This is a genomic window from Thalassoroseus sp., from assembly GCF_984380535.1.
Genome location: NZ_CFHRBF010000023.1, coordinates 1 through 57,671 on the forward strand (window position 1 = coordinate 1; position 57,671 = coordinate 57,671).

The 57,671-nt window shown below is 54.4% G+C and carries 48 protein-coding genes (1 of these 48 running past the window's edge); 23 read left to right on the plus strand and 25 right to left on the minus strand.

Annotation, left to right across the window (positions count from 1 at the left end; genetic code table 11):
- Positions 1 to 144 precede the first annotated feature (144 nt).
- From truB to AC5DDB_RS26255, 4 genes are all read right to left on the minus strand, one after another.
- Entirely contained in the window at positions 145 to 1,029 is an 885-nt protein-coding gene (gene truB, locus AC5DDB_RS26240; RefSeq protein WP_491742729.1) for a tRNA pseudouridine(55) synthase TruB, read from the minus strand.
- Between the two features lie 83 nt (positions 1,030 to 1,112).
- A complete protein-coding gene (locus AC5DDB_RS26245; protein WP_491742730.1) occupies positions 1,113 to 2,321 on the minus strand; it encodes a glycosyltransferase family 4 protein in 1,209 nt (402 codons plus the stop codon).
- A gap of 199 nt (positions 2,322 to 2,520) precedes the next feature.
- Positions 2,521 to 3,996: a lipopolysaccharide biosynthesis protein gene (locus tag AC5DDB_RS26250; protein ID WP_491742731.1), complete on the minus strand. Its 1,476-nt coding sequence runs from the start codon at positions 3,994 to 3,996 to the stop codon at positions 2,521 to 2,523.
- Between the two features lie 125 nt (positions 3,997 to 4,121).
- On the minus strand, positions 4,122 to 5,264 hold the full coding sequence (locus tag AC5DDB_RS26255; RefSeq protein WP_491742732.1) for a sulfotransferase: 1,143 nt from the start codon (positions 5,262 to 5,264) through the stop codon (positions 4,122 to 4,124).
- Positions 5,265 to 5,471: 207 nt separating this feature from the next.
- On the opposite strand from AC5DDB_RS26255, the gene AC5DDB_RS26260 reads away from it, so the two are divergent.
- Positions 5,472 to 6,734 (plus strand): hypothetical protein, encoded by a 1,263-nt coding sequence (locus tag AC5DDB_RS26260; RefSeq protein WP_491742733.1) that lies wholly within the window; start codon positions 5,472 to 5,474, stop codon positions 6,732 to 6,734.
- A gap of 104 nt (positions 6,735 to 6,838) precedes the next feature.
- On the opposite strand, the gene AC5DDB_RS26265 is transcribed toward AC5DDB_RS26260, so the two are convergent.
- The 3 genes from AC5DDB_RS26265 to AC5DDB_RS26275 form a co-directional block, all read right to left on the minus strand.
- Complete coding sequence (locus AC5DDB_RS26265) at positions 6,839 to 7,123, minus strand: hypothetical protein (RefSeq protein WP_491742734.1); 285 nt, start codon at positions 7,121 to 7,123, stop codon at positions 6,839 to 6,841.
- 144 nt (positions 7,124 to 7,267) lie between these two features.
- Positions 7,268 to 7,786, minus strand: coding sequence for a DUF421 domain-containing protein (locus tag AC5DDB_RS26270; RefSeq protein ID WP_491742735.1), 519 nt, complete (start codon positions 7,784 to 7,786; stop codon positions 7,268 to 7,270).
- Between the two features lie 25 nt (positions 7,787 to 7,811).
- Positions 7,812 to 9,374 carry a UxaA family hydrolase gene (locus AC5DDB_RS26275; protein WP_491742736.1) on the minus strand — a complete coding sequence of 521 codons (1,563 nt, stop codon included), beginning with the start codon at positions 9,372 to 9,374 and terminating at the stop codon, positions 7,812 to 7,814.
- A 23-nt stretch (positions 9,375 to 9,397) separates the two neighbouring features.
- On the opposite strand from AC5DDB_RS26275, the gene AC5DDB_RS26280 reads away from it, so the two are divergent.
- The 5 genes from AC5DDB_RS26280 to AC5DDB_RS26300 all read left to right on the plus strand — a co-directional run bounded on the left by AC5DDB_RS26280 (position 9,398) and on the right by AC5DDB_RS26300 (position 14,677).
- Positions 9,398 to 9,574 carry a hypothetical protein gene (locus tag AC5DDB_RS26280; RefSeq protein WP_491742737.1) on the plus strand — a complete coding sequence of 59 codons (177 nt, stop codon included), beginning with the start codon at positions 9,398 to 9,400 and terminating at the stop codon, positions 9,572 to 9,574.
- Positions 9,575 to 9,671: 97 nt separating this feature from the next.
- Entirely contained in the window at positions 9,672 to 12,554 is a 2,883-nt protein-coding gene (locus tag AC5DDB_RS26285) for a tetratricopeptide repeat protein (RefSeq protein WP_491742738.1), read from the plus strand.
- Positions 12,555 to 12,556: 2 nt separating this feature from the next.
- A complete protein-coding gene (locus AC5DDB_RS26290) occupies positions 12,557 to 13,417 on the plus strand; it encodes an SDR family oxidoreductase (protein WP_491742739.1) in 861 nt (286 codons plus the stop codon).
- 133 nt (positions 13,418 to 13,550) lie between these two features.
- Positions 13,551 to 13,721, plus strand: coding sequence for a hypothetical protein (locus tag AC5DDB_RS26295; RefSeq protein ID WP_491742740.1), 171 nt, complete (start codon positions 13,551 to 13,553; stop codon positions 13,719 to 13,721).
- 92 nt (positions 13,722 to 13,813) lie between these two features.
- Positions 13,814 to 14,677, plus strand: a complete 864-nt coding sequence (locus AC5DDB_RS26300) for a formyltetrahydrofolate deformylase (RefSeq protein ID WP_491742741.1) — start codon at positions 13,814 to 13,816, stop codon at positions 14,675 to 14,677.
- A 46-nt stretch (positions 14,678 to 14,723) separates the two neighbouring features.
- Here the strand turns inward: AC5DDB_RS26300 and dapF are convergent, their stop codons facing one another.
- On the minus strand, positions 14,724 to 15,716 hold the full coding sequence (dapF, locus tag AC5DDB_RS26305; RefSeq protein WP_491742742.1) for a diaminopimelate epimerase: 993 nt from the start codon (positions 15,714 to 15,716) through the stop codon (positions 14,724 to 14,726).
- Between the two features lie 660 nt (positions 15,717 to 16,376).
- On the opposite strand from dapF, the gene AC5DDB_RS26310 reads away from it, so the two are divergent.
- From AC5DDB_RS26310 to lpdA, 4 genes are all read left to right on the plus strand, one after another.
- On the plus strand, positions 16,377 to 19,274 hold the full coding sequence (locus AC5DDB_RS26310; protein WP_491742743.1) for a 2-oxoglutarate dehydrogenase E1 component: 2,898 nt from the start codon (positions 16,377 to 16,379) through the stop codon (positions 19,272 to 19,274).
- Between the two features lie 86 nt (positions 19,275 to 19,360).
- Entirely contained in the window at positions 19,361 to 20,605 is a 1,245-nt protein-coding gene (gene odhB / locus AC5DDB_RS26315) for a 2-oxoglutarate dehydrogenase complex dihydrolipoyllysine-residue succinyltransferase (protein ID WP_491742744.1), read from the plus strand.
- A 21-nt stretch (positions 20,606 to 20,626) separates the two neighbouring features.
- Positions 20,627 to 21,412 (plus strand): DUF4058 family protein, encoded by a 786-nt coding sequence (locus AC5DDB_RS26320; protein ID WP_491742745.1) that lies wholly within the window; start codon positions 20,627 to 20,629, stop codon positions 21,410 to 21,412.
- 21 nt (positions 21,413 to 21,433) lie between these two features.
- Complete coding sequence (gene lpdA / locus AC5DDB_RS26325) at positions 21,434 to 22,819, plus strand: dihydrolipoyl dehydrogenase (RefSeq protein WP_491742746.1); 1,386 nt, start codon at positions 21,434 to 21,436, stop codon at positions 22,817 to 22,819.
- Positions 22,820 to 22,934: 115 nt separating this feature from the next.
- On the opposite strand, the gene AC5DDB_RS26330 is transcribed toward lpdA, so the two are convergent.
- Positions 22,935 to 25,244: a sodium:solute symporter family protein gene (locus AC5DDB_RS26330; RefSeq protein ID WP_491742747.1), complete on the minus strand. Its 2,310-nt coding sequence runs from the start codon at positions 25,242 to 25,244 to the stop codon at positions 22,935 to 22,937.
- Between the two features lie 217 nt (positions 25,245 to 25,461).
- Here AC5DDB_RS26330 and murD point away from each other — a divergent pair, with 217 nt between their 5' ends.
- From murD to eboE, 3 genes are all read left to right on the plus strand, one after another.
- The gene (gene murD / locus AC5DDB_RS26335; protein ID WP_491742748.1) at positions 25,462 to 26,823 is read left to right on the plus strand and encodes a UDP-N-acetylmuramoyl-L-alanine--D-glutamate ligase; all 1,362 of its coding nucleotides are present in this window, start codon (positions 25,462 to 25,464) and stop codon (positions 26,821 to 26,823) included.
- 375 nt (positions 26,824 to 27,198) lie between these two features.
- Complete coding sequence (locus AC5DDB_RS26340; protein WP_491742749.1) at positions 27,199 to 27,549, plus strand: hypothetical protein; 351 nt, start codon at positions 27,199 to 27,201, stop codon at positions 27,547 to 27,549.
- A 255-nt stretch (positions 27,550 to 27,804) separates the two neighbouring features.
- Positions 27,805 to 28,971 (plus strand): metabolite traffic protein EboE, encoded by a 1,167-nt coding sequence (gene eboE, locus AC5DDB_RS26345; RefSeq protein WP_491742750.1) that lies wholly within the window; start codon positions 27,805 to 27,807, stop codon positions 28,969 to 28,971.
- A 127-nt stretch (positions 28,972 to 29,098) separates the two neighbouring features.
- On the opposite strand, the gene AC5DDB_RS26350 is transcribed toward eboE, so the two are convergent.
- Positions 29,099 to 30,097, minus strand: a complete 999-nt coding sequence (locus AC5DDB_RS26350) for a hypothetical protein (RefSeq protein ID WP_491742751.1) — start codon at positions 30,095 to 30,097, stop codon at positions 29,099 to 29,101.
- Between the two features lie 443 nt (positions 30,098 to 30,540).
- Here AC5DDB_RS26350 and ilvD point away from each other — a divergent pair, with 443 nt between their 5' ends.
- From ilvD to AC5DDB_RS26365, 3 genes are all read left to right on the plus strand, one after another.
- A complete protein-coding gene (gene ilvD / locus AC5DDB_RS26355) occupies positions 30,541 to 32,241 on the plus strand; it encodes a dihydroxy-acid dehydratase (RefSeq protein ID WP_491742752.1) in 1,701 nt (566 codons plus the stop codon).
- A 22-nt stretch (positions 32,242 to 32,263) separates the two neighbouring features.
- On the plus strand, positions 32,264 to 33,055 hold the full coding sequence (locus AC5DDB_RS26360; protein ID WP_491742753.1) for a hypothetical protein: 792 nt from the start codon (positions 32,264 to 32,266) through the stop codon (positions 33,053 to 33,055).
- 377 nt (positions 33,056 to 33,432) lie between these two features.
- Complete coding sequence (locus AC5DDB_RS26365; RefSeq protein ID WP_491742754.1) at positions 33,433 to 34,011, plus strand: REP-associated tyrosine transposase; 579 nt, start codon at positions 33,433 to 33,435, stop codon at positions 34,009 to 34,011.
- 219 nt (positions 34,012 to 34,230) lie between these two features.
- On the opposite strand, the gene AC5DDB_RS26370 is transcribed toward AC5DDB_RS26365, so the two are convergent.
- From AC5DDB_RS26370 to AC5DDB_RS26380, 3 genes are all read right to left on the minus strand, one after another.
- Positions 34,231 to 34,656, minus strand: a complete 426-nt coding sequence (locus AC5DDB_RS26370) for a hypothetical protein (RefSeq protein WP_491742755.1) — start codon at positions 34,654 to 34,656, stop codon at positions 34,231 to 34,233.
- Between the two features lie 944 nt (positions 34,657 to 35,600).
- Complete coding sequence (locus tag AC5DDB_RS26375) at positions 35,601 to 35,783, minus strand: hypothetical protein (protein WP_491742756.1); 183 nt, start codon at positions 35,781 to 35,783, stop codon at positions 35,601 to 35,603.
- A gap of 120 nt (positions 35,784 to 35,903) precedes the next feature.
- A complete protein-coding gene (locus AC5DDB_RS26380; protein WP_491742757.1) occupies positions 35,904 to 36,932 on the minus strand; it encodes a DUF1559 domain-containing protein in 1,029 nt (342 codons plus the stop codon).
- Between the two features lie 618 nt (positions 36,933 to 37,550).
- Between AC5DDB_RS26380 and AC5DDB_RS26385 the strand changes: the two genes are divergently transcribed.
- Both AC5DDB_RS26385 and AC5DDB_RS26390 read left to right on the plus strand, forming a co-directional pair.
- Positions 37,551 to 38,159: a metallophosphoesterase family protein gene (locus AC5DDB_RS26385; protein WP_491742758.1), complete on the plus strand. Its 609-nt coding sequence runs from the start codon at positions 37,551 to 37,553 to the stop codon at positions 38,157 to 38,159.
- 71 nt (positions 38,160 to 38,230) lie between these two features.
- Entirely contained in the window at positions 38,231 to 38,620 is a 390-nt protein-coding gene (locus tag AC5DDB_RS26390) for a DUF1761 domain-containing protein (protein ID WP_491742759.1), read from the plus strand.
- A gap of 240 nt (positions 38,621 to 38,860) precedes the next feature.
- On the opposite strand, the gene AC5DDB_RS26395 is transcribed toward AC5DDB_RS26390, so the two are convergent.
- Positions 38,861 to 39,355, minus strand: a complete 495-nt coding sequence (locus AC5DDB_RS26395; protein WP_491742760.1) for a GNAT family N-acetyltransferase — start codon at positions 39,353 to 39,355, stop codon at positions 38,861 to 38,863.
- Positions 39,356 to 40,271: 916 nt separating this feature from the next.
- Positions 40,272 to 41,315, minus strand: a complete 1,044-nt coding sequence (locus tag AC5DDB_RS26400; protein WP_491742761.1) for a sugar phosphate isomerase/epimerase family protein — start codon at positions 41,313 to 41,315, stop codon at positions 40,272 to 40,274.
- A gap of 244 nt (positions 41,316 to 41,559) precedes the next feature.
- Between AC5DDB_RS26400 and AC5DDB_RS26405 the strand changes: the two genes are divergently transcribed.
- Both AC5DDB_RS26405 and AC5DDB_RS26410 read left to right on the plus strand, forming a co-directional pair.
- On the plus strand, positions 41,560 to 42,891 hold the full coding sequence (locus AC5DDB_RS26405) for a hypothetical protein (RefSeq protein WP_491742762.1): 1,332 nt from the start codon (positions 41,560 to 41,562) through the stop codon (positions 42,889 to 42,891).
- A gap of 81 nt (positions 42,892 to 42,972) precedes the next feature.
- Positions 42,973 to 43,647, plus strand: a complete 675-nt coding sequence (locus AC5DDB_RS26410; RefSeq protein WP_491742763.1) for an ABC transporter ATP-binding protein — start codon at positions 42,973 to 42,975, stop codon at positions 43,645 to 43,647.
- A 62-nt stretch (positions 43,648 to 43,709) separates the two neighbouring features.
- On the opposite strand, the gene AC5DDB_RS26415 is transcribed toward AC5DDB_RS26410, so the two are convergent.
- The 6 genes from AC5DDB_RS26415 to trpC form a co-directional block, all read right to left on the minus strand.
- On the minus strand, positions 43,710 to 43,871 hold the full coding sequence (locus AC5DDB_RS26415; protein WP_491742764.1) for a hypothetical protein: 162 nt from the start codon (positions 43,869 to 43,871) through the stop codon (positions 43,710 to 43,712).
- 21 nt (positions 43,872 to 43,892) lie between these two features.
- Positions 43,893 to 44,852, minus strand: a complete 960-nt coding sequence (locus tag AC5DDB_RS26420; protein ID WP_491742765.1) for a DUF1559 family PulG-like putative transporter — start codon at positions 44,850 to 44,852, stop codon at positions 43,893 to 43,895.
- A 217-nt stretch (positions 44,853 to 45,069) separates the two neighbouring features.
- Entirely contained in the window at positions 45,070 to 46,089 is a 1,020-nt protein-coding gene (locus AC5DDB_RS26425; protein ID WP_491742766.1) for an SIS domain-containing protein, read from the minus strand.
- A 196-nt stretch (positions 46,090 to 46,285) separates the two neighbouring features.
- On the minus strand, positions 46,286 to 46,915 hold the full coding sequence (locus tag AC5DDB_RS26430; protein ID WP_491742767.1) for a type III secretion system chaperone: 630 nt from the start codon (positions 46,913 to 46,915) through the stop codon (positions 46,286 to 46,288).
- Between the two features lie 84 nt (positions 46,916 to 46,999).
- Entirely contained in the window at positions 47,000 to 47,614 is a 615-nt protein-coding gene (locus AC5DDB_RS26435; protein ID WP_491742768.1) for a phosphoesterase, read from the minus strand.
- 309 nt (positions 47,615 to 47,923) lie between these two features.
- Complete coding sequence (gene trpC / locus AC5DDB_RS26440; protein WP_491742769.1) at positions 47,924 to 48,703, minus strand: indole-3-glycerol phosphate synthase TrpC; 780 nt, start codon at positions 48,701 to 48,703, stop codon at positions 47,924 to 47,926.
- A gap of 137 nt (positions 48,704 to 48,840) precedes the next feature.
- On the opposite strand from trpC, the gene AC5DDB_RS26445 reads away from it, so the two are divergent.
- On the plus strand, positions 48,841 to 49,647 hold the full coding sequence (locus AC5DDB_RS26445; protein ID WP_491742770.1) for a CPBP family intramembrane glutamic endopeptidase: 807 nt from the start codon (positions 48,841 to 48,843) through the stop codon (positions 49,645 to 49,647).
- A gap of 205 nt (positions 49,648 to 49,852) precedes the next feature.
- Here the strand turns inward: AC5DDB_RS26445 and AC5DDB_RS26450 are convergent, their stop codons facing one another.
- The 4 genes from AC5DDB_RS26450 to pgsB form a co-directional block, all read right to left on the minus strand.
- On the minus strand, positions 49,853 to 51,622 hold the full coding sequence (locus tag AC5DDB_RS26450; protein ID WP_491742771.1) for a protein kinase domain-containing protein: 1,770 nt from the start codon (positions 51,620 to 51,622) through the stop codon (positions 49,853 to 49,855).
- A gap of 202 nt (positions 51,623 to 51,824) precedes the next feature.
- Positions 51,825 to 52,970 (minus strand): poly-gamma-glutamate system protein, encoded by a 1,146-nt coding sequence (gene pgsW, locus AC5DDB_RS26455; RefSeq protein ID WP_491742772.1) that lies wholly within the window; start codon positions 52,968 to 52,970, stop codon positions 51,825 to 51,827.
- 121 nt (positions 52,971 to 53,091) lie between these two features.
- On the minus strand, positions 53,092 to 53,646 hold the full coding sequence (gene pgsC, locus AC5DDB_RS26460; RefSeq protein WP_491742773.1) for a poly-gamma-glutamate biosynthesis protein PgsC: 555 nt from the start codon (positions 53,644 to 53,646) through the stop codon (positions 53,092 to 53,094).
- Positions 53,647 to 53,762: 116 nt separating this feature from the next.
- Positions 53,763 to 55,133, minus strand: coding sequence for a poly-gamma-glutamate synthase PgsB (gene pgsB, locus AC5DDB_RS26465; RefSeq protein ID WP_491742774.1), 1,371 nt, complete (start codon positions 55,131 to 55,133; stop codon positions 53,763 to 53,765).
- Positions 55,134 to 55,568: 435 nt separating this feature from the next.
- On the opposite strand from pgsB, the gene AC5DDB_RS26470 reads away from it, so the two are divergent.
- Positions 55,569 to 56,435, plus strand: coding sequence for a sigma-70 family RNA polymerase sigma factor (locus AC5DDB_RS26470; protein ID WP_491742775.1), 867 nt, complete (start codon positions 55,569 to 55,571; stop codon positions 56,433 to 56,435).
- A gap of 314 nt (positions 56,436 to 56,749) precedes the next feature.
- Positions 56,750 to 57,671, plus strand: the 5' portion of a protein-coding gene (gene rpsA / locus AC5DDB_RS26475) for a 30S ribosomal protein S1 (RefSeq protein WP_491742776.1). 1,016 nt of this gene lie beyond the right edge of the window; only the first 922 of its 1,938 coding nucleotides appear in the window; it begins with the start codon at positions 56,750 to 56,752; its stop codon lies beyond the right edge, outside the window.

Below are 57,671 nucleotides of genomic sequence, written 5' to 3' on the forward strand. Positions count from 1 at the left end.
CCACGTAAAACCGTGGGCATGCCACCCACGACGCTAAATCGATGCAATTTCCTGCGGTGGCACTCGTTATCGCTGACAAATGCGAAATCGTACGTGACGCACCACTTCAGATCGCTGCTCGACAAAGGTGCGTTGCGATGCACTCTACGGTTCTGCTACCGGGAAGACTTGTTTCGGGGCAAGTGAGCGGTCGCTGGTACGGTAGTTCGCCAAACACACGAGTTGCCCGTCTGGGGAATGCACCGCGATCAGTGTGTCTTCCCAATCGGCGTGTGGCTCCAACGTCAACCATTGGCCGTTCCGCAAACGCTCGCAATCCGATTCCTTGGCGGTGAACGTCGGCAATTCTTTTGTGGCCATCGTCGGCGGTAACAAGGCCTTCGTGATCGTTTCCGGCGAGAGTTCATCAAGATCCAAGGCGTCTTCGACGGAGCACTCACCGATCCGTGTGCGTTCGAGTCGGCTCATGACGGCCCCGCACTCGAGCAATCGACCTAAGTCACGGGCGATCGAACGAATGTACGTGCCCGATCCGCATTCGATTTCGAGCTCCAGTTTGGGGGCATCGAATCGCGTGACGTCCAAACGATCAATGCGTACCGTCTTCGAGCGAATTTCGACGGACTGCCCCTGCCGGGCCAATTTGTACGCGCGTTGTCCGTTGACTTTCACTGCCGAAAACTGTGGCGGAGTTTGTGAGATTTCGCCACGGAATTGGCTAAGTGCAGCGTCGAGTTGCTCACGGGTGAATGGTTCGTGGTCGATCACATTCAGCACGTAGCCGGTGCTATCGTCGGTGTTGCTCGTTTGGCCGAACACGAATTCGCTGCGATACACTTTCGTCTGCTGTTGCACGAACGAAATCAGTTTCGTCGCCGGTCCAATACACACGATCAACACGCCGGTCGCCATTGGATCGAGTGTGCCGGCGTGTCCCACTTTCGCCGGACGTACAAGTCGCTGCACACGATTCACGACTTGCCGAGACGTCAAACCGGCGGGTTTATTGATATTGAGCAGTCCGAACATGTGTAAGTGTTAGGGATGAGGATTTAAGGTTTAGCGTAAACAAGTCACATCCTAGTTTCTCGCCCCGAAATCCTAAATCCCAACTACAGCAGTTCTTCGCAGGCGGAGAGAATGTGTTCGGCGTAGGAATCGCTGCCGAACAGACGTAATGCCCGATCGCGACCACAACGTCCGAGTTCGGTCCGCCATTCGTGATCGAGGAGAAGTTTCGCGACCGCGTCGGCGAGTGCAAACGGATCGTTCGGAGGTACGAGTAAGCCGGTCACGCCATCCTCGACCACTTCTGGAAGTCCTCCAACTTTGGTGGCCACCACCGGCTTGGCACACGCCATTGCTTCGGCAACACACAAACCGAATGTCTCCGCGTGCGAGCAACACACAACCGCGTCGAGTTCGTTGATCTCTGCGGGAATGTCCGCTCGATAACCGCGAAACTGCACACAATGCTCTAGTTTCAGTTCAGTACTCAGCGACTTCATCGATGTCGACCAAGTGGCATTCTGCGAATCATCCCCGATGATCCGATATTCTGCATGGAACCCGCGACGTTCCAGTTCGGCAGCCATCTTCAGAAAACAGTCGTGGGCTTTGATCGGCAACAAGTTCGCGATGATTCCGACACGCAAACGCTGCGACGTCCGTGCGTTCGATGGAACATTCGAACTGGGTCGGAATCGCTGCAAATCGATTCCATTCCGAATCACAACGGCTTGAGAATGGGGAGAACATGCCTGAAAGTTCGGCCAAGTATCCTGACGAAGCGCTTGGCTATTGAAAATGAATAAGTCCGGCGAGGGCATCCAACGGTACATCCAGCGGGCAAACGCAGGTTCCACATCGCAGTGCACATGGAGCACCGTAGGAACACGACACATTCGAGCAGCGATGACCACGATGCGGGCGGTCAAAGGTTCGGACACGTAGATTAAGTTCGTTCGAGTCCGTCGAATCAAACGCATCCACCGGAGGATAGAACGTGTTGTCCGCACAGGCTCTCGCCAACTTGGTTGTTCATACTCCATTACACGGTTTTCAACGGGAAACTGACGAAACGCGTCTAAGACATTCCCAGTTCCCGGATGAACAATCGTCGGAAAATATCGTCGATGAACGAGTTCCCGCAATAAAGTCAGCACCGCATGCATCCCGCCCCCCATAAGCGTCGAATTGAGAACGAACATCGGTCGAGCGACACCGGCTTTGATCTCCGGTACCGAGATGAGTCGCGGGTCAATCAAACCAAGGCTGGGGTTGGAATCGCTTAACGATGCTGGTCGGAGAGGCTGTCCCACGTTTTGTTCGAACGGTGTGGGCTGCGAAAAGTTGTTCAATTGTTTGTCTCTTTCGCGAGAAAACCCGCGCACTGGCAGAACTTACTGACTCGACAAGTCGAGCCACGGACTTTTGATCATCGTGGTTGTCGTTTGTTGAAGACGGAAATATGAAAAGCGTTTTCCCGTCTGCGACTGAGAGAGAAGTCCGTAACGCGATCTAGGATGTGGCGGACACCGACGAACCGAGTCCTGATGTTTTCAGTGAGCGTTGCGTTCCTCGCCAGTATGTCCACGCCGGTTTAGCGAATAGCACAACCGCCCAGGCAAACCAGACCGCGGCCCCAACCGCGACAGATTGCCAATCCGTGCCGCTGGTTGTCCAACGACAAACTCCATACGTTGCAGCCATTCCCACGATCACGCCGAAGCTCTCGATAAACCGGTACGGATACCGTTCGCCACGTTGGTACAGGAACAAACCGAACGTGGTGAATGTGACGAAAGTAATCACGGTTGCCCAGGCCGCTCCCATGCCACCCCAAGTCGGCACGAGCATAAAGTTCGCCGCCAGGTTGACGACGGTCGCCACAATCGAGACGGGCACCATGCTCAACGTTTTCTTCTTGAGGAGCACCGGTATTCGGAAATGATCGTTCAAACTGTACGCCAAGTAAGCAAGCAAGATCACCGGGATAATGTCGGCGGCAGCGGCGTACTCGTCGGTCGCGACAATCTTGATCAACATTCGGGATGCGATTGCACCGGCTAACAGAAACAGTGCCGCGAACTTCGTGTAGTAGTCGAACACACGGGCATACACCGTGGGTGCGTTCGGTTGCTTTGCAACTTCGTAGATCATCACGCCCCAAATTGAAGCGAATGGCAACAGCAGTATTTGATTCAATCCCTGCCCAATACGGTATGCCAACGAGTACACGCCGACTTCCGCCATCGTTGCGTAGCGATGCAGAATCCAACGATCCGCCTGATGCATCAACATCGAAAGAAACGCAATGATGATCAACGGCGAACCAAACTGGAGCATCTTCTGCAAAAGCGGCACGTCAAAACGGAAGCGTTTCAGATGCCATGCGAGCATTCCAACCGAAACCACGGTGAGAACCACACCAGTCAAAAAGTTCCCCCACAAAACGCCTTCCAAGCCCCAGCCGTTCGCCAGCAAACTGAGATTCAACGTGATGTTCAGGGCCAACCGAAACAACGACAACAACACGAACCGGCCAGACCATTTGCGGACTCGCAGGTAGATCATCGGAATTTGCTCGATGCATCCGAGCCACATCGTTCCGAGTGCCAACGTATAGATCATGCCGCCGTGGACGACCGACTCGCCTAGCGTCCAGTCGGCCAACTGTTCGCGAATAAGCCACGACGGTGCGACACCGATTCCGCCGACGACCGCGACGAATGTGAGACCAGTCCACCAGACCGCTCGCTGAGACTGTTCGTCCTCATAGTCGAAATGGAACCGACTCACCGCCGACGCCAATCCGCCTCCGAGCACGATGGCGAGTAAGCCCGTTAGCAAATCGATGATCGCCATCACCCCATAATCAGCCGGGGCGAGAAAACGGGTGTAGATTGGCAACAGCAGTAACGACGTCAGCCGCGTGAGAATCTCACCCAGACTGTAAATCGAAGAATGTTTCAAAAGGTCGCGATGCCAACGCATAGGTCACATATCATCTGCTAACGGGTGTACTGTCGGATGCGTGCGACTTACAAAATGCACTGTGTTGCCAACGCGAATCGATGTGAGTGAGAAACTGCGATACTCACCACACGATCCCTTGGCACTCAAACGGGATGAGGAATTCCGGCCGGTTGTGTTCTCGGTTTGGTAGCGGCGGCTGGATGGTCAGGTCCCGAATCCGCACCAAAGTAGTCGGCGAAACGACGATCGCATACGGCTTCATGAGCTTGAAACCAAGCTTCGTCCGCATATTCACGCCAGCGGTCCGGGCGTGGCGGTTTGACGAGCGTGAGTAGTTGCTCCCAAGGAATATCAGTCACTCCTGCCACGGAGAACATCTCTTGCATATGGTGCATCGGTTGACCGACCAGATCCTCGAAGCGGTAACAACCGTCCGCGTATTGCCGACCGAATACACAGGAAAGTTTCCAGATCAGGTAGTGAGCCCGATAGGGATGCTCGTGTTCGCACGCCTGGAGAAATGGAAACGCAAATTTCAAATCTCGGGTCCATAACCCCAAACTATACAAATCGAATGGATCAAAATTGTGGAGTCGATCGTCTAGACTGACCGCACGATAGGGAACGGTCATCGAGTTCCAAACGTCTCGTGGATGGCGAATCAGTTGAATAATTTTCGCTTCGGGAAACTGACGTCGTAACCATGGCAGACGGAAATCCGCCCGGTTGAATTGCAACACGGGCAACCCCGATGCGGCGTTTACCAACTCGGTAATGTATCGCTGCATCTTCTCGTCTGTCGCAGTCGACGGCATGAATAAACGTCGTTGGATCCAATCGAACTCATAGAACTCTGCGAGATGCGAAAGCCCATCGTACTCTTGCCAATAGTCGTCGACGGCACGGTGCGTGTCATCGACCTGCGTGCCCCGCGACAGAGGGTCGAACCAACGACGATCGTTGAAGGGTTCGTAGTAGGCGGTGCAATTCGGCAGATGTCGAAACAAGTTCCAGACGAATGTCGAGCCACTGCGAAACCGCGAAGTCACAATCACGAACGGTTTCCGGGCCGTTGCATCTGCGGTTCCTAAATTCGAATACGGTTGCCCAACAGTGCGGTGCTTGAATTCCGGGGAGAACTCGTTTGCGGCTGCAGACGGTATGAGATCGGGAAAGACATCAGCGAGCAGTTCGCGTCCGTCTTGAGTTTGCAGTGCTTGACGCAACACGCTGAAGAAACATCTTCGCAAGTAGCCGCGAACCGGCCCGAACACACTCAACTTCATGACACTGCCCAAGACTGAATACGAATGAAAGACCGACGCTGTTACAATATCGCACCTGCATTACCGAACAGTCGGCATCTTCATTGACTTCCCAAGGTTTGCATCGACCCATGCATTCGCTTGCGGAATATTCAATCGTGTCGCCATTTCGCGACAGGCCTGCCGTTGATTTTTCGCTACATCCAATTCCAAGAAGGACCGTTCCTCATGCCCGCGTTGACTCGTCGTTCGTTCTTGCAAACCGCTTCCGGCCTGACGATCGGAGCGTTGTGCGCGTCCTCCAGGTTATTGGCAGCAGATCATCAAGTGCGTTTCCCGCATCGCATGGTCACTCGCGGGCCGAAGCACCACTGGTTCGGTTACTACGACAAACTCGAATTCGACCCGACCGGGCGGTATCTGCTGAGCAACGAGGTCTCGTTCGAAGGTCGCACCCCCACCGCGGACGACCGCATCCGCGTTGGCATGGTGGATCTGCAGAACAATGACGAATGGATCGAACTCGGTTCATCGACCGCTTGGGGTTGGCAACAAGGTTGCATGTTGCAATGGGTTCCAGGGTCGAAGACTCAAGTCTTGTGGAACGATCGTGAAGACGACCAACACGTCTGCCGAATTCACGACATCACCACGGGAAAAACACGCACGGTCCCTTCACCGATTTACAGTTTGAGCCCCGATGGAAAATCCGCGGTGACGGCGGACTTTCGTCGAATTCAGGAAACCCGACCCGGTTACGGATACGTCGGCCTGCCCGACCCGCATCGCGACGAACTCGCTCCCGAAGAATCCGGCATCTTCCATGTCGACTTGGAAACCGGAGAGAAAAAACTCATCGTCTCTCTCGCAGACGCGGTCGACATTTCACGCGATGGCAACCCCGTGGGCGATCCGAAATCGAAACATTGGTTCAACCACCTGCTGTTCAACACTGACGGTTCCCGCTTCATCTTTCTGCATCGATACACGACTCCCGGTCAACGCGGTTGGCAAACCCGCATGCTGACCGCTGATCCCGATGGAAGCAATGTGCGAATCGTAGACGACAATGGCTTGACGAGTCATTTCATCTGGAAAGATCCGAACCAGATTCTCGCCTGGAGTCGACAGCCATCTGACGGGGCTGCGTTTTACTTGTTCCAGGATGCGGACGAGACGAATCCGAAAGCCGTCGGCCAAGATGTGATGACCCGTGACGGGCACTGCACGTATCTTGCAGATACCGAGTGGATCATCAACGACACCTACCCTGATGGCGACCGAAATCAAACGGTGTACCTGTACCATCCGCAGACGAAGCGAAAAGTTGTGCTCGGCAAGTTTCACTCACCGAAACGCTATCGTGGTGAGTGGCGATGTGATACCCATCCCCGACACAGCCCCGATGGTACGAAAATCGTCATCGACACACCGCATGGCGATCTCGGTCGGCAATTGCATTTAATTGATATCAGCGAAATCGTATCGTAAGCAAAACAAACGAAGCCCAGAGGATCACTCCCCTGGGCTTTCTCGAATCTGTTTCCCAGCAGACCAAGATCGTCACTTGGTTTTGCCGGATATTTTTGCCCGAATTACTCGGTGGCTTTTTCAGTTTCTTCAGCCGCTTCGTTGACGGCCTCTTTAGTGTCTTCAGCGGCTTCTTCGGTCGCTTCTTCGACTTCTTCACCCGCTTCTTTTGTTTTGCCGGTCACGGCTTCAACCGCTTTTTCAGCGTTCTCTTTGGTATCTTCGACAGCGCTTTCGGCAGCTTCGCCAGCGGCTTTAGCAGCTTCTTTGGCTTTCTCGCCGGTCTCCGCGGAGCATCCGACCACGACCATCATCAACGCAGCCAGCAACGAAAACATTTTCAACGACATCGCATGTATTCCTCTATGTCCGACTCTCGTATTCTGAAAACACCGTGTTTTCAGTCGAAGTTTAGCAATTCTGTACGGCAGAATCCAATCGATCGCGGGATCGACTAAACGCATGACACCCGCGATTCCATTAATCTATTAACGTTATTTCGGTACGTCGATGCCGGCAATTTTTTGCTGTGTTGAGGCATCGTTCGGAACCACACTGAGCGAACCATCGGTTTCAAGGATGACCGCTGCGGCATCTTCCAATTGGGCAAGCCCTGATGACCGAACCGCGGATTCGATCTCTTCCTTGGCCACGCGTGATTTCCGCAACGCCGACTCCATACATTCCCCTTGATACAGCAGCAGCGTCGGTTCGCCGGTCACTACATGACGGACCCACTCGGCACGAACGCTGACCCATGTGATGACAAATTGAAAGCCGATCAACAGTGCCAACGCCAGCAACCCCTGAGCCAACGCGATATCTTTGCTGAGTAGCAAAGTGGCCAAGGTCGATCCCAACGCCACAGTCACGACCAAGTCGAAGGCATTCATTTTTGCCAGGGTTCGATTCCCCGCGAGGCGTAACAAGATGATCAAGCCCACATAACCACAAACGCCGATTACCATCGTTCGGAGAAGTGAGTCCACGTTATCGAAAAAAATATTGTCCATCGAATTCTAACTCCTGGTTTTGCGGTCAAAGGACTGGCCCCCATTGCCAAGGGCAGAATTCCTCATCGCCGATGCCCTGAGCTTCACTCTTCGTGTGTTCTCCACCGGCAACAGCCAGGATTCTCTCGAAAATCTCCTCACCAACTTCCTGAACGCTGGCCCCTTCGAGAATCCGTCCTGCGTTGATATCCATGTCGGATTCCATGCGACGGAACATCGGCGTATTGGTAGCGACTTTAATCGTCGGCACCGGTTTACATCCGAAGCAACTTCCGCGCCCAGTTGTAAAAACAATCATGTTTGCCCCACCTGCGATCATGCCGGTGACGCTCGCCGGATCGTACCCGGGCGTATCCATGATGACGAAACCCTTCTCCGTGACCGCCTCCGCGTACTGATAGACTTGCTTGAGGGCCGTTGAGCCACCTTTCGCGATGGCTCCGAGACTCTTCTCATAAATTGTGGTCAATCCACCTTTTTTATTGCCGACGGAACGATTGTGATCGATTTCGATTCCGAACTTTCCAGCATACTCCTTCCACCAATCAATCAAGTCGATCAATTTTTGACCAACTTGCTGGCTCACCGCCCGCCGAGTCATGAGGTGCTCGCCGCCATAGATCTCTGTGGTCTCTGCAAGAATACTCGTCGCGCCGCATGCGACTAGCAGATCACTGGCGACTCCGACTGCCGGATTCGCGGTGATACCACTGTTCCCGTCGCTGCCACCGCATTCCGTGCCGAGGATGATCTCGCTTGCGGGGATCGGTTCCCGCACAACGTCATTCACACGCGGCAACATCTCCGCCAACACCGCGACGGCTCGGTCCACGGTTTTCCGCACCCCGCCGTAGTCTTGGATGTTCATCACCACCGGCGGTTTTCGCGATTTTCCGTTCGAGCCCGGAGTTTCGAGCTGCACCAGACCGTGCTGTTCTTCCAGAAACGATCCCTGTGAGGCTTCGCATCCTAAACCCATCACGAGGTACCCGCCGATGTTGGGGTGCTTTGCGAACCCGGCCAACGTGCGCGCGAGTTGCTGATGGTCGGTCCCGCCGTACTCAAACGCACATCCGCCTTTGTGCGTGAGTGCCACGATACCGTCGATGTTCGGATAATCCGCCAGCAGCGATTCGTTGATCTCTTTCGCGATATACTTCGAGGTCGTCGCGGAGCAATTCACTGTGCTGACAAGTGCCAAATAATTGCGTGTCGCGACTCGTCCGTCGGCTCGTCGAATACCGGCGAAGGTTCGATTCAGAATCGGTTCGGGTGCCGGTGGGATTTCCGAAGCGAATGCGTAGTCTAACGTCAAATCGCCCAAGCCCACGTTGTGAGCGTGCACCCATTCACCGGGCTGAATCGTTTGCGTGGCAAAGCCAATCGTTTGCCCGAACTTGAGAATTCGCTGGCCGGCGGAAATCTCTGCAATCGCAACCTTGTGCCCGAACTCGATTGGCTCTCGCAGAGTAATCGTTCCCTGCCGCCTTGTTTCCAACTCCCGACCGGCTTCGAGCGAAACCGTCAGCACGGCGATATTGTCATCGGGATGAAGTTGCAGCAGCGGAGTGGTCGTTTGAGTCGGCATAGTTCACAGGACAAATAGAGGCGGTGGAATCACGCAATCGACATAGCGTAGCCGCGCGGTTGGCTCGGTCACAAGGAACCTTCCCCGCATGGGAGGATTATCTTGGGTGGCACGCCATGACCAACGGGAAAAGCGGGGATTCCACGTTCGCCACGCCCATCGCTTCGCTCTGGGACGTGCTACGGCTGACCCAGAATTAAAACTCACGGGCCGCGCCCGTCGGTCTGGTCATTGCCCTTTCGATGCGATACTTTCGAGGAAGCGATTCATATCGGTCTGCGAGTCGGAGGAACGGTCATGGGATTCGAATTTGTGTTGCTGGCGAGCCTGTTCGGTTTCGCTGAGGATGCCGCTTCGCCGATTGATTCCGCTCGTGAACACTTCCAAAAAGGTCGCTATGCCGAGGCGGTAGAGGCTTACGAAGAACTCGCGGACTCCACCGACCAACGTACGCAGATTGCGGTCGCGTTGGGACTCAGCGACGTTCACGAATCCGTGGGACGCTGGGACGAAGCTGTCAATGTGGTGACGAAAGCCGTCGAATCGTTGCCGAAAAGTGCCGATCTTCAAGCCCGACTCGCCGAATTGCAGTTTCGACGGGGCGACTATGCAGCCGCGGAGAAAACTGCGGAGCAGGCATTGAAGTTCGACGGTGATCATCTTCGAGCCCGGTTGGTGTTAGCGGACACGCATGCAGAAACTGGTCGCAAGAAAGAGGCACTCGACGGGTATGTGTGGTTCGTGCGGTACTACAACCGAGCCCAACCGGAAGACGCGGAAGACTTATTGCTTGTCGCGCGAGGCAGTTTGCAGTACGCCCGCTGGAAGAGTTCCTCGCAGATTTTCCGGTTCATCATCAACACGCTCTGCCCCGATGCGTTGAAGAACGACCCGCAATGTTGGCAGGCGGTTCATCTCTCCGGCGAGGTGTTGCTCGAAAAGTACAACCGGGCGCAAGCGATGCCGGAGTTCCAGTCCGCTCTGGCGATCAATCCGCGTGTGGCGGACGTGTTGGCTTCTCAAGCAGATGCGGCGTTCCAGAAACATCAGATGGAGAAGCTGGCCGAACTTATCGAACAAGCGTTGGCCATCAATCCCCAACATGTGCGTGCGTTGCAACTCCAAGCGGATTACCAACTGCAAGCGGGCGACTTGGGTGCGGCGAAAGAGGCGATCGACAAGGCCCTTGCGGTCAACCCACATAACCAACGCACGCTGGCTCGGTTGGCAGCGTTGTACCTCATCCAAGACGGTCCGCCTGCTGAGAAACAACTTAGCGAGTTGCTTAGCCGTCTCGATGCGATCGATCAGGTCAAGCTCGCCAAGCCGGATCGATTCACAAAGTTGGTCACCAAGTTAGCGCAGCGAAATCCACATCCGGGACCGTTTTTGAATCTCGTCGGTGAAACGCTCGAAGGCCGTCGCAAATTCGAGTTGGCCGAGCAGTTTTACCGAGCAGCAACGCAGACAATGCCGGAGTTATCGGATCCGAAAACGAATCTCGGGTTGCTCGCCATGCGGACCGGGCAGAACGATGCCGCGCGGGAAATTCTGGACGATGCTTTTCAAGCCGATCCGTTTCACGTCCGTGTGAGCAATATGCGGAAGGTGCTCAAACTGCTCGATGGTTATGAGACGATCTCCACCGAGCATTTCGTGATCCGCGTCGATTCCCAAGCCGACAAAATTCTCGGCCGGTACATGGCGGAGTACTTGGAAAGCATCTACCCGGAACTCACTCAGCAATTCAACTTCGAACCGCCGGGACGGACGATCTTCGAAATTTTCCATAATTCGAAGGGGCTGTCCGGGCATCAGTGGTTCAGTGCCCGGATGGTCGGTCTGCCGTGGATTCAAACCGTCGGCGCTTCCACAGGCATGATTGTGGCTCTGACGTCTCCGACGGCCGGTGACAAGGCGTTCGACTGGGCGCGAGTCTTGAAGCACGAGTATGTCCATATCATCACACTGCAGCAAACACAGTTTAATATCCCGCATTGGTTCACGGAGGCCTTGGCCGTCACGAGCGAGAACATCCCCCGCCCCGAGGAGTGGAATCGCCTGCTCGCCGAACGCGTACCGCAGGGAAATATCCGCACGCTCAAAAACCTGAACGATGGGTTCATCCGCCCGGAATCGCCTACCGATTGGCAGTTCGCATACTGTCAAAGCAAGTTGTACGCCCAGTATATGATCGAGAACTTCGGCCAAGACACCATTCCGAAGTTGCTCGATGCGTACCGTCGAAATCTTCCCACGGAGAAGGCCATTCCGGAGGTCTTCGGAATCTCGCTCGAAGACTTCGAAGCCGGTTATCGCAAGTTCCTCGATGAGATTGTGAAAGACATTCAAGGCAGTCGTCCGCAAGAGGAAACAAAAACGCTGGCGGAAGTCGAGAAGGAATATCAAGCCGACCCCGAGGACCCCGCAAGAATGGCGGCATACGCGGCGGCGTTGCTCGACATCCGCAAACTTGATCAGGCGGAAGAGTTAGCACAGAAGGCCCTTGCAACGGACGCAAAACCACCCCAGGCCGGATTGGTGCTTGCGACATTGGCGATCAAGTCACAAGATTTTGACGCGGCGGTGTCTCACTTGGAAACGGTGCTCGACCGCGATGAGCCACATGCGAAGGTGTTGGAGTTGCTGGCGAAACTCAAGATCGCTCTCAAGAAGAACGCCGAGGCGGCGGAGTTGTACGAATTGGGCCGTGAGAAGTTTCCTTACGATTTGACATGGCTCAAGGGGCAAGCGGCCGCGTACTTGCGAATGGATGACACAGAAAACCTGCGAGTCGCTCTCGAAGAACTTGCTCGATACGACAGCGACAACGCATCCGTCCGGCAGAAACTCGCTGAGATGGCGTACGAGGAAAAGAACTACAAAAACGCGATTCGACACGGGATGGCGGCCGTTCACATCGACGTGATGGATGTCGAGACCCACGAGATTCTCGGTGAAGCGTTTCTACATCAGAAAGACAGCAAGTCGGCGATCCGCGAATACGAAGTCCTTATGGAACTCGACCCAACCAACACCAACCGTTTGGGACTCGCGAAAGCCTATCGCTTGGCGAATCGCACTGCCGAGGCGCGGAAACTCGTCAATGAAGTGCTCGCGAACGATGCAGACAATCAAGCCGCGAAAACATTGGCAGACGAACTGACGGGACCAAACTAAGCATGAGAAAACTGATTGTCGGCTGTGGGTATGTCGGTCGTCGCGTGGCGAAGGAATGGCTAGATCAAGGTCATGAAGTCTCCGCTGTCACGCGATCGGCAGAGAACGCGAATACGTTGCGTTCGCTTGGTATCGAACCTGTCATTGCGGACATCACGCGTCCGGAAACGCTGGCGGTCATCCCGGCGGTCGATACCTTATTATATGCCGTCAGTCATGATCGCTCTTCCGGGCAACCGCCGCGAGCGACATACGTGGAAGGGCTGAACAACTTTCTGAAATACTCCCCCAACCTCCCCGACCGAATGATTCTGATCTCGACAACGAGCGTGTACGGTGTCGACGATGGCAGCGAAGTCGACGAAGACACCCCGACCGCTGCCGCCACCGCATCCGGCCAAGCGAATGCCGAAGCCGAGACCGATTTTTGGCGGGGGTATTGGCGGAACCATCAGGAAAGTCGAATCGGGATCGTGTTGCGGTCAGCGGGGATCTATGGACCGGGTCGGTTGCTTCGGCGGGTTTCGAGTTTGCAGAATCAGGAGCCGATTTCCGCAAATCCCGATGGTTGGTTGAATCTCGTTCATGTCGATGATTTGGTGCAATCCGTTTTACAAGCGGAACTTGCGAAAGAACCCGACACCTATCTCGTCTGTGATGATCGGCCGATTCAACGTCGAGAGTATTACACGAAACTCGCGGAACTCACGGGTGCTCCGCCACCGGTTTTCCATGCGGACGGTCAAGAAACATCGCAAGGCAAGCGGTGTTCCAACCGACGATTAATAGAAACGTTAGGCGTGAAACTGCGGTATCCAACTATCGACGACGGTCTGCCCCACGCGATTCATTCAACGACATAACACAAACCAATCGAGCAGTCAGCCGATGACAAATTCACGGCCACTGAGCGTGGCTAGTATCGAGGGGCCTTGGGTAGATTCAAAGTTCGACTCGGGTCTCATCAACCGTTGTCGACTTGACTGGAATACACCGGTGACTGAATTGACCAATGAGGTACTGGCCACTTACTTACGACAGAGAATTGCATTATTGCTGACCGTGCCTGAAGCCGAACAGCGAATCGCCAGGAACTACATTGATCACACTGAGATGTATGATAAAGAACTCGCCGATGCATTGGATTCTGCACAAGACATAATGTAACTTTCCGCTGCAATTGCCCATCGGCCGATTCGTCGGTGGTTTTTGGTTACCAAGTAGCAACAAGCCGGAATCGGTCGCTGAGGGAATACACAATGGAAGTCATTCTGACGGCAGTCGGGCCGGATCATTCGGGGTTGGCAGACCCGTTAGTGCATCATGTGACCGGGGCCGGGGCGAACATCCACGAAATTCAGATGTACGATCATGGCGTGGAAAAGCTGTTCGCGATGCTGCTCCGCATTGAATGGCCGGCGGGAAAGCAATCGGTCGCTGAATTGCGGGAAACGATGCAAGCGATTGGCAAGAGAACCGGGTTGTCGATCCGCACGTGGTCACGCGAGGAGCGGAAAGGTCCGCCGCGATTGGCGATCTGCACGACGTACCGCAGCGAACCACCATTGGCCGTTCTGCGGGCCATTCGCGATGGACTCTTGAAAGCCACACCGGCCGTCATGATCGGCAATCGACCGGCGTGTCGCGGGTTGGCTGAGCAGTTTGGCGTGGACTGGCACGACATCGGCAACGATCGTGGCGAACCCGACAACGACCGCATGGTGGAACTCATCGACGAATACGATGTGGACTACGTGATCCTCGCACGGTACATGCGGGTGTTGCCGCCGGGCACGTGTTGGCGTTTTGCCGGTGGACGCATCATCAACCTGCATCACGGTTTACTGCCGCCCTTCCCCGGTTTTCGCCCCTACGAAGACGCCTTCTCGCACAACATGCTCACTTATGGCGCGACGGTCCACTTTATTGTGCCGGAATTGGATGCCGGGAATCAGATCATCCACCAAAGCACCTTTACGGTGTTCCCTGGCACGCCGTTAGAGCAAATCAAACGGCAAGGGGAAACCGATCACGAACCGCAATGCCTCGTCGAGGGTCTGCGACGCGTGATCGATCGCGAAGTGACATTGAACTTCCACCGCGTGGTCCGTGTGCGAGACTAACCGCCTCACATCGTGGGAGCCATTCAAGTGCGTCGGTTGCTACCAGTTAGGCGGCACGGGCGATCCGTACTCCCGCTCTGGCTTCCGTCCATTCGCCGCGGAAGATTTCTGCTGCCGGCCCGGTGAGATGGACTTCACCATCTTCCGTCCAGTCGATATCAAGCGAGCCTCCCGGCAGATGGCAACGCACTTGGCGTTCCGTGTTTCCGCTCAGTGCACCCGCGACACCGACGGCACACGCGCCGGTCCCACACGCCTGCGTTTCCCCGACGCCTCGCTCCCAAACTCGCACTTGAACTTCCGAGGGGGAAAGGACGCGGGCAAACTCCACGTTCGTGCGTTCAGGAAACAGCGGGTGTTCTTCGAGTTGCGGACCGATCTCGCTGACGAACTCGTCCGAGAGATAATCGGTGAAGACAACACAATGTGGGTTACCCATCGAAACTGCAGAGACTGCATGGATTCGGGGATCAACTCGCAGAGTGTCCAAGTCGTCGGCTGTAGGAATATGGTCGGCGGTCAAACTTGGTTCGCCGATGGAAACCCGCACGCGACCAACCTCGCCGTTCTGAACTTCCGGCCAGGCGACCCGAATGCCTGCATCGGTGGCGATGTGAATTTCGTCACTGCGAACATGACCGGTGTCATACAACAGTTTGGCGACGCACCGCAGACCGTTGCCACACATTTCAGCCGGACTTCCGTCAGCGTTCCAAATTCGCATTTGGGCGTCGGCTTGCCAAGAGGGCTCGACGACAATCAACCCGTCTCCCCCGACTCCAGTGTGGCGGTCCGAAATTCTTCGTGCGAAGTCCGGGAGGTTTTGGGGAAGAGAGTACTCAAAACCATCGAGATAAACGTAATCGTTTCCAGCACCATGCATCTTGACGAATCGCATCGGGACTCCATTCCCTTGAGTGGCCAACGCATTGTGAGACGGCTTCCGGATCGCCTTGTTCCGTCGACTCAACGTGTTGGTCATGCTCGACTTGGCCCGCAAGTGAGGTGGGGCGGGCAATTTTTCAGGCGTGACTTCCATCGAAGAATGTTCTTCGACACCCAGGCAACTATCGCAAACTCCGATGATCGCGTCTAGACCGTATTCCGGTCTTCACGAACTCTGTCGGACAGGGAGATGGGTTGGTTCTTCAACTTCCCCAAGTCAGACACCTTCATCATCGAAAGTCCCTGCTCAGAACGAATTTTGGTGACTCCAATTCAAAGTGGATGCGAAAGTCCTGTATTTTACGGAGTTCGAGGAGACAGAACCGTGTTTCCTCCCTCGCGAGTGGTCGGCCACTCGAAATTGACTTCCAGAATTACCCAGAAAACCTACGATTGGCGACTGCAAAGCGAAGCGGCAAAACGATACAATCCAGCGTTAGGACCATCAGACGGTCATTTGTGTCTGCGGTGGAAGTGCAACCTCGTTTCAGGTCACCCTTCCACGGGACAAAACACGTTATCCGAAACCAACAATTGTTTTAGGATGCGAATGCGGCCCGCACACTTTTCGGGTGCCCAACCAAAGCGGTTGGTCGACATTTTGTGCCAAACGTCCCACGCGATTGGCGGAAATGCCAACCACCGAATTTCCGGAAGGTGCTCCGCCGTTCTGATAACCGACTGATTCGGGCCTCACCCCAACCATTGACTGAACGCGTTCAACCAGTCACCAATCTACGCTGCTCCGATTCTTATGCATGCCCCAACCGACCCGCCCAACGACGAACTCCCGCTGAATAGTCAAAGTTTGGTTTTCGTCGAACAAAAATACCAAGATTTCCTCGCCGATCCGCAATCCGTCTCGGAGTCTTGGCGAAAGTATTTTGGTTCTTGGAATTTCGCCGTGAACGGAACGGGGCCGTCGGCGTTTCCCGAATCGCCCGCGAAATTGGGACCGACGTTCTCGCCGAGGACGATCTTCAATCCTCCCGCAGCGGCAGGAGATATCAGAGAACCAGCCGGACTGCGTCCACTTGCGGCACTCGATCGGAGTTCGCCGTTGCAACTGGGCGAACGTCTGCAAGACCGCGTCAACCAGTTGGTGCGGAACTTCCGCGTACGTGGGCACATCATTGCCAAGATCGACCCGCTCGGCCGACCACTGCCAGACGTGCCGGAACTCACACCGGAATGGTTCGGCTTCCAAGAAGAAGACATGGACCGCGAGTTCTCCACGTCCGGCGTGCAAGGCCCGGAAGTGCAGACGCTTCGCGGACTGATCAATCGTCTACGCAACACTTATTGTCGTTCGATCGGCGTGCAATACATGCACATCGACGATCTCGAAGCCCGCGGTTGGCTGCAACAACGCATGGAAGCCAACGAAAACCGCATTTCGCTCAGCCGGGAAACGCAACTGCGAATCCTCACGAAGCTGACCGACGCTGTCGTTTTCGAAGAGTTCATTCAAAAGAAATTTATGGGGGCCAAGAGCTTTTCGCTCGAAGGTGCGGAAAGTTTGATTCCCCTCCTCGATTTGGCCATCGAGAAAGCCGGTGGACAGGGCATCAAGGAAATTGTTCTCGGGATGGCCCACCGTGGGCGACTGAATGTTCTTGCCAATATTATGGGTAAGAATCCTCGGAAGATCTTCCGAGAGTTCGAGGACAAAGACCCGCAGATGAATGTCGGTCGCGGGGACGTCAAATATCACCTGGGTTACAGCAACGACTGGGAAACGCAATCCGGACGGAAGGTTCACCTTTCGTTGTGTTTCAACCCGAGCCACTTGGAGTTCGTCAACCCTGTGGCGTTAGGACGGATGCGAGCCAAGCAAGACCGTGCGGAAGACACCGATCGACGTCGCGGTATGGTGCTGCTCATTCACGGTGATGCTGCATTTGCTGGTGAAGGCGTTGTCCAAGAGACATTGAACCTGTCCGAGTTGCCCGCCTATCGCGTGGGTGGAACGGTTCATATCGTCGTCAATAACCAGATCGGCTTCACTACGGGCCCGGAACAAGGTCGCTCGACTCGTTACGCAACCAGCGTGGCGAAAATGTTGTACAGCCCGATTCTGCACGTCAACGGTGAAGACCCGGAAGCGGTGGCCCAAGCCATCAGCGTGGCGATGGACTTCCGTCGCCAATTCCAACGCGATGTCGTCATTGATATGTGGTGCTTCCGGCGACTCGGTCACAACGAGGGTGACGAACCAGCGTACACACAACCGATGATGTACGAGCAAATCGCGAAACGTGGGCCGGTTCGTGAGAGTTACCGCGATCACTTGCTCAAACTCAAAGGCGTGACGCTGGAGGAAGCCGAGCAAATCGTCGAACAACGTCGCGAATTCCTGACGAAGGAATTGGAAGTCGCCCGTAGCGACGATTATGCTCATCGTCTCGATACCGGTGGTGGAGTCTGGAAAGGATACGTTGGCGACTTGGATGCCGATGTCGAAGATCCAGACACGGGAGTTCCCGCCGAGACGGTGAAAAAACTGCTGCTCAAACTGACCGAGTTTCCTGAAGGGTTCCATCCGAATTCGAAGATCGAACGGGCCTTGAAGATTCGGCGGAAAATGGCCGAGGGCAAGCAAGTCCTCGATTGGGCCGCTGGTGAAGCATTGGCATTCGCGACTCTGGCTACTGAAGGCGTTCGGATCCGCATGACCGGCCAGGACTGCGAACGCGGGACGTTCAGCCATCGTCACTCGGTATTACACGACGCCGAAAACGGCGAAACCTATATGCCGTTGGCTCACCTAGCCGACGATCAAGCCCCTGTCGAAATCGTAAACAGCCCGCTCAGCGAAGCCGGCGTTCTGGGGTATGAATACGGTTACAGCCTGGACTGCCCCGATGGTCTGGTCATCTGGGAAGCTCAATTCGGCGACTTCGTCAACGCCGGACAGGTCATCATCGATCAATTCATCGTGAGTGCCGAAGATAAATGGCGACGGCTGAGCGGTTTGGTCTTGTTGTTGCCGCATGGTTTCGAAGGGCAAGGCCCGGAACACTCGAGCGCCCGTCTGGAACGGTTCCTGACGATGTGTGCCGAGGACAACATTCAAGTTGTCGAGCCGACGACACCGGCTCAACTCTTCCACCTGCTGCGGCGACAAGTCGTGCGAAAGTGGCGAAAACCGCTGATCGTGATGACGCCGAAAAGCTTGCTACGACACAAGGAAGCCGTGTCGAAACTTGAAGAACTGACGACCGGCAAATTCCAACGCATCTTGCCCGATACGCACCAAGCCTGCGACGCCCCGGACAAAATCCAACGAATTCTGCTGTGTTCCGGGAAGTTGTATTTCGAGTTGGCCGACGTCCGCCAACAGGAAGAACGTCGTGATGTGGCGATTGTTCGGCTCGAGCAGTATTACCCCTTCCCGTCCAACGAACTCCAAGCAGCACTCGCGGATTATCCGGACGGAACACCCGTGTATTGGGTTCAAGACGAACCGGAAAACATGGGTGCTTGGCGTCATCTGCGATTTGAGCTTGGTGACACCGTGTTCGGTCGATTCCCGTTCCACGGCGTCACGCGTCCTTCGTCGGCCAGTCCGGCTACCGGGTCCAACGCCGCGCACCGTTGGGAACAAGCCAAACTGATCCGGGAGGCCTTCGGAGAGGCCAACACCCCATAATTTAACCTCTGTGGTCCGGAAAGCGTTCCGCATCGCAGCCCGTCTTTAGTCTGTATTTCCCAACCAACTTGCCGGAATAAGTAACGATGTCTGTCGAAGTCAAAGTGCCGCACGTGGGTGAATCGATCACCGAAGTCTTCATCGGTGAGTGGCTCAAATCCGAAGGGCAAGCGGTGAAGGTCGACGAAAATCTCGTCGAATTGGAAAGCGACAAAGCCACCTTCGAAGTTCCCTCACCGACCGCGGGGGTCATCGAAAGTATCCTGAAGAAGCCCGGCGATTCTGCGAATGTGGGCGACGTGATCGCCACGATCAACGAGAACGCGGAAGCCGCGAGCGATGATCAACCCAAGCCGGAAACTTCGCCTAAATCGTCGAAACCGGAGGAACCGGCCCCGTCGAGTTCCGCCCCCGCACCGCAAGACAGCGGGAACGGTGAACCCCGTGTCATGCCCGCTGCCCAGCGATTGCTCGCGGAGAATCAAGTCTCTGCCAGCAATGTGCAAGCCACCGGACCTGGCGGACGGATTCTCAAAGAAGACGTGCAGCGGTACCTCAGTGAACCGAAGCGGTCCACCGCGACCGAACCAACGCACTCGATGACCGGGCCGAGCGAATCCTACGATCCGTCGCGACAAAAAGAGGCGGTCCGGATGACGCCGATGCGTCGCAGCATTGCCGATCGGCTCGTCGAATCGCAACGCACCGCGGCTCTGCTCACGACCTTCAACGACGTCGATATGTCGAAGGTCATGAAAATGCGGAACGAGTACAAAGACGTCTTTCAAAAGAAGTACGGCATGAAACTTGGGTTCATGTCCTTCTTCGTGAAAGCCGCCGTCGACGCACTCAACGCGATTCCGCAACTCAACGCCCAAATCGAAGGCGACCAGATCATCTATCACAACTACTGTGATATCGGTGTGGCAATCGGTGGGGGCAAAGGGCTGGTCGTGCCGGTCCTCCGCAATGCCGAACGCATGAGCTTCGCTGACATCGAGCAATCGATCAACAACTTCGCCGAACGAGCCAAGTCGAACAAAATCGAACTCAAAGAACTCCAAGGCGGTACCTTCACGATCAGCAATGGCGGCGTGTACGGTTCGTTGTTGTCGACGCCGATCATCAATCCGCCGCAAAGTGGCGTGCTTGGTATGCACCGCATTGAAGAACGTCCGGTGGCAGTCGATGGCCAAGTTGTCATCCGCCCGATGATGTACCTCGCCCTCACATACGACCACCGCATCGTCGACGGTCGCGAAGCGGTCACCTTCCTCAAACGCATCAAAGACACCATCGAAGAACCCGCCCGAATGCTGCTGGAGGTATAATCCAAACCGTCGGAGTTCGAGATGCCATCACCATTTCCCGGTATGGATCCCTTCATTGAAGGGCATGAATGGTCGAATTTCCACACACTCTTGATTGTGGAAATTCACCATGCCCTTCTACGTGCATTGCGACCTCGATATGTCGTGGCGGTCGAAAAACATGTGTTTTTGGCCACCGAGTTTGGAGAACGCCAAGGACGAATCGTACCGGACGTTTCGATCGGCGACCGAGAAACCACGTCCAAAACGGCATTCACCGAGTCCGCTCATACAAACGAACCTTTGATAGTGACGCTTCCACAGCTCGAGCGAATTGAACAACCATACGTTTACATTCGAGATTCGGATTCGACGGAGATCGTGACCATCATCGAGTTGCTGTCACCGTCGAACAAAGCGATCGGCAGTGGTCGAGACTCCTACATCACAAAACGCGAACAACTGTTGAACTCCGGAACACACCTCGTGGAATTCGACCTGCTCCGTGGCGGAGAACGGTTGCCGATTGTCGAGCAGCTACCGGAAGCAGACTACTTCGCGTGTGTCAGCCGCACAGAAGAACGACCGAGAGCGCAATTGTTCCATTGGACATTACGGGACCAATTGCCTATCGTGCCAATCCCTCTAATCAACCGGGACGAATCTACGCCGCTCGATTTACAGTCCGTGTTTAATGCTACCTACGACAATGCCGGTTACGATTATATTTTGAACTACCAACAGCCAGTCCATCCGCAGTTGTCACCGAACGCTCAGCAATGGATTGGTCAAATCTTGAATTCGCAAGCACCTTCTGAACCAGACTAATCGACGAGCAGAAATTCTACGATGTCACAATATGAATTGATTGTTATCGGAGCCGGTCCGGGGGGTTATGTGGCGGCAATTCGAGCCGCGCAACTCGGGATGAATGTCGCCTGTATCGAGAAAGAACCGGCACTCGGCGGGACCTGTTTGCGGGTCGGTTGTATTCCCAGCAAGGCGTTGTTGGAATCGAGCGAAATCTACGCGGAAGCCGCGGGTGGTCTCGATGAGCATGGTATCAACTGCGGAGACGTCACGCTCGACCTTGCCAAGATGATGAAGCGAAAAAACAAGGTCGTGCAGACACTGACCGGCGGTGTCAAATCGCTGTTCAAGAAGAACAAAATTGCCCACTACCAAGGACACGCGAAGTTCACCGGACGCAATACGGTTTCCGTCGAGAGTAAGGACGGCACCGAAGAATTGCAGGGCAAGAAAATTCTAATCGCCACCGGCAGCGTGCCTTCGACATTGCCCGGAGTTGAGTTCGACGGCGACCGCATCGGCAGCAGCACCGAAGCACTTTCCTATCCGGAAGTTCCCGAGCATCTCGTCGTGATCGGTGCCGGCGTGATCGGTTTGGAACTGGGAGCCGTTTGGCGTCGGTTGGGTTCCAAGGTCACGGTCTTGGAGTATCTCGACCGCATCCTGCCGGGAATGGACAACGAACTCGCAACCGAAGCACATAAGCTCTTCATAAAACAAGGACTCGAATTCCACCTCGGGACCCGAGTCACCGGCGTGAAGTGCGAAGGCGACAAGTGCACTGTTGAAATTGACGGGGCCGACCCGATCACTTGCGATCGCGTTTTGGTCGCTGTCGGTCGCCGACCGAATACGCAGAATCTTGGCTTGGAAGATGTCGGTGTGAAACTCGACGATCGGGGCCGAATTCTGGTGGGCGAACACTTCCAAACGTCGATCGAAGGTGTCTATGCCATCGGCGATGTTATCGACGGCCCGATGCTCGCTCATAAAGCCGAAGAAGAAGGTATCGCCTGTGTCGAGTACATGGCGACCGGCTACGGCCACTTGAACTACGATACCATTCCAGGCGTTGTTTACACGCATCCTGAAATCGCTTCCGTCGGCAAAACCGAGGAACAACTCAAAGAAGCCGGAATCGAATACCGCAAAGGTTCGTTCCCGTTCATCGCGAATGGTCGGGCTCGATCGATCGACGAGACGGACGGCAAAATCAAAGTCCTCGCCGACGCCAAGACCGACCGCATCCTGGGCGTGCACATTATCGGAGCGCGAGCCGGTGATCTGATCGCCGAAGCCGCCGTCGCGATTGAATTCGGAGCCAGCGCCGAAGACCTGGCCCGCTCCTGTCACGCACACCCCACCCTCGCCGAAGCCCTCAAAGAAGCGGCGCTCGCCGTCGATGGCCGGGCGATTCACTTCTGAAAGCGATCTTAGACGATGTGTGCCACGGCTCTGTGAGCCGTGCTTCCGCTAATTTTAATCACTCAGGGTGTCACGGCTCATAGAACTGTGACACCCTGAAGTCGATTTCGGTCGGTTACAACACACGGGCCAACAGCGACGTCGTCCACACGAGCAAACCGGCGAGAATCCAGGCGAGGATGAATCCACCCAATCCAAGCACGGTGGGTTTGGGGAGTTCTATATCACCGACGTTGAGGAGTTTTTCGTTAGGGGGTAACGGGTCTGCCGGCAACTGACAGGGGCCAGGCACTTCTTCGTTCGGTTTGACCGGTGTGTGTAGCAGACGGAAGAAGTGATCGAGCTTTTCCTGCGGTGGTCGTTTGGTGACGAAACTTGTGAGTAACCCCGCCAACACGCCCGCCGAGAGATAGAACACCATTTGCCAAGCGTCCGTCATTGCGGTCGGTTGACCGACGGCGTTGAAACGGAACATCGTATCCGGCAGCCCCCAACCGTGGACGAGGTTCGGTTGGAATGCGACTAGCGCCCATGCTGATGCGGAGACCAACGTCGAAACCCACACCGCGGCTGCTGTCCAACCACGCCACATAATCCCGATCCACAGACTGATTCCGATCGCGGCGGGTGTTTTAATCACGATTTGCAATGCGTTGATGATATCTCGGAACGACGCCTGCAAAACCAACGCCGTACTCACAATGATCAAACCGGCGAACCGACCGACCCAAAGGTAATGTCTCTCAGATCGATTCTTCGCCAAATATCGACGGTAAATGTTCTCCGTGAACAAGCCACTCGAAACCACCATTTGGGCGTCACCAGAACTCATCACCGCCGCGAGCAGTGACGCAAGCAACAACCCGACCAAACCCGGTGCGATTGTTGGGAGAACTTCATAAGCAGCTCGCCCGAACAAACCGTCGGCGAACTCGGCTTCGATCTCTTGAATCTCTTTGCGTCGAGCTTCCGGTTGGTCTTTCAACTCCGGAGAAGCAGCCAACGTGAGGTCCGCATGAAGTTGGCGATCTTGTAAGATTCGGTTCTGTTCAGCTTCCGAAAGTTCCGCAAACTCTGCGGCTTCGTTGGCGGGTTTGTCGGCGTGTGGCAACGGGCTGTGAGATCCCAAATACCACACCACGCACGCCAGCCCGGTGAGTGTCCATGCAACAGTACAGATTCGTTTTAGAAAGTTGCCGAAGGTGAAGCCGAACCGGCCTTCGAACTCGGTTTTTCCCGCTCCACACACGCCCATGATATGCGGTTGCACCACGATTCCGGCAAGAGCCGTGATCGACAGCATGACGACGTAAAACAGTGTGATCGGTTCTTTCCCCAAGGTTGCAGCCACTTCCGGACTTGCAATGAGATCGAACATGCCCGGCCGAAGCTCGCCTTCCGAGTGTAGCGAACCGAACCCGCCGATCTTCTGAAAGACGAAGGGCAACAGCAGGAACGAGAACGTAATCGTCAGAATTCCTTGGATAAAGTCCGTGATGATCGCCGCCCCAAGTCCGCCCGCCATGCCGTAAAGGACAAACAGAAACGTCATGATCAAAATCGCGAACTCATAGCCCTCGACGATCCGCCAACCGGACCCGCGAACTTGCAGATACGCTTCGGCTCGCGCTTCGCCGTCATCTTCGGCGGTGTTGTCATCCGTAAGTGGAGCCGCGATGAATCGCAGCGGATAATTCACGTCGCGAGTGTCGTCGATGAGCGTCCACTGCTGGCCATCTTTGTCGACTCGCACGCGGAGGTCGTCGGAGAGTTTCTTGATGCCACCGAGTTGGCTGGTCAAACGCGACGGAACTTGCTTGGCATCGAGGTCGGTAATGAGTTCATCCGGGTCCGACATATGAAACAACACACCACGACCGAACCAACCTTTTTCGCTGTCCCACTTGATCTCGGGCACTTGCCAATCGGTCTGCTGCGAGAAGCGATCGAGTTCCCCACCAGTGAGGGCGGTGACCATCTTGCCCGCCGCATACACGTAACTGGCGATGAACACGATCGCCATGATGATGCCATAGATTGAATAGAGTAACGCCGTACTGCTGCTGAAGCGGTGTTCGAAGTAGTCGGCCGTCGTGAGTGCTCGCATACGTCGCATGACCGGAGCGACGATCCAGTAAAACGGTGTGGCCCATAACCACAGGAACTGCCACCAAATACCGGCAAGTCCCACACGCCACGTACCCGCGATCACACCGACGGCTTGGTCGCTGCTGGTGCCGGAACCGAAGGCGAAGAACATCATGAACACCGGCCCGAACCGCCGCCCGCCCATGAAGAAGTCGGCCACATCCTTGACCTTCCGCACCGACCACAAGCCGACCGCAAGAATCACCAGAAAGTAAGCGGCCAACACAATCCAATCCGCCAACTCCAACCCCAACCAAACCGGATCAGCCGCTAACATTGTTGTTACTCTTCGGTGTTTGAATTGTCGTCTCGTAGGTCAGGCTGTGCCTGACGAATTGGTTGGTGACGCGCTAGAACGTCAGGCACAGCCTGACCTACTTCGCTTCACACACCCTACAGAATTGGAAAACGCATCGGGTTTTGCTTTTGCATTGTCAGCGTAACCGTGGCGGATCGGAGTTGCAACGATTGCCCTTCACGCCGATGATTCCGCGATGGAGTTTCGAAACCAGCGAGTCACGGTGATGGGGTTGGGACGCTTTGGTGGCGGAGTAGCAGCGGTACGGTTTTTGAGTGAGCGTGGCGCGAGAGTCACTGTCACCGATTTGCGGTCGGAGGCGGAACTCACCGAATCGATCGGACAACTGGCGGATGTGCCGATCGAACGTTGGCGGTTGGGTGAGCATGACGAGCGGGATTTCACGTCGGCGGATTTCGTGGTCGTCAATCCCGCGGTGCGGCGGGATCATCCGTTGTTACTGGCTGCTGAAAACGCCGGTGCGTTGTTAACGAGTGAGATGAATCTGTTCTGGTCGCACCATCGTGGTCGTGTGATCGGTGTTACCGGCAGCAATGGGAAATCGACGACGGCGGCACTTATTCACGCAATGCTTTCCGAGACCGATCACACCGTGCGACTTGGTGGGAACATCGGTCGCAGTTTGCTTAACGAAGTCGATTCGATTGGGCCGAATGATTGGACGGTGCTCGAACTCAGCAGTTTTCAACTTGATGATTTGAACCGACTGCAAGTCTCACCAGAGATTGCGGTGGTGACGAATTTCACTCCGAATCATCTCGATTGGCATGGTACGGTCGACGATTATCGAGCCGCGAAACAAACCATTCTGCGTTGGCAATCGACCGACGATTGGGCGGTGCTGAATGATGACGATCCTGATGTAACAACATGGCCGGTGCATGGAAGACGAGTTGGGTTTTCTCCCGTAGGGTCCGCTGTGCGGACCGATACCCCTAGTTGCGATGGTCCGCACAGCGGACCCTACGATTTGCTAGAAACCCTTCGATTACCCGGTCAACACAACCACGCGAATGCGTTGGCAGCGATTGCGGCGGTACGGTGTGTCGAGGGCGTGACCGATGATGCGATCCGGCGTGGACTGAAAAACTTTCGTGGTTTGCCACATCGGTTGGAGTTCGTCGTCGAATCCGCGGGGCGTCGATTCTACAACGATTCGCTCGCGACTACGCCGGAGTCAGCGATAGCAGCCCTCAATGCATTTGATGCTCCGGTCGTGGTGATCCTCGGCGGTTCGGACAAAGGCAGTGACCTCGCCGAACTTGCGAACGTCGCGGCAAAGAACGCCAAGGCGGTTGCGTTGATCGGAAAAACAGCGTCGCAATTGAAATCACTGCTCGATCAAACAACAACAACGATTCCCGTTCGTGTGTGTTCGTCGCTGACGGATGCCGTCACATTTGCGTGTCAGGAATCCTCTGCAGGTGATGTGATTCTGCTCTCGCCGGGGTGCGCGAGTTACGACTGGTTCCGCGATTTCGCCGACCGTGGCGAACAGTTTCGCCAACTCGCCGAGCACGCCGTCTTTCCCAAATGACCGTTCCCAGCGGTTCATGTGGTGATTCCACAACGCAATGATGTTCGACGCCAACACGCGTGGTGTTTTCGCAACGCCACATTGTTCGGCAGCAGACATCTCACCTCGCTTATTGAACGTCTCGTCAATTGATTTGAACATTTTGGCAATCAAAAAAAGTACAGTTTCTCCTGGGAAAATTGTGGTTTTCGGTGTCTACCGCGAGCGGGCAGTCAATCTTTCTGACCGCAAAACGCAAGCGTGTTTCAGGGTTTTGGCACACCGCGTGCTTTAACCATATTTCGTCAGACAAGTCGGTTGCGAAAGACACCTGACACCAGACTCCACTTGAAACACAGTCTCTTTTTTCACAGCAAGATTGCGAAGGACACAACGATGACGAACACACTCAACACTCTCTGGAACGACGAAGCTGGTTTCATTGTCTCCGCCGAACTCATCCTGATCGCCACGATTTTGGTCATCGGTTTGGTCGTCGGACTGAGCGAAGTTCAACACGCGGTTGTGGGTGAACTCAACGATGTCGGCGAAGCCATCGGCAACTTGAATCAAAGCTACTGCTACACCGGCTTCACCAGCTACAAGCAAAACGGCAACTTGAAAGCTCAATTGGTTGGTTCGCAGTTCATCGATCATGCTGACGACTGCGACAACAACGAATGTGACATCAGCTGCGGCCCAGTCGCCAACGAATCTCCTAAAGGCGACAACGGCAAAACCTACTAGTCTAATTCGATGTGACCTTCCGAAGCCCACCGATTCCAATCGGTGGGCTTTTTTCGTGCGCTGGATTATAGTCGGTCTTAGTGCTCACCTTTCCGTGTGGAAGGTCGGACGCGATGCGTCCGGGAGTGGGTTCCCCGAATGCCGACATTTGATAACGCATTCACCCCTCGTAGCCGGTTTGCCCTTCTCCCAAGCATGTGGCTCGACCTCTCCTGCCGGGAGAGGTGAATTCCAGCAAATAGATACTTCGATTCCATGACACTTAGCACGCGACCACTGAGTTATTGTTCCAACGTTCATCCGGGTTTGACTGTGGCCGAAGTCGAGGCGGGGTTAGACCGCTTCACACTCCCTGTGCAAACGCAGATCGGCCGCCCGCTGGCCGCTGGGTTATGGTTGGCGGAACCGGTGATTCGCGAACTGCACACCTCTCCCGATGCGATTCCAAAGTTCGCCGACGGTCTACGCGAGCGGAAGTTGTCGTGCTATACACTCAACGCCTTCCCCTATGGCAACTTTCATAGCGAGCGGGTCAAAGAGAATGTGTATTTGCCGGACTGGTCCCAGCCGGAGCGGTTGGATTACACCGTCGGCTGCGCGAATGTGCTCTCCGCCATTCTGCCGGAGAACGCGGAAGGCAGCATCTCGACTGTGCCACTAGGTTTTAAGGAATTCGAGTACAAAGACGACTTCCCGAACCTTGCCGTTAATCAGTTGATCGAACTGGCGAAAGCGTTCAACGATCTCCATGAACAAACCGGGCGGCTCATTCGGTTGGCCATCGAGCCGGAACCGTTCTGTCTTTTGGAGACGACAGACGAAACGGTCGAGTTCTTCGAACAACTACGAACGGTCGCAGCGGATCGCAATCTGTTGGAGTTGGTCAATCGGCATCTGGGGGTGTGTTACGACGTGTGTCATCAAGCGGTTGAGTTCGAAGACATCGCAGCGTCGATCGCGAAACTTGCGGAGCATGATATCCGCATTGTGAAAGTCCATATCACCTGTGCGATTGACATCCCGAAGCCTGGCGAAAATCCGGATGCGGTTGCTGCTTTGGAGCGGTTTGTGGAGCCGCGGTATTTGCATCAAACGATGGGTCGACGTCCGAACAGTGAGATCGTGCAAGTTGTGGATTTGAACGCTGATTTCGTGCAGTCGCCGCCGAGTGAATTCGCTGACGCGGAAGCCTGGCGAGTCCATTACCATGTGCCGGTCAATGCGGAAAGTGTCGGTCCGTTGGGGACTACGCGACACGTTTTGCCGACGGCGTTGGCAGCGGTGAATCGTCTTTCCTACGCACCGGATTTGGAAGTCGAAACCTACACTTGGGACGTGTTGCCGGGTGAACAGCCCGACTTGGTTGCCGGTTTGAGTGCGGAACTCGACGCCACCGAAGGGCTACTCGCCGAGATTCGATAGCCGTCACCATAAGTAAAAACACCCCCGACGTGATCGTCGAGGGTGTTGTCAAAGACTTGATTGGGTGGCGTCTATCTTCACGAGCCATAGCTCGTAGGGCCGTGTCTCTGTTCATCCCAGTTCTGGTCTAGTTCCGTTCGGGAATCTCTTCGATGTTTTCCACGACTCGAGCGGGGGCGGACCGCCAACCGTCGGGAGTGGCAATTTGCGGTTGATTTTCGCCGCGACGGAAATCGGGAACGGACTTTGTAAGAATCGGCGTTTCCCGAATTTGGCTATCATCTTCCAAACCGACGGCGTCAGCCCATGCTGATGACAGGTTGTTCTTCGGAGCGGCGACCGGTTGGGTTTGGCTGATGGTCGCTGGCGAAAGTTCGTCGAACGGGTTGCTGTCGTCGATTGCCACTGGTTCAGGAATCGCAACGGGCACTTCGATCGATTGGCCACCGGGGATGATGACCGGCCGGAACGGAGAAGTGTTTGAAGCGGTTCGGGCAGGAACCTGTAGTCTCATTGTGGTGGGTTGCGGCGGAACTGGGGGGATTGCGGGGTTCATCGGGAACGGCGGCGCGTCTGCACCGTCGTAATTCTCGGTCGCCTCGGGCTTTTTGGGAACTGCCACTGCCGGTGTCTTCGGCTTTGCTTGTTTGTTGGGTTGTTCAATGACAGGCTGGAACGGTTCCGCAACCGGGGTTGGTTTCGATTGATGGGGATCCGTCTTCGGCACAATCATCGGAATCACTTCGGTGTGCGACTTCGGCTGAACTTGGGGTCGCACGTAATTCGTAACAGGAACGCACGTCGCTGCACACGAGGTTTTCGAGGTACAGCCCACCTTCGCCGGAACGCAAGCGGTCGTCGTGCAGGTCACTTTGGGTCCACAGGCGGCTTTCTTCTGACAGACGACGTTCGATTTCGAGCCACAACCTCCCCATTTTTCCACGGGAGCGCAGCTAGTCGATTTCTCGACTTTGGGTTTTGACGTGCACGTCGTTGTGCAAGACGATTTGGCAGGTTTGCTGAATGAGCACAAACTCAACTTCTGTCCCGTTTTACATCCGCTGAGCATGACGAGAACCAGCAATGGCAGCCACGCCGGTCTCGCTTTCAAACGAGGAAAAACCATCCGTGATATTCCTTGATTCCGGCGAATCACGTCTGAAGCCTGGGACCGAAGCCACTCCGTTGGTCCATCTCAGACGCTCAATCGTCACAGGTTGAAAATGCGTTTCCGGAATCAGGATCGGAACAATCGGTCCGCGTGAACCATTCGATTCGGTACGAACGGCCCAACGCACGACATTCAGACGACGATTGTGCGTCCGTTGACTATTGTGCCAATCACAACGATCAGGCAAACCTTGCGGATTACAGAGAAAATAACGCGAACCCGTCCAGTGTGGTTTCCATCCTGCGGGATGATTACACTGAGCACAAACAACCGGCAGATCACATTTAACTGTTGCTCGGACAAGTCCCAGCAACTTGCCAACACATCGACAAATCCAGGGTTGGGTCGCGACCCAGCCGACGCAGAAAACGTTTGCAAGCACCAAGTAGGCTCTCGAAATGACCAATCCCACCACCACCGACCAGCAACTCAACAAGTACAGCCGAAACATCACGCAGCCGCCCTCCCAAGGGGCTTCGCAAGCGATGCTCTATGGCACGGGTATGACCGAAGAGGACATGAACAAGCCCCAGGTCGGCATCGGCAGCGTGTGGTACGAAGGCAACACCTGCAACATGCACCTGCTCGATCTCGCAATGGCCGTGAAAGAAGGCATGCGGGACCAAGACCTAGTCGGCATGCGGTTCAATACCGTGGGAGTGTCGGACGGCATCTCGATGGGCACCGACGGCATGAGTTACTCGCTGCAGTCGCGGGACCTCATTGCCGACTCCATCGAAACCATTATGGGAGCCCAATGGTACGATGCCCTCATCACCCTACCCGGTTGCGACAAAAACATGCCCGGCTGTGTGATGGCCATGGGTCGTCTGAATCGTCCCGCGTTGATGATCTACGGCGGCACGATCAAAGCCGGTTGTACGGCAAAGTACGACAAACTCGATATCGTTTCCGCGTTTCAGTCCTATGGGCAATACCTCGCGAAGACAATCAGCGACGAAGAACGCAAGGAAATCGTCAAGAATTCTTGTCCCGGAGCCGGCGCATGTGGCGGGATGTACACCGCCAATACGATGGCGTCCGCGATTGAAACCCTCGGCCTGAGTTTGCCTTACAGTTCCTCGATTCCCGCCGAAGACCCCGCCAAAATCGATGAATGTCGTCGTTCCGCCGCTGCGATCCGGCATCTGCTCGAACAAGACATCAAACCGCGAGACATTATGACTCGCACCGCCTTCGAAAACGCGATGGTCATCATCATGGCGCTGGGCGGGTCCACGAATGCGGTATTGCACCTGATCGCAATGGCTCGCTCCGTTGATGTCCCATTGACGATTGATGACTTCCAGGCTGTGAGCGATCGCGTCCCGTATTTGGCCGACCTGAAACCGAGTGGCAAATACGTGATGGAAGACCTCCACGCAATCGGAGGCACACCGGCGGTACTGAAGTATTTGCTCGAACAAGGTTTGATCGACGGCGATTGCCTAACCGTCACCGGAAAAACGCTCGCCGAGAACTTGGCTGATGTGCCGAGCTTACAAGACGGCCAAGATATCGTGCACGATGTCGACCGACCGATCAAGAAAACCGGTCACCTGCGGATTCTCCGTGGCAACCTGGCTCCTGAAGGTGCGGTTGCAAAAATCACCGGCAAGGAAGGTCTGCAATTCAGCGGACCGGCCCGCGTGTACGATTCCGAAGAAGACATGCTCGCCGGCTTGGCCAACAATGAAATTCAAAAGGGCGACGTCGTTATCATTCGGTACGAAGGACCAAAAGGCGGCCCCGGGATGCCGGAGATGCTCACACCAACCTCGGCCATCGTCGGTGCTGGTTTGGGCAACGATGTCGCGTTGCTGACCGACGGCCGATTCAGCGGCGGCAGTCACGGGTTTATCGTCGGCCACATTACACCGGAAGCCCAGGAAGGCGGACCGCTTGCCTTGGTGGAAAATGGCGACACCGTCACCATCGACGCCGAGACCAACCAAATCACCGTCGATCTTAGTGACGCCGAACTCCAAACCCGCAAAGACAACTGGCAAGCCCCGCCCTACAAATTCACCCGCGGCACACTCTACAAGTACATCAAAAACGTCAAAAGCGCCAGCGAAGGCTGCGTGACCGACGAATAACGCTCAGTCAGAATTCAGTGCCATGCTCATAGTGGTGTGTGAGCATGGCACTTGGCGAATCGTTTTCAGAATCATTCGCCAGAAACACGTGTTACACGCTTACTGGTATCTCATGGATCCGTGGCAACTGATTAAGGAAGGCCGTTTTGCTGACGCCGTCGACGCGTACACACAACAACTGACTGAGACGCGAACCGCCTTTTCATTTCGGAATCGAGCCATCGCCCATCTGAACCTGGGTCAGCTGGATCTTGCGCTGGCAGATTTTGAATCGGCAGAAGAAATTGACAAGTCCCAAACCGACGCAAACCTTAAAAGTCTCGGAGTCGTCCATTGGCTCTCTGGCCATGAAACAGATGCGGTGAAGTGCTGGAAGAAAGCCGTCGATATGCTGGAACGCAAGGAGATTCAGTACACAGATGGGGCGGGCGGTGTGCAGTCGGCATCTCTATTGTGGTTTGCTGGCAAAAGACTGAGGAATGTGTCACTCCAGAAGTCCGCAAATCATCTATTGAAGAAGCTCCTGAAGAGCCGCCGGAGTCGGAATTGGCCAGGCCCAATCGGACGGCTGTTATTACAACAGATCGATGCCGATTCTCTTCGCAGCCTGGCTTCGACTGCACCAGTGTTACGAGAGCGGGAACTCTGCCAAGTCGAATTCTACATTTCTATGCAGTTGCTGGAACACGATACGCAGCAACACTTCTTGGACAGTTTGCAGCGTGCCACTGCCCATTCTGCAGCGCTTATTGAGTGTGAGTTCTACCTAGCCCAAGATGAGTTGCGACGTGCTCTTCTTCGAGAAACCCCGTAAAAACCGGCTGAATTTGAGTCACGTAGTCACGTAGGCTGGGTCATGACCCAGCTTTCTCTGCTCAGTTCTCGTGAATGCTGGGACTCGTCCCAGCCTAAGATGTTAAGGTTTCCCACTTCCTCATCACCAATCTCAATGACATTTCCCTCTAAATCATATGTGATGGATGATGGATATAGTTCATCAAAGATGCTTGGCTCGTCTGCCTTTGTTTTCCAGTTGTCGCCCCGAGTTTCCCACATTGCAACTAACCCCAAAAGTTCTTCTGGAGTTGTAGCGGCAGGGCGGCACTGTCGAATTGAGATCTAAGGGTGCCACTGGCTTTGCCAGTGCTTTGAGACGATGGGAATTGTCTGGTCATCAATCGAGAGTCGGCGATGCCCCATCGAAAGACAATCCGACATATCCACGAACCCGGGCATTGGCATGAATTTACGTTTTCCACCTTTCGGCGAAAGCCGCTGCTGACGAACGACGATTGGCGGCAGAAGCTGGCTCGGAACTTGGATGCGGCCAATGAACAGTTCCGGTTTGAACTCGTCGCATTCGTGTTCATGCCCGAACACGTTCATCTCTTGACCGTTCCACTTGATGACAGACCAGAATTCGGAAAGTATCTCGCCCGGATCAAGCAGCCATTTTCAAAGTCGATCAAGGACATCTTAATTCAGAGTGGCTCGGAACTGCTCGAGCAATTGACCGTTCGAGAACGACCCGGAAAAACCTGCTTTCGATTCTGGCAAGAGGGGGCCGGCTACGACCGCAATCTGTTCTCACAAGAGGCGATTCGACATGCGATCGACTACATTCACGAGAATCCCCCACGTCGAGGATTGTGCCGACGGGCTATCGCATGGAAATGGTCGTCGGCTCGTTATTATCTGGGTGAACCCTCCAAACAACAAGCCCCCGATCTTCCGTTGATCCACGGCCCTCCACCCAGCTTCCTCGACTGACCCCCCAACGGCACTGGCAAAGCCAGTGGCACCCCAACAAACAACTGTCGCCAGTGCCACCCAGCCCGAGAAGAATCTTTGCCATTTCGAAGTTTATTCGCTTCTCATCGTAGTAGACAGTTTAGGGTACAGCATATTCTACCTTCTGTGTCCTGAGAGAGGGAAGTTATGCTCCCAGTTCATAACACCTTCATTAGAGAAAATGGTGGAGATGAAGCATCACTCTAGGGGCCGAAGGTACTGTTCGTACTGTCCGTGTTCGTCGCCCAGCCAACCTTCCGATGTCCAAGTTGTTGGGGCAGACTTTGAGGCAACGAAACGCATGAATTCGCCAGTACGGGCACCGCTACGACAAAGACGACTTCCTTGGCTGAAAAGGAGGACATCGGCAATTATGGGGCAATCTGCATTAGTAAAAATTCCGATGAACGACATGACCTGAATGGCCGCTTTTCCCATTGTCGGCTCAAGCTCGTAGGCAATACATCTTGCAAATCCAACGGATGAGTTTTCCTGAACATCAAAGCCCAGTTTGAGACCAATCGTTGATCCTAGACTTTCAACAACCGTCTCGAATAGCACCTCAAGGTCGCCCTCGGACAGCGGCTCAACTTCTAGTTTTTGTATCAAATAGCTTGCTGTCATGGATAAGTGGGGTTAATACACGCTTTCTGTGCTTCCGTGTGACCGTCAACGATTTGAGCACTGTGGACACTCTATTCCCAGCTGGAAATCACCATCTGACTGACCCAACCTCAAACAGGAGCAGCAACCGAATCCACGTCAGAAACGCAACCGTCAAGGCGAGTACTCAGACAAAAATGTTGAAGTCGATTCGTCACCGCCAGAATCAGAAACGGCAGAATTGGAAATCAACGCAATTTGACCAAGCACATGATCAATTTCTGTTTGATTCCAACCAAATTGTTCAGCCGAAACATACAAGTCTGAGAGCAAGAAATTCCAACAACCGCCACTTCCGGAGCCGGAATCGTCCAGTGAGATCAATCCCACCAACTTCGTTAACAACACACGATCCCCATTGCGACGAGCAAGCCAATAGAATTCCTCCCCGAATTCAAAGAGGCTTGCGTGGACTAGTGGAAATTTGCGAATCGAGTCACGCAACAGACTCCTCGTAGTGGGATTAGAAATCAGGTAAGTGTCCAGCATTTGCAACACCAACTCCCGAACACGCTCGCGAACTTGGCCAAATTCCGTTTGCGAGCGCAAAGTCACGTAGGCTGGGCCATGACCCAGATTTCTTTGCTCAATTCAGTGAACGCTAGGACTTGCCCTAGAGCAGTCTACTTTTGATCGTGACGGTTTCTGTCTCGTGGAGACCGAAATACAAAGGCTTTTCAGCGTCTTTCACGGACACAGAAGACCGTAATACGGTCTAGTGAAGTAGATAGTCTATGCCTGATGAACGAGACTCGACAAGTCCATCGAAAACGCTAGCGAAGGCTGCGTGACCGGTGAGTCATTTTTGAATCGGCGTGGCAATCAGCCCGTAAGAAAAACGGCCCGAAAGAAAAGTAAAAGGCCCATCGGTTGGAACCGGTGGGCCTTTCTTTTGATCATGCTGTCTATGGAGGTGGTGGAGGTGGTGGGGGTGCCGTCTCGGAACTGCCGCCGTCGGTACTCATTCCGCCATCGGCGTTGGTCGCGGGTGGTGTCGTGGTGGACTCTTTGTCATCGTCCCCACCGCCGCAGCCCAACGATCCGAGCAGCGGCAAAGCCACTACGAATCCCAGCAACAATCTTCGCATCTCAAGGTCTCCCGCTGACTAGACCGTTTGACAGTCTTCGATGTCCATTCAGGACAGAACGAAGCCTACGAATTCCGAACTCTACGAGACAGACACCCCGACAATTCAAAGTCGCTTGCTTTAGTAATCGCTAACAACGCGACCATCACTCATACCACTGAGATAGACGAACGTACTGAAGTCAATGTTTTCGCTGATGCCCTTCACCGAACCGTCAGCCATCGCGAAATGGACAATGCCCGGGTGCATACTACCGAATGAGTGCCATCGTGGACCGCCATCGAGTCCCCATGCAGTCACCATGTTCGAGCCACCAATCCAACTATCGGAATATTGGTGCTGAGTGCCCGAAAAGTGTCCAGCGATTTCCCCGAAGGCAAACGTGCTGCTCGTGCCGTCCGTGATGTCCCGGAAGCGGGTCTTGGATCGATTGAAGAAAATCCCTTTGTACCGTTCATACGTGGAACCCGGCAGATTGCCCATATAACCGGCGACGCTGGCGTAGTTCGTCATGCCGGGAACATCGAAACCGGCACCGGTAAACGTCGATTGGCTGAATGTCCGTAGTGAAATCGTTGCTGAGTTCGACCCGGTGCTGTAATACAGCTTTCGCGATGCAAACGTCTGAGGTCCATCAGGGTTAGCCGAGGGGCATTTAAACCCGGGAACCTGCGTTCCGGCTGCATCAATGGTGGTCGCGTAGGAAAACCAAGTGGGTTCTCCGTACACATCGACCTTCAACTGATCTTTGACGAAGAGTTCGTAGGCATTGTTTTGCTCCATCTGCGGGAGCAGAAACGCCAAGGTCGCGATGTAAGGTTGAGCTCCACCACTGTCGATGGTATCGGTCGGATTCTGGGGCCCTAAGAACCCCGGCGGAAATCGGTTGTAATCATCGTGAAAGTTGTGAGCCGCAAGAGCAATTTGCTTCATGTTGTTCCGGCATTGCGTCCGGCGGGCGGCTTCCCGAGCCTGTTGCACGGCTGGCAACAAGAGTGCGATAAGAATCGCGATAATCGCAATGACGACGAGCAGTTCAATCAGGGTGAACCCATGTCTCCTGAGTACAACTACTAATTTTTGTCGACGGGCTGGAGTGTTTGTGAATACATCGCCAAGAACTTGGCCATCGAACGAGAAGTGTGCCATCAACTTCGCCCCTTCAGGGTTATAAAAGAATAAACGACCTCATCAATCCATGGATTTTGAATGATTTATGACGTCACAATGATTCGAAGAAACTGGACACTCCAAAGAGCAACCCGCGTGCCGTCCGGGGCATCATAGGCAGAAGTCAATTTGTTTTTCAAACATTTTAAAAGTTTTTCGTGAATTTTTCGGACAAAACATACATAGAAGTACTCTATTCCCCAGGCAATTTGCGGATCAAAAGAATTCTGATCGTCTACCAATTTTGATAACCGTCGAACACGACATGCGTATTTACACCGCACGACCTACTCTTTTTTGGGCAGTGAAGGCCAACAAACGGCGTCAAAGGACGTCTTTGGAAGCCAGTCTGCGTGCTCTCGCCTGAGCACGACGTCCGACATGCCAAAAAGGCACGAATCAAGACCTAAGGCAAGTGCAGTCGGTCAGACTGAGACAGATTGACGAGACGTACCTGCCCCAGTTGATTTGACCTTGGCCCCTGCATCAGTCAGACACGACCGTTCTTCGACGACTTTCTGTCGTCATGTACAGTGCGGAGCCATAACGGTATGTTAGCAAGCGAGTCATGACGCTATTTCGCAGAGGGGGCCAATCGTGAAACTTGGGTTGCTGACCGACATTCACGAAGAGGTCGAGCTGTTGCAAACAGCGCTTGATCGTCTTCGTGCTGAACAGGTCGATCAAATTATTTTCATCGGTGACATCTTCGAAACAGGAACACAGATCCGAGAATCCTGCCGGTTGCTGGCCGATGCCGGGGTGATCGGTGTTTGGGGCAACCACGATTTCGGCTTATGTTTTGAACCGTCGGATGATCGATGGGATAAGTACGGCGACGATGTGATGGAGTTTATGACATCGCTGCGACCGCGGTTAGAGTACGAGGGTTGTTACTTCGCTCATATCGAGCCTTGGCTGAACCCCGAAGAGCTGTCGGATCTTTGGTACTTCGATGGTGTGCCGGACCGACAGGACAAGCGTGATCGAATCTTCAATGCGGTGCCGAACGACGTGATGTTCGCCGGTCATTTTCATCGATGGCTGTTGGCAACACCGAATCAGATCACGGATTGGAACGGCGAGACCCCAATCACCCTGCATGGCGAGCGATACTTCGTCGTCATCGGCGCTTTGTGCGAAGGACGGTTTGCCATCTTCAACACCGAATCCGCCGAGCTAACCCCGTTCAATCTGCCAATCTAAATAACTCACAGAGTCGGTCAGGCTGTGCCTGACAAACAAAACGGGGGCACCCGGCGTCACGGGAGAACTCAGTGCCAGAGATCAACTTTTTTGCAGCAATCGTGGCGGCAGCTTCAAGCTTCCTACTTGGAGGCATTTGGTACTCGAAACTGTTGTTCGAGAAGACTTGGATTCGTGAAAGTGGCGTCCCAAAGCAGCCTGGCCATCCTGTTAAGGTCTTTGGCCTGAGCTTCATCTTCAGTCTGATCGCTGCCATAGGCTTCGCGGTCTACCTCGGCCCATCGCCTGACTTGGCCGAAGCAGTAAGGTCCGGCTTTTTGGTCGGCTTATGCTTTGTGGCTACAAGCTTCGGGATCAACTATCAATTTGCTCAGAGAAGTTTCGTTCTTCTTGCTATCGATGGTGGGTATCACATCAGTCAGTTCGTCATTTTCGGCATAGTGCTCGGCCTATGGCACTGAACCTACAAGACGTATTAGCCGTTCTGATACCGAAGCAATCAGTTGAGTGCTGACACAACCCGTTTCGCTCCCGACACATCGCCACGCCCATCCCTCCGCTTCGCGACACTCTAGGCGTGCCACCCGACCCCTACAAGTAGGCTGGGTCGTGCCCCAGCTTGGTCTGCTCAAATCAAGTGAACGCTGAGACTTGTCCTAGCCTACGATACTCACTTTACTCTCCCACAGAAACACTCTCTGTCATGACACAAATGTTTGCTCGGCGTCATTTCGATTGATCCGCCATCGATTGACCAATTGGGGGAAGGTGATTGCACTTGGAGTCGTTTCGTAGGATCTGTCGAACTGAAACCCTAGTTTGGGTAGAATCTCATTCGGACCTGGATTCATTGCAAATGGCTCGCAATAGAGTCGTTGAAGTTCGAGTCGCTCAAAGAACGTCATGATCGAAATTGGCAGGAGCTTGGTGGCACAACCACATTGTCGGTGTTCCGCAGACCAAATATGAAGGTGCATGAATGCCTCATTGCCGAAGTCAATTTTGTTCACATTGCAATGACCAATTGGTTCATCGTTCGCAAGCCAAACCAAGTAGAAAAACTCCCGATCCGAAAGTGGTTTGGAATCGTCTGCTTCAAGGCTCTGAAACCAATCCGGCTCAGATGGCAGCTTCTCGCGATCGACACCCATTCCTTCGAGAAACTCCGGGGCTCCTGATAGAAAGTATCGAATCATTCGTTTCGTTTCATGCAAAGACATTTCACGGAGACTGTAGATCATCGAGCAAAGCCTCTATCGAGAAACGCATCATTGGATATCATTAGGCACAGCCTGACCTACGATTGGTACACGCTTTTCCGCCCGAGCATCACATCCACACCGGGTCGGGTGGCACGCTCAGACCAACGGGATGGGCGTGGTGTGGCCTCGTGATTCACGACATCTTTGCAACTCCTGTCCATCGAGGTCTTGCAGGCAAAGCTGTTGATCGGAAGTGGTCTAGCGAACGCTAGTAAAGTAGGTCAGGATGTGCCTGACACAACCCGTTTCGCTCCCGACACATCGCCACGCCCATCCCTCCGCTTCGCTACACTCTGGGCGTGCCACCCGACCCCGCGGCACACGCTACAAGTACATCAAAAACGCCAGTGAAGGTTGCATGACTGATGAGTGATACTGAGCGAGGTTCCTAAAGAGCCTACAGTTTTGGGATGCAGTAGTCAAAAGTTTAACGCTACTCGTCATAGTGTAATGCGTAAGCAGACCAGCCTGCCGTCTCTATATCGGCAAGGCTTGCCGGTTGGCTTTCGTAATCAACCCCAAGTGTACCAGCATCTATTTCTTTGATTTGACTTGGCTGTTGCCATGCCCATTCGCACTCTTCGCAATGGAGATATAATGAGCCGTCATCGTCTCGCCGCATGATAAGAAGCCGACCTTGGTTACATCGCTGGCATGATTTGTACCAGTGTCCCATTTGTTTGCCTTAAGGGGTCAGTCACGTAGGCTGGGTCATGACCCAGCTTTCTCTGCTCAGTTCCAATGAAAGCTGAGACTAGTAAAGTAGGTCAGGCTGTGCCTGACGACTCTTGGCGAGATCGTTTTCTCTTGACCAAACATTACAACATGCCGATGTCAGGCACAGCCTGACCTACGTTTGATACACGCTTTTCCGTCCGAGCATCACATCCATCGCGGCGGAGGTTGAGTGGATTAGCACCTCCGGGAAGTGCATGAAGGGGTGGAAGTATTCGAAGGTGAGATAGCCGTCGTAGTCGGTGCGGTCGAAGGCGTCTAGCACGGCGGGCCAGTTGGTGGTGCCGTCGAGGAGGGTGCGGAAGGATTCGAGGGAGTAATCGGTGCCCTTCTTTGTGAACTCTTTGAGATGCACGTTCTGAATGCGGTCGCCGAGCATGTCGATCCAATGTTCGGGGAACTGGAACATCATGATGTTGCCGGTATCGAAGTGCACGCGGACAAACTCGCTGTCGAAACTATCCACGAAATCGATCATCTCGCCCGGCGTCATCAAATAGCCGTTGAAGAAGATGTTCTCGATGTTGAGATGCACCCCGAGTTTCTCCGCCGGTTTCACGAGTTGCCCGATCGCTTCACGAGCGCGCTTGTCGCAGACGTCGTTGGGGGTCGGGTCGTGATCTTTTCGCCAAGGCATGTGGACCGCACCGGGGACGACGAGGAGATTATCGGTGCCGAGATCGTGAGCGGCTTGCGTCATTAGACCGGCAAGTTCTCGGCCGCGTGCGCGTTCGGTAGGATCGTTGCTTGTTAGGGGATACGGCCAAAACAGAAACGAACACACACCGCTAATCGCAATACCGATGTCTTCCGCCATCCGCCGAATCGCATGGTAATCCTTCGTGCCGGATTTCGGCGATAGGTCATTCTCGAGATCGTAGTTGAGTTCGATGCCGTCGAAGCCTGCATCCTTGGCTAGTTGCAAACATTCCCGCAGATTCATTCGCTCGGGATAAGGAAACGCCCACTGGTTGATGGATTTCTTCATCGCGTATTTCTTGCCGACGTTCTCCTTCGAGACAGGTCCGGCGGACGCGTCATCTTGGGCGGTGGCACTCTGGGAAAACGCCCATGCGCCGCCAGCGGCTGCCAAGGCGGAACTGATGACGCCTCGTCGAGTCACACCCGGCGAACGAAATTCTTCAGGACGGTGAAACATCAGACAACCTTTCGCGAATTCGACAACGAATCGTTCAACATCCCCTTGGAATGTGGGGACGGTCACTAGTTCAGTCTACGACTTATCAGAGTCTTCTCCTACTCGTCGGCTGGAATTGAACTGCGTTAACGATTCGTCCTCGTGCGTTGCTTACAAGTTTCTCAACTCTTGGCCTTGCGATCACACGTACGTTTTGTTCACATCAAACGATCTTCAGCCCATCAGAATCGGGAGGCTCAGTCCGATGCATTTCATTCCGAGTGACCGTTTTCGTCCGCGATGTGTTCTCTACCGCAAGAGTGTTTTCGCTGTTTTGCTAGCGGGCATTTTCTTGGGATCGGCGGGACCCACGGTCAATTTCGCCGCGGCCGGAGAATTCTCGTTGCCCGAGAGAGTTGCCGTGCTGCCGTTGTTTCTGGTCCCGCGTGGGACACGACAACCGACACGGGACGAAGCCGTCGTGCTGATGCGGCATCTCGAATGGACTCAAAAGCGGTACAAAGAGCTTCTCGGCGGAGTAACTTTCGAGATCGCGAAGTCACAACCCGATATTGTCGCAGCCAAGTTCCCGCTCGCCCACTATCGCCAATTGAAGAAAGGGGAACCGGCCGGTCATTGGGCTGCGGAACTGCTAGAACATTACAACGTCAACCGGTTCAACTGCCCCTACATTTTCTTCGCGGTGATCGTGAACTCGAATGACCGTTGGCCGGTTGCCGGGGCCAGACCGTTGAACGGCGGGTTGAACACCGGCGGTGGAATCATCGTGGCTTCGACGTTTGCGTTCACGCGAATGCCGAACTTCCAATCCACGTTACAACACGAGATCGGCCACTCGTTCGGGTTGCCGCACGTTGACGTCTATGGCTACGACATGAAAACCAATCATTCGGTGATGTCCTATAACAACACCCATCGCACGAATGGTTTCCAACCCAGTCGAGACCCTGGCATCCTGATTGCCGAAGACTATCGCGGCTTGGCTTTGAATGACCGAGCCTTTCCGCGGTTCGAATTCGACCCCGACAAACATCGGCCGGCCGGTTCTCCGCTGGCGGACAAGATCGTGACACTCGGCCCGATGACACTGCCTGGTCACCCGGATTATGCTCCCGAGGTGACGACCACTTCCGGTGAAGCCTTCGGAAGTCATGTCGCGAACATTGTTGCCGGTCGACAGATCGACGCCAGTCAAGGACCAGGCATCTCCTATAATCCGCAAACGATGTGGCATTCCACACCGGCTACAACTGGCATGGTCGAAGTGACGGTCAAGTTTCCCAAGCCGATTCAACTCACCGGCGTCGGCATCCATTCGCAACATAGTGGGAAAAGCCATGCTGCTCAGGCTGTTCGCATTGATGCCAAAACGAAATCCGGCGTGAAGAACGTCAGCAAAACTCAACTGAAATCAGTGGACGAGACAATCTCCTTTGAACCGACAACAGCGGACGAATGGCAGTTGTACTTCCAAACCGGTCCGAGTCGGCAAGTGGTCTTGCGTGGTTTACAGTTTTTTGACGGCGATGAGGAACTCTTTCCGCCACGGGTTCCCTATCAAGCGACTGCAAACTAATTGACACTCCACGAAGGATTACCATAGCCTAGTCGTGCCGTATGCGTACGAATGGCCGTTTTTCTTCGAATGAGTGTTGCTGTGATTCGCCTCGAAAACCTGACAGTTCAAGCGGGTGACTTTCTATTGGAGAACATTTCCTTTGAAGTCCCTCGTGGCAATTACGGTATTCTGATGGGGGGAACCGGCTGCGGAAAAACGACATTGTTGGAAGCCATTTGTGGACTGAAATCGGTTCACGATGGGCGGATCTTGCTTGGCGATCGGGACGTGACTTATCTTCCACCGGCTCAGCGTGGGATTGGTTTTGTCCCGCAGGAGGCGGCGTTATTTGCGACTCTTACCGTTGCTCAGCACTTGGCGTTTTCGTTGTCGATTCGCAAGTGGTCGCGGTCGGCAATTCGAGCTCGCGTCGACGAACTCGCGAAGCATCTGGGAATCACGTATCTCTTGGATCGCACACCGCATGGGCTCAGTGGGGGCGAACGTCAGCGTGTCGCATTGGGACGGGCACTGGCCTTTCGCCCGGATGTGATTTGTCTCGACGAACCACTCAGCGCGGTCGATGAAACCACCCGCGAAACCCTGTGTGACCTGCTGCAATCCATCACCCGCGCAACCGGCGTGACCACCCTGCACATCACTCACAGCCCCACCGAAGCGGAGCGTTTAGGGGATGTCGTGATGGAACTGAAAGACGGTGTAATTTCGCGTCAAGTTCGTCGTGACGGCGGAATGTCGAGCAAGAACGTCTGATTCAAGATATCGCTGCCACTGTGATGCTCAAGCGAGACCAACGTTCTCAATGACTTTCAGAATTATGGAGGTGGTGGTAGTGGGGCTGGTGCCGTTTGCACACCGTCTCGTTCTTGGACATCGGTCGTATCGCTGGGATTGGGCGGCGGCGTGGGGTTCGCTGGGGAATCACTGCATCCACCGAGCATGATCAACAGCAAAATGCCCGCAAGAATAGAACGCATCGTGTCGTTGCCCCTCTTGACTTACTGGGAAATCCGTTGGCCGTCGACCATGCCGGCGAGGTAGGTGTAGGTGTTGAAGTCGATGCTTTCCGAGAGCGAAGTCACGCTTCCGTCGGCCATCGCAAACTGCACAATCCCGGAGTGCATACTGCCGAAACGATACCAAGCGGGAGGCCCGCCTAGTCCCCAACCGGTCGGCATCACGCCGGCTCCCATCCAGCCGTCGGTAATCCATCGTTGCTTGGTAGCCGGATCGATGTGCCCATTGACTTCACCAAAAAGAATCGTATTGCTGGTACCGTCTCGAAAGTCTTGAAACTGTGTTTGCGACCGATTCGTAAACGGACCTTTGTATCGAGCATGATCGGCCACATCGCCAAGATACCCCATGCTACCGGCGTACGAAGTTCGCCCCAGTTCAATCGCCCCCAAACGCGACTGCTCAAACACGTAAGCTTCCACCGTGCCCGGATAGCAATGCTTCCGGGACGCGACGAATTCCGTGCCATAAAGATCGATTGAAGGACACTCGAACACAGGAATTCTCGTTTGCGCAGCCGTCCAGGTTCCCGAGACGCGAAACCAGGTCGGTTCACCATAAACACCGATCTTCAACTGATTGGAATCGATCAACGCGTAGACCGGTCTTTGCTCGAGATGCGGGAGCAAGTGTGCAAGGACGCAGATAAATGGATGGTTGGGGTCGTAACCGATGGGCTCCTGCAAATCAGGATGGCCCAGATAACCCGGCGGCAACCGATTAAATTCGTTGTGAAAACTATGAGCTGCCAACGCAATCTGTTTGAGGTTATTGCGACACTGAGTGACCCGGGCATTCTCACGGGCCCGCTGAACTGCCGGCAGCAATAAGGCCAGCAAAATCGAAATGACGGCCATCACAACTAACAGCTCGACGATCGTAAAACCGCGACAGTTGGAAGCCGATTCGGGTTTCCGTACGTTCTCGACCTCGCAACCCATGAATGCCTTCCTTTTCTACGCACGAGACCCTACTCAAGCCACACGAACATGCAGACTATGACTTAAAGTCAACTGACTGAAGCTCTCATTATGCCATGAACACTTGAATAAGCAACAGACGCACCGGTCCCGATGCTATTGCGACACTGGTTCATCCCGCCAAGTCGCTAACCGATTGACGGGATGATCGTCGGTGTTCAGATTGTTCGTGCTGGGATCACCCGCTGAATTCGTTGCCGACTTTGCGGGCGCGAGTCGGTTTGTCGATGTCGACGCCGAGTTTCAAACCGACTTCGACAAGCACATTCCAACCGGCGGCCATTTGCACGAACTCGGCGTACGCCGGGGCTTTGGGAATCGTGATGGTCGGGAAACGGGTCGCTCGGTCCGCAATGGCGATCACGGTCAAACCGACTCCCTCGACGAGAACCTTTTCGAATTTCTCCTCGGCGATTTCCGGCGGATCAACCCAGATCACCACGTCCTCGGCATCCATCACTTCTTCAATGCCATGCACCGCATAAGTGCCTTCGAGGAAGTCGGCCGACTTGCGGGTGATTTCATTGGTCTTCAGCGTGAGTTCTTCGGTCACGCCGTCACTGCGACCGGCCCAGTAAATCGTCCGCGCGTTCGCAATGCGTTCGACGAGCGATGCATCGAGCGAGGTCGTCAGGGCTGTTTGAACGGCATCCGCAATTGAGTTCAAGTTGGACGCCAGTGTGTCGACCCCGTCGATGTGTTCCAGCAATGCGTTCAAGAATAACGCCTGTTCGAGCACACTTTTGGTGGCAGCGACGGCGTGTTCTTCGCCACAACTCAGGACGTATCCCGTGCGGGCCAGCGATTCCAACTTCGAATCCGCAAGTGCCGTCAAACTGTAAAGGTGCTGATGGCCATTCTTCGTCAGTTGATCGAACAACCCGATCACTTCCGCAGTCCGCCCCGAGTTCGACAACGCGAACACTGCCCAGTCATCGAGCGGGTACTCTTGTGACTGCAGTCCCGCTTCGGTTTGCAACTGCAATTTCGTGCCACGTTTCAGAGCCGACGTGATCGCCCCTTTCCCCGGGAACAGACGGCTCGAACCTTCACCTGTTAGCCAGAGTTTGCCGACACTCGCGATTTGTTCACTCGTTTCCCGCATCGCGGTGAGGTCAAAATTCCGGATAATCTCCGGCACAGCCAACATATCTTGCACCAAGCCGAATTTCGTTTGGGCGTCATCCTGCGGATTCATGAGAGTGGTCTTCGGTTTCGAGAATCAACTTTTCCTGGGGGCCATCGCGGGCGATTTTAGCAGGGTCGTTGAGACAACTCGATAGTCCCGCACTCGCAACTCGTCACCAACCAATAAAAAACCGCCGACCAATGCGGTCGACGGTTTGTAGTTGTTGAGTCAACGGATTGCCCGGACTATCGCTCTTCGCGGACCTCTAGTTCCGGCTGATCGGCGAGAATTGCGTATCGCGGGAGGCGTCACGGAGTTCACGTGGCGGTTGATCGGCAGCGGTTTCTTGAGCCTTCGTCCAGTTCGTGACGGCCCAGTAGGGATACGTCTCGACCACACTGCCGCCCAAATCGCTGAGCGCGTCGCGAAGGGTCGCCGTCGTCATGTTTTGGTTGTCGATCACCCGTTGCAACACGAAACGCCGGTTGCCAGGGATGTAGGCGAAGAATTTGCCCTTCCCAAGCCGATCGTTGTTCGCCAGCAACCGCAGCAACGCGGTTTTGGGAACGTCGGCGGAATTCTTGGGCAGTTCATCCAACCAAGAAATGAGCCACAACGATTTGCCGTTCTGGCTAAGAACGGCGGACATCGTCAATTCCCATTCCTGGTCTTGGTATGTCGCTTTGAACGAAAAATCGTATCGTTGACGATCCACGGTCGGTCGCAGCCCTAAATCCGACAGGGCTTTTCCGAGCGAGTCGTGTGTCCACTGACGTGCTGATTCGGTATTAGCGGCCGTTTGAGCGGTTACGTTCGGCTCACTAAAAATGATCACCGCGAAGGCGAACACGCCGAACACTCCGACGAGCAACCACCCACGAGAGGAAACTTGCATAGGTCGACACTCCTTTGTCTATACGATGCCCAAACAACGTCTCGACCCGACGCGTCATTTGGAACCCCCCGCCTGGCGTCGCTCTCAAATTCCATTCAGAGAGACTAGGTAATCCAGACAAAATTGTGACCACGTTTCAAATGCGGCCCGATGGGTAATCAGGTCGTTAAGATCGGCAAAACCTGTCTCTTGTATCGACTCTTCACGGGGTCGAACTTGCGGTTCATCCAGATCAAACACGTGAACAACGCCCAAATGCACCCGCCCGACGTCGTTATCGTCGTCATTGATGAGGCCCAGGAACTCACGTCGGTAACTTGTTTCTAGATAAACCTCTTCGTCGATCTCGCGTTGCATGCCGACTTCGTAGGGTGTGTCGTCAGTGGTGTCATCATCACTGGAAATGTGCCCACCGATCCCGACCGACCGCTTCGCATGCAACCGCGATTCCCCCTGAGCGGAACCACGAGTGTACGAGAAAATCCGCCCGTCATGTCGAAAGATGCAATAGGGAATGAGCTGCTTGAAACTCGGGTCCTGTTCCATCTCCGGTCGGGGCCGGAAACTTGTGTGAGCGGGATCGAACAACGTCGTTCGCAACTTCTCCGCCACTGGAGACGTCGCCGGCAAGAACCCTTGGAAGTGACCGATCTCGTGAAACAACATCGTCGGCACCACAAGAATCTGTTCAACGGACATTTTTTCGGTTCCGGTCTGCGAGGTCTAAAAATCGTACACAGTCAGGGTGCCACGGCTCTGCGAGCCGTGTCGAGTGATTTTGTAGGGTGCGTGCAGCGAAGCGTATGCAGATTTCGCATCTGTGGTCGACGAATTCACTGAACAATTGATGTCGAAAAAAAGTTGGGTGGCATGCCCACCGCTGGGGGTGAGCAAGGGCCAGAAAGGTTCAAATGTCGAATCATGTCCACGCAAAGCCGTGGACATGCCACACTTTCCACTCTACCAATGCGAAATCGTACGTAACGCACTCTACGAGCTTCAAGAATCTTAACGCCCCAAAAGTTTATCGACTTCCGCACCAATATCGTCTGGCCGCATCAAGGTTTCGCCGACGAGCATCGCGTTGACACCCGCCTCTTGAAGTCTCTCCACATCGTCCCGGGTGCGAATGCCGCTTTCGCCGACGAAGACCGTCTCCGTCGGAACTTGCTCGCGGAGCTTCAGACAATGATTCAGATCCGTCACAAAAGTCTTCAAGTCCCGATTGTTCACGCCGACCAAATCGGGGTTCAACTTCAACACGCGGTCCAGGTTCGCCGGTTCGTACAACTCGATCAATGCGGACATCCCGAGCTCGCGGGTGGTTTCGTAGAGTTCAGCCATTGTTGCATCGTCCAGACATTCCGCAATCAACAACACCGCATCGGCACCGGCGGCACGGGCCTCCACGACTTGGTAGGGATCGAGCAAAAAATCCTTCCGCAATACCGGCACGGAAACAGCCCGTCGAATATCACGGAGAAAATCGAGATGCCCTTGGAAGAACGATTCATCCGTGAGCACGCTGATACAGGCGGCTCCGTGATCGGCGTAGATTTTGGCGATCGAAACGGGGTCGAAGTCAGCCCGAATCAACCCAGCGGACGGCGACGCTTTTTTGACTTCTGCGATCAACGAGACTTGCCCCGGTTGACGAAGAGCGGCTACGAAATCCCGCACGGGTGGCGCATCTTTAATGGCGGCTTGCAACTCCGCCTGGGAACGTTTCGATTTAGCCGCTTCAATTTCTTCGCGTTTCCGCTGAACAATCTTTTCCAGCACATTCATGCCGGTCCCTTTCGTGCCAGTTCCCCGTCTCTTACCATCAGCCAACCCCGGAGGTGGGACTCACTGTAGCGGGTTCTCACTCGTGGAGACAAGAAGACCAAGTCAATTCCTCATCCGCCGCAAACGCAAAAAACCTCATGCCTGAACCGAATTCGATTCATTGGACATTGGCATTCGGGATCGGCGTGGTGATGTTGTTGAGCTTGAGCATGTGTCTCGGCTTCATCGTCTCTTATCGACAACGCCCGAAATACCAACCGGTTCCCGATGTTCCCTCACCGTCGAACGGTTGGGCAATGGCCATCGTGCTGTTCTTCGCGGGGCAATCGTTGTTGGCTCAGTTGCCGATTTTCGAGCGGTCGGGTCCTGGGGAAGTCACCATCGATCGTGTGCAACAGCTCGTGTATTTCTCGCTCACTCAGTGGGTAGCGTTGCTGGTCACGCTCCGTTGCACCGGCAACTTTGATGGTTGGGCGGCTTGGGGAATCCATCGACAAAACGTGGGACGTCAAATTCTGACAGGTGTCATGGGGGCGATTGCCAGCCTGCTGCCGGTGTACGCTGCGTTGATGCTCACCGCTCCGTTCCGTAGCACCGAGAATCAACACGTATTATTGCGGCTGATCGAAACCAACGCCGATGGCACGACAATCCTCTGGATTGGCTTAGCGGTCATGGTGACGGCTCCCATGGTTGAAGAACTCATGTACCGCGTGATTTTGCAATCGTCACTCGAACGTTGGTGGAGTCCGCGAGTAGCCTGGATTGCCACCGCGGTGCTTTTCAGCGTGGTGCACGGCTTCCCGGATGCCATCCCGCTGTTGCCATTGGCCCTGATTCTCGGCATGGTCTTCCAGCAAACACGAAGTTACCTCGCCGTCGTTGTTCTCCACGCGCTGTTCAACGGCTGGAACCTATTCTGGGCCGTCATGAAAACCAGTTGAAACCCGAATGCCGATGCATTGACTCTTCAATACCTCTCCCACTGGGAGAGGTCGGACACGAAGTGGCCGGGAGAGGGTTTCCGATCAACGCTCGACACGGACTCGCTTCGAGGCCGTTTTTCCCTTCGCCCGATCCTACGGATCGACCTCTTCCAAAAGGAGAGGTGATACGAAAGGCGTGGAAAATACCACATGTCCGGAGCGATCAACCGCCTGAACTCAGCCACCACCAAACGGCCCCGGCGAGTGTTGCAACCGCTGTTGCGATGCCCAACCACATCCCCCAAGACGACTGAGAGCGTTCCCGGGACGGGGTATCGCTGACATCAAAGTGATAGATTTGGGCAACCGTCAACCGTTCTCCCGCGAGAAGCATGCGACTGTGAACTTGCTCGCCATCGATTTCAATGCCATTGGTGCTCTTGAGATCGGTGACGGTCCAGAAACCGTTCTGGAAGCGGAATTCGCAGTGCTTCCCCGAAATATCGGAGTGATCCCAAACGATATCACAGTTTCGATCGCGTCCGAGAATCGTCGGCGAATTCACCAAGGCGATCCCAGCTTCCTCACCTTCGGAAATAAGGTACAACGCGACCGACATCGGCAACGACTGCCCGGCCGCTCGCATCGTTTTGGTGAGGCCGTCCGCGGGTTCCTCCACGGTTGGCGAACTCGTCGCTGTTTCCTCGACATACTCGTCGATCGGGGGTGCCGGGTGCCGCGGCTCGATGGAGGTGTCAAACTCCTCGTGCATCTGTTTCGTCGACCCCGGTTGCCGAGCACTAATGACCGAGCTTCCCATCACGGAATCGCTGAACCTTGGCCCGCCCGTGACCGAACTTCCGGTCGAACTTCCGCCCTGCTGTGCTCGGTGAGCAGCCGCTTTTCGTCGGACGGCCTTCGAACGTGCGGCCAGCACCTTCTGGAAGGGAATCGCGATCGGCTCCCGTTTGGCGAAGCGTTGCAATGCCACGGCGGCTTCGTCAGCGGTTTGAAAGCGATCGGCCGGGTCTTTGGCCATCATTTTGCCCAATACCCCGGCGAGCGCGGGCGGGGTATCGGGCACAAGTTCGCGGATCGACTTCGGTGTTTCGTTCCGTTGAGCTTCGAGTTTCGCTCGCACACCTTCGACAGGAAACGGGGGTTTGCCGGAGAGTGCAAAATACAACGTGCACCCCAAACCATACACGTCCGCACGAGCATCGACTACGCTGCTGTTCCGAGACTGTTCGGGAGCGATGTAATCGGCGGTCCCTAGGCAATCGTGCCCAAAGATCATCTGCAGCGAGAACTCGGCGTCTTCCTCGTCGGTCAGTAAGGCCAAACCGAAGTCGAGGATTTTCGCCCGTCCGTCTTCGGTCACCAGAATGTTTGCCGGTTTCACATCGCGGTGTACTAATGCATGCTGATGAGCATGGTGCAAACCCTGAGCAACCTGAGCGATCACGTCACTCGCCTGCGACCAAGGCAATGGCCCACCCGTGGCGAGGACTTCGTACAAACTAATGCCCTGCACGAATTCCATGACCATATAGAACACGGCCCCGGTATCGCCGGTCTTCAAAGTGCGAATCACGTTCGGATGATCGAGCCGCATCCCGGCTTCGGCTTCCATCTGCAACCGCGTGAGCATCCCGGAATCGACTTCATGCCGTTCCGTCAACACCTTGAGGGCCACAGTTTCGCCGGTCTCGGTGTCTTTGGCGATGTAAATCCGCCCCATCCCACCGAATCCGAGCAAATCCTGCACGGCATAGTTATCGATAAAAAATCCACGAGCCCGTCCCGACAGCAGTCGTTCTGCCTGGTAGCGTGTCAGCCAACCGTGGTTGACTAACGCAATGGCTGCTTCTTTCGCGGTGGTCGCTTTGCGCAGCGTCGCTTCAGACCGCTCCATTCGGCCGGCTTCAACAAGACGGCTTGTGCGAACTAGTTCGATAAATTGTTCTGTCGACGTGACCAAATTTGCGGTCATGGAGTAGAACACTCCAAAGAATTTCCCATGAAAACTGCGCGAATCGCAGTCTGACATCATATCCATGCTATCAGCACGGACAACCCTCTTTCATCGGCAAATTCCTGGATGTCGCTGGAATTTCCGCCGTTCGAACGAAAAAATCCCCCCGGGTTACTCCCAGAGGGACTTTCGATAACATCTTATTTTATCTCTCATACGTTCAGGCAGCTTGGCGGGCCGTTTCCGGATTTGTTGTCGGTGTTTTCGCAGTCATTCGGTTTCGGTTCCATGCCACAACAACCGGACCGTACATCGAGAATACAATCATAAAAAGACTCCCGGCTGCGATCCAAACGTTATAACTTCGAGGGGCTTCGATCACTTCTCCGGTGGGATCGGGCGTGACTTGCGGTTGCAACGGAAGACCATAGCGAGTGGCCAACGTCTCGATATGCGAAAGATGAATCACCGGTGTGTCTTGCTTCAGAAAGAAACTCATCACCGATTCCACCGGTAGAATGTCGGATGGGACTCGTCGGTTCAAACCTGGTCGAAAGAGGTTTTTGGAAGCCGAAGTCCCTACAGAGACGGTTCCTCCTCCAATGTTGATATAAGTTGCAATCGGAGCATCACCCGCATACTTCTTGTATAGCCGCAACCGCTTCTTCAAACTGTCGGCATAGCCATTTGTTTCCAGAAACGGCACACCGCTGCGATCGATGGCTTCCCGCACGGCGGCCACGCCTTCATCCGTCATATCTGCCGCTTGGTCATCGAGACCACCTAACGAAACGGCTTGGGAACGGAATGACATCAAACCTTCCTCGTGTAACAGCTTTTCCATATTGACCCACATCAGGTCCGGCAAGTTTGCTCCCCACTGCGAACCGGCAGCACTGGCGATGAGGATCGGTTTGCATTTCATCGTTTCCAAAGCCGCACACGTGCAGATATTCATGGCCGGAAACGACCCAGACAATCCCACGGCAACCGTATCACCTTCTTTCACTCCGGCTTCGGTCAACATTTCGACCAGCACAGCAGCAAAGTTCGGATTGATCGAAGTTTGCTTCGCGGGCAAGTGACCGTTGTTACTTGTCACAATACTAGACGGCAAGCCAATGATACCAGATTCGGCGGGGTCGACTTTAGGATCGATCTCAACCCCTAACCGTTCACGCTCGGCTTTGATTGTTTGCATCATGTCAGCGGCGAGACTCGCAGCGGCCGCCTTTTGAGTTTGCAGTGTGGCGGTTGGCTCGTCACGGATTAACTCCGTTGCCGCAACGCCGCCAGTTGCTAATAGAAACGTCAGAACCACAACAGTTCTCGAGGATTTGGGATGGGTCCAATAACTCTTTTGCATCGGAGGCGTCCTATGCGGTCGTGTCCGCTAGTTTTATTAGAAAGATTATGACAAGGCGAATTCAAGACCTGAACTTAAACTGCCAACACACTAAGGCTCTTGTTTTTCTGCTACAACGAGCCTAGTGATTTCGTTTCACTGGCATGGTATCAGTCGTCAATTCTTCGGCAGTCGCAATTTGTTCGAGCATCGCCCGTCGTTCTTCGATGGCAACTTCGTTTTCGATCAGTTGTGTCGGCGCGACTAGCACAAGTGTTAGCCGAACAATAGCCGCAGCTGTTAGACTTGTTGTGAGTGTGTCGAAGATACCTTGTCGATCAAACCAGATCGCTAGCAAGCCGGGAATGATATATCCAATCACAGTCAATGCAGGATCCGGCGTCACAAGTAATGCCTGAAAACTCGTTCGCAAGATCATACCTAATGCAAAGCCGGTCAAAATCATCAGCACTGTGCGGCGACGCCCGTAAATGATTAACACTTGGGAAAGCCAATACACGAAAGCGTAGGTCACAATAGCCGCGAGTATTGTGACCGCGATTGCTGTTGGCCGAGTCAAATAAAAGGCGACATAACCCGGCACGACAAGCCCACCGGCGCCGCGACCGAGTGTTTCTGAAAATATCAAACTGACAACTAAGCCAATGGCTATTGATAGACTAAGTAGATCTAACATATCTGATCCTGAACAGGCTTGACGACTGTCTTAATGTTTAATGTGTTTCCATACTTCGATGCAGATATCACAACGGTCTCGCATCGCAGCAACAATCCGTAATTCCGAGACCAAAACTAGTCTTCGCCCTGCTCGTCAAGGAAGTGGTCTGACTCAGTAGACAGAGACGCTACAGCCAACTCACGCGCACGTTCGGCACCATGTCCGTTGCGTTTTGTTTTCGGTTTGGGTTGCGAGCTTGTCTCGATGTGCTGAATGCGGTTGATGTGGTGACGACGATTCTTCTTGCGACGTACTTGCGATGGCAACACACTTCGATTCTTGAAGTACTGCACAATTTCTAAGCCGTGCTTGCCGATATTCCCCATGCCGACGACAACCGTCGATTCTCCGCCGACTTCCACAATGGTCTCAAAGATCTTAGAGATATCGTTGTCATCCACTTCAACAATGCGTTGTGGGTCAAGACCGTTCTTGACGGCGGCACGAGTGAAGACGTGTCGTCCGGTACCGGTCAATAGGTAATAGTCAGCGGCTTGCCAATGCGGACAAGCCTCACCGATTTGCCAGGAGCGATCGGGACGATCGGAACGACAATTGATCAAAGCAATTTTGGTTTCCGTCTGCCCGGCTCGTTGAATCGAAGTGTCCCAGGCGGTTTCGGTCGACGCCGGATCATTGGCAGCAAATGCGTTCGAGAACACAATGCGTCGGCCGAAGAAGTCGACTTCATGCAGCGTCATTGCACCGGGATCGCGAAGCACCTTCCACATTCCCCGAAGTGCGGTCTCACGATCAATGCCGAGGTCGTTACACAGGCTCAACACTAACGCAACGTTTTCCTTGTGTTCGGAATACGGGAAGCGACTCATTTCCTCATCAGTGACCGCTTCGACATCTTCGAGTTTTGTCGGTATCAAAAGACTTCCACGATCGTCCGCGGCGTGTGCAAACACACCCAAGTGTTTTCGTTCCGCTGTGAATAATTTGCCCCCGCAAGGCGTCATATTTGCCAACGCTTTCGCGACGTCGACTTCAGTCGGCCCCATTACATCTAAGTGGTCTGCCCGAGCATTAGTGACCACGCCATGCGTGCCGTTCACCAGTTTACATTCACACAACCACTGAAGTTGTGGTTGCAAGGCCATGCATTCGATCACAAGCGCTTCGGCACCGTGTTGTCGGGCGGCATTCACAATGCCACGTTGTTCAATGACATTAGCCGATGAAACTCGCTCGACCGCTTGTTCCGTACCGTCGGGAAGTAGCAAACGTGGCAGAGTGCCTGTTGTTTTGCCAACCGTGCGAATACCGGCCTCCTGTAAAGCAGCGACGATTAAACGTGTCACGCTGGACTTGCCTCGCGTGCCATTGACGTGAATGCGGATTGGAATCGATTTTAAGTTGCGGCGATGACGCCACGACTCCCATCCGCCTACTGCAATCAGTCCACCGAGCATGGCGGAAATCGTCCAAAGTCCCAACATATGTTTCGCTCTCCTGAAGCGTTGTATCCGTGTTCGTATGCAGGCTTCTAAATCTGTACGTGTAGCCTGCAGGTACGAAAACCTGTTGGGTCGGCTCTATTCGCAAGAACCGCGCCATAGTGATGCAAGATCAAGAAACTTGATCAAAGTTTTTGTCATCCGGTGTTCTTACTAACCGGCGTGCGTTAGCAAATTACCAATTTGTTGTGGGTATCTATCGAAAACACCAAAGTCTTGTGGTGCGAACTTTCGGTTCCCAGCCATAGAACACACTCGAAACATGGGTCTTGGTCCTTCACATCAAACAGTGCATATGTATTGGCGGCAGAAAATTGACCAAACGTGTTAATCGTTGACCAGTATTACGGTCATAAGTTTGAAAGCGTTGAATTTTGCTGCATATGAGTCATCCCGCAACAACAGGGAACCTGACAAATGATCTCGTTGTCGCCTCTACACCCAAGTCACATCAAGACTTCGTTTATTGATCACGCGTTGTTTCATGAGACAAATGCGAAGGAACAAATTGCAGCGCTATTACCTGTTCCTGAACCACCCGCGTCTCAAGCTCACCGATACGGTCGCTCCGTCGCGCTAAGCCAGCTCTGTCAGCGACCGCCACTTTCCAAAGACTTAGAGCACGATCTGTTCTGTCGAATGAACTTCGAGAAGTTTCAAGCGGCGCGAATGGAAGATGTCGTCAGACCCGCTCACCGTGATGATGAGTGGTATCGAGAACATTCAGAGCATCTCGAGAAAGCCGACGACATCCGTAATGTGATTGTGGAGTCGAACTTACGCTTGGCGGTCGCAATGGCTCAGCCGTTCGCCGAGACGGAAGAAACGTTAGAAGAACTCGTGGCCGACGCCACTTTGCCATTGATTCGAGCCGTCGAACTATTTGATGTCTCGCGGGGCCTGTGTTTCAGCACGTATGCCGGCCATACGTTGCGGAACCACTATCTTCGCTATGGGAAACGACGGTCCCGATTGGCTCGTCGACAAGTCCAAGCCGACTCACAACAGTTCGACACCGTACCAGAAGATCGTCCACTGGCATCGGAACAAGAACGTCGTGTGGCATCGCACCGGCAATTGGCTAAGCAGATGCTGACGACCCTTTCCGACCGCGAGCAGTGCATTTTGAAGTCCCGCTTCGGTCTGAGTGCCCCCGAACCGCAAACATTCACGGAAGTTGGCGAGACTGTCGGCTTGAGTAAGGAACGAGTCCGCGTTTTAACTCACCGGGCGTTGGATCGCCTCCGAGAACTCCGCGTCGAAGAACCGGAATTCGTGGGATGACCGGAATCGGTTCCTGGCTAACCTCCCGTAACTGACAGCGGACAACTACCAAAGCCCCAAAAACCCGCCCAACTTCCCTAGCCCGATTCGGTTCTGTCAACTATAGTGACGGAATTCCACCAAACCGCTTGGAATGACGAACCATGTGGTGCGTCGGCGGGTTGGGGGTAGGCTGACTGTTCATCCATGCCGCTTCTCTCGAAGACAGCGATGATTGGGGGATCAGTCCTAACGCTTGACGGTTCGCAGCGCTCCGGAAGCCGGTTTCTAGCGGTTTCACCTGCGGATTGGACGGGAACGGAACACATCGCGGTATGGTAGATCGGAATCTCATTCGGCAGTTTGCAATTGAAGACGATGACCTCGAGAGCATTCTTGGGGAGATCGGGGACAATCCCTACACCGACGAACTCGTTGGTGACGCCCCCGACGTGAATTCCATCGTGGAAGGGAAAGTCCTTCGGATCGAAGGCGACGATGTCCTGATTGACATCGGCTACAAGAGTGAAGGCATTGTTCCGCTCGATGAGTGGTCGGAAGACCCAGAACCGCCCAAACCCGGCGACACCTGCGAAGTCCTGCTGGAAGAAGTCGAAGACGATTTCGGCCTGATCATGCTCTCGAAGCGGAAAGCCGACCGCATTCGTGAGTGGGAAAAAGTCATCAACGCCCACGACGAAGGCGATGTGGTTACCGGCAACGTCGTTCGCAAGATCAAAGGCGGTTTGCTGGTCAACATCGGCGTGAACGTCTTCCTCCCCGCGAGCCAAGTCGACATCCGCCGTCCCCGCGATATCGCCGACTACATCGGCAAAGATATCGAATGCCAGATTCTCAAGATCGACGAAAGCCGTCGGAACATCGTCGTTTCCCGGCGGAAACTCATCGAAGACCGACGCCGTGTTGCCAAAGAAGAGTTGCTTTCCCAGATCGAGGAAGGTGACGTCCGCAAAGGGGTGGTCAAGAACATCGCCGACTTCGGTGCGTTTGTCGACCTCGGCGGTATCGACGGTTTGCTACACATTACCGACATGAGCTGGGGCCGAATCGGTCACCCAACCGAGAAGGTCAAGATCGATCAGCAAATCGAAGTCAAGATCCTCAACATCGACCGGGAACGCGAAAAGATCGCTCTCGGTATGAAACAACTTCAGCCCAGCCCTTGGGACAACGTCGCCGAGAAATACCCGGTTGGCGAGAAAGTTCGCGGCGAAGTGGTCAACATTATGACCTACG

Coding starts and splice junctions, on each gene's coding strand:
- truB (WP_491742729.1), bottom strand. CDS start 1,029: ATGTTCGGACTGCTCAATATCAATAAACCCGCCGGTTTGACGTCTCGG.
- AC5DDB_RS26250 (WP_491742731.1), bottom strand. CDS start 3,996: ATGCGTTGGCATCGCGACCTTTTGAAACATTCTTCGATTTACAGTCTG.
- AC5DDB_RS26255 (WP_491742732.1), bottom strand. CDS start 5,264: ATGAAGTTGAGTGTGTTCGGGCCGGTTCGCGGCTACTTGCGAAGATGT.
- AC5DDB_RS26260 (WP_491742733.1), top strand. CDS start 5,472: ATGCCCGCGTTGACTCGTCGTTCGTTCTTGCAAACCGCTTCCGGCCTG.
- AC5DDB_RS26265 (WP_491742734.1), bottom strand. CDS start 7,123: ATGTCGTTGAAAATGTTTTCGTTGCTGGCTGCGTTGATGATGGTCGTG.
- AC5DDB_RS26270 (WP_491742735.1), bottom strand. CDS start 7,786: ATGGACAATATTTTTTTCGATAACGTGGACTCACTTCTCCGAACGATG.
- AC5DDB_RS26275 (WP_491742736.1), bottom strand. CDS start 9,374: ATGCCGACTCAAACGACCACTCCGCTGCTGCAACTTCATCCCGATGAC.
- AC5DDB_RS26285 (WP_491742738.1), top strand. CDS start 9,672: ATGGGATTCGAATTTGTGTTGCTGGCGAGCCTGTTCGGTTTCGCTGAG.
- AC5DDB_RS26290 (WP_491742739.1), top strand. CDS start 12,557: ATGAGAAAACTGATTGTCGGCTGTGGGTATGTCGGTCGTCGCGTGGCG.
- AC5DDB_RS26300 (WP_491742741.1), top strand. CDS start 13,814: ATGGAAGTCATTCTGACGGCAGTCGGGCCGGATCATTCGGGGTTGGCA.
- dapF (WP_491742742.1), bottom strand. CDS start 15,716: ATGGAAGTCACGCCTGAAAAATTGCCCGCCCCACCTCACTTGCGGGCC.
- AC5DDB_RS26310 (WP_491742743.1), top strand. CDS start 16,377: ATGCATGCCCCAACCGACCCGCCCAACGACGAACTCCCGCTGAATAGT.
- odhB (WP_491742744.1), top strand. CDS start 19,361: ATGTCTGTCGAAGTCAAAGTGCCGCACGTGGGTGAATCGATCACCGAA.
- AC5DDB_RS26320 (WP_491742745.1), top strand. CDS start 20,627: ATGCCATCACCATTTCCCGGTATGGATCCCTTCATTGAAGGGCATGAA.
- lpdA (WP_491742746.1), top strand. CDS start 21,434: ATGTCACAATATGAATTGATTGTTATCGGAGCCGGTCCGGGGGGTTAT.
- AC5DDB_RS26330 (WP_491742747.1), bottom strand. CDS start 25,244: ATGTTAGCGGCTGATCCGGTTTGGTTGGGGTTGGAGTTGGCGGATTGG.
- murD (WP_491742748.1), top strand. CDS start 25,462: ATGGAGTTTCGAAACCAGCGAGTCACGGTGATGGGGTTGGGACGCTTT.
- AC5DDB_RS26340 (WP_491742749.1), top strand. CDS start 27,199: ATGACGAACACACTCAACACTCTCTGGAACGACGAAGCTGGTTTCATT.
- eboE (WP_491742750.1), top strand. CDS start 27,805: ATGACACTTAGCACGCGACCACTGAGTTATTGTTCCAACGTTCATCCG.
- AC5DDB_RS26350 (WP_491742751.1), bottom strand. CDS start 30,097: ATGGTTTTTCCTCGTTTGAAAGCGAGACCGGCGTGGCTGCCATTGCTG.
- ilvD (WP_491742752.1), top strand. CDS start 30,541: ATGACCAATCCCACCACCACCGACCAGCAACTCAACAAGTACAGCCGA.
- AC5DDB_RS26360 (WP_491742753.1), top strand. CDS start 32,264: ATGCTCATAGTGGTGTGTGAGCATGGCACTTGGCGAATCGTTTTCAGA.
- AC5DDB_RS26365 (WP_491742754.1), top strand. CDS start 33,433: ATGCCCCATCGAAAGACAATCCGACATATCCACGAACCCGGGCATTGG.
- AC5DDB_RS26370 (WP_491742755.1), bottom strand. CDS start 34,656: ATGACAGCAAGCTATTTGATACAAAAACTAGAAGTTGAGCCGCTGTCC.
- AC5DDB_RS26375 (WP_491742756.1), bottom strand. CDS start 35,783: ATGCGAAGATTGTTGCTGGGATTCGTAGTGGCTTTGCCGCTGCTCGGA.
- AC5DDB_RS26380 (WP_491742757.1), bottom strand. CDS start 36,932: ATGGCACACTTCTCGTTCGATGGCCAAGTTCTTGGCGATGTATTCACA.
- AC5DDB_RS26395 (WP_491742760.1), bottom strand. CDS start 39,355: ATGATTCGATACTTTCTATCAGGAGCCCCGGAGTTTCTCGAAGGAATG.
- AC5DDB_RS26400 (WP_491742761.1), bottom strand. CDS start 41,315: ATGTTTCACCGTCCTGAAGAATTTCGTTCGCCGGGTGTGACTCGACGA.
- AC5DDB_RS26405 (WP_491742762.1), top strand. CDS start 41,560: ATGCATTTCATTCCGAGTGACCGTTTTCGTCCGCGATGTGTTCTCTAC.
- AC5DDB_RS26415 (WP_491742764.1), bottom strand. CDS start 43,871: ATGCGTTCTATTCTTGCGGGCATTTTGCTGTTGATCATGCTCGGTGGA.
- AC5DDB_RS26420 (WP_491742765.1), bottom strand. CDS start 44,852: ATGGGTTGCGAGGTCGAGAACGTACGGAAACCCGAATCGGCTTCCAAC.
- AC5DDB_RS26425 (WP_491742766.1), bottom strand. CDS start 46,089: ATGAATCCGCAGGATGACGCCCAAACGAAATTCGGCTTGGTGCAAGAT.
- AC5DDB_RS26430 (WP_491742767.1), bottom strand. CDS start 46,915: ATGCAAGTTTCCTCTCGTGGGTGGTTGCTCGTCGGAGTGTTCGGCGTG.
- AC5DDB_RS26435 (WP_491742768.1), bottom strand. CDS start 47,614: ATGTCCGTTGAACAGATTCTTGTGGTGCCGACGATGTTGTTTCACGAG.
- trpC (WP_491742769.1), bottom strand. CDS start 48,703: ATGAATGTGCTGGAAAAGATTGTTCAGCGGAAACGCGAAGAAATTGAA.
- AC5DDB_RS26445 (WP_491742770.1), top strand. CDS start 48,841: ATGCCTGAACCGAATTCGATTCATTGGACATTGGCATTCGGGATCGGC.
- AC5DDB_RS26450 (WP_491742771.1), bottom strand. CDS start 51,622: ATGACCGCAAATTTGGTCACGTCGACAGAACAATTTATCGAACTAGTT.
- pgsW (WP_491742772.1), bottom strand. CDS start 52,970: ATGCAAAAGAGTTATTGGACCCATCCCAAATCCTCGAGAACTGTTGTG.
- pgsC (WP_491742773.1), bottom strand. CDS start 53,646: ATGTTAGATCTACTTAGTCTATCAATAGCCATTGGCTTAGTTGTCAGT.
- pgsB (WP_491742774.1), bottom strand. CDS start 55,133: ATGTTGGGACTTTGGACGATTTCCGCCATGCTCGGTGGACTGATTGCA.
- AC5DDB_RS26470 (WP_491742775.1), top strand. CDS start 55,569: ATGATCTCGTTGTCGCCTCTACACCCAAGTCACATCAAGACTTCGTTT.